The organism is Sphingobium sp. WCS2017Hpa-17 (genome assembly GCF_031843765.1).
In the GTDB taxonomy this organism is placed as follows: Bacteria; Pseudomonadota; Alphaproteobacteria; order Sphingomonadales; family Sphingomonadaceae; genus Sphingobium.
The window spans coordinates 1-56,059 of the sequence record NZ_JAVTIV010000021.1; the positions used below are offsets into that span (position 1 = coordinate 1).

54 protein-coding genes and 1 tRNA gene (1 of these 55 cut by a window edge) are annotated in these 56,059 nt (G+C 63.6%); 40 read left to right on the forward strand and 15 right to left on the reverse strand.

The window, feature by feature from the left end; genetic code table 11:
• The first annotated feature begins 175 nt into the window (after window positions 1–175).
• From RQH62_RS20610 to RQH62_RS20625, 4 genes are all read left to right on the forward strand, one after another.
• Window positions 176–2,725 (forward strand): calcium-binding protein, encoded by a 2,550-nt coding sequence (locus RQH62_RS20610; RefSeq protein WP_311270531.1) that lies wholly within the window; start codon window positions 176–178, stop codon window positions 2,723–2,725.
• A 253-nt stretch (window positions 2,726–2,978) separates the two neighbouring features.
• Window positions 2,979–7,268: a calcium-binding protein gene (locus RQH62_RS20615; RefSeq protein ID WP_311270532.1), complete on the forward strand. Its 4,290-nt coding sequence runs from the start codon at window positions 2,979–2,981 to the stop codon at window positions 7,266–7,268.
• Window positions 7,269–7,338: 70 nt separating this feature from the next.
• The gene (locus RQH62_RS20620; protein ID WP_311270533.1) at window positions 7,339–8,154 is read left to right on the forward strand and encodes a phosphotransferase; all 816 of its coding nucleotides are present in this window, start codon (window positions 7,339–7,341) and stop codon (window positions 8,152–8,154) included.
• A 574-nt stretch (window positions 8,155–8,728) separates the two neighbouring features.
• On the forward strand, window positions 8,729–9,073 hold the full coding sequence (locus RQH62_RS20625; RefSeq protein WP_311270534.1) for a UrcA family protein: 345 nt from the start codon (window positions 8,729–8,731) through the stop codon (window positions 9,071–9,073).
• 156 nt (window positions 9,074–9,229) lie between these two features.
• Here the strand turns inward: RQH62_RS20625 and RQH62_RS20630 are convergent, their stop codons facing one another.
• Window positions 9,230–9,991: an enoyl-CoA hydratase-related protein gene (locus RQH62_RS20630; RefSeq protein ID WP_311270535.1), complete on the reverse strand. Its 762-nt coding sequence runs from the start codon at window positions 9,989–9,991 to the stop codon at window positions 9,230–9,232.
• Between the two features lies 1 nt (window position 9,992).
• On the reverse strand, window positions 9,993–10,661 hold the full coding sequence (locus tag RQH62_RS20635) for an HAD family hydrolase (protein WP_311270536.1): 669 nt from the start codon (window positions 10,659–10,661) through the stop codon (window positions 9,993–9,995).
• A gap of 152 nt (window positions 10,662–10,813) precedes the next feature.
• Here RQH62_RS20635 and glmU point away from each other — a divergent pair, with 152 nt between their 5' ends.
• From glmU to RQH62_RS20660, 5 genes are all read left to right on the forward strand, one after another.
• Complete coding sequence (glmU, locus tag RQH62_RS20640; protein ID WP_311270584.1) at window positions 10,814–12,106, forward strand: bifunctional UDP-N-acetylglucosamine diphosphorylase/glucosamine-1-phosphate N-acetyltransferase GlmU; 1,293 nt, start codon at window positions 10,814–10,816, stop codon at window positions 12,104–12,106.
• 33 nt (window positions 12,107–12,139) lie between these two features.
• On the forward strand, window positions 12,140–12,991 hold the full coding sequence (locus RQH62_RS20645; protein WP_311270537.1) for a metallophosphoesterase: 852 nt from the start codon (window positions 12,140–12,142) through the stop codon (window positions 12,989–12,991).
• Between the two features lie 118 nt (window positions 12,992–13,109).
• Window positions 13,110–14,933 (forward strand): glutamine--fructose-6-phosphate transaminase (isomerizing), encoded by a 1,824-nt coding sequence (glmS, locus tag RQH62_RS20650; protein ID WP_311270585.1) that lies wholly within the window; start codon window positions 13,110–13,112, stop codon window positions 14,931–14,933.
• A gap of 45 nt (window positions 14,934–14,978) precedes the next feature.
• Complete coding sequence (locus RQH62_RS20655; protein WP_311270538.1) at window positions 14,979–15,227, forward strand: type II toxin-antitoxin system HicA family toxin; 249 nt, start codon at window positions 14,979–14,981, stop codon at window positions 15,225–15,227.
• A complete protein-coding gene (locus RQH62_RS20660; RefSeq protein ID WP_311270539.1) occupies window positions 15,220–15,570 on the forward strand; it encodes a type II toxin-antitoxin system HicB family antitoxin in 351 nt (116 codons plus the stop codon). The genes RQH62_RS20655 and RQH62_RS20660 overlap by 8 nt, the downstream gene beginning before the upstream one ends.
• Before the next feature lie 106 nt (window positions 15,571–15,676).
• Here RQH62_RS20660 and RQH62_RS20665 read toward each other — a convergent pair whose 3' ends face one another.
• Both RQH62_RS20665 and RQH62_RS20670 read right to left on the reverse strand, forming a co-directional pair.
• Complete coding sequence (locus tag RQH62_RS20665; RefSeq protein WP_311270540.1) at window positions 15,677–17,290, reverse strand: carbon-nitrogen hydrolase family protein; 1,614 nt, start codon at window positions 17,288–17,290, stop codon at window positions 15,677–15,679.
• Between the two features lie 229 nt (window positions 17,291–17,519).
• Window positions 17,520–18,743 (reverse strand): NADP-dependent isocitrate dehydrogenase, encoded by a 1,224-nt coding sequence (locus tag RQH62_RS20670; protein WP_311270541.1) that lies wholly within the window; start codon window positions 18,741–18,743, stop codon window positions 17,520–17,522.
• A gap of 161 nt (window positions 18,744–18,904) precedes the next feature.
• Between RQH62_RS20670 and RQH62_RS20675 the strand changes: the two genes are divergently transcribed.
• Complete coding sequence (locus RQH62_RS20675) at window positions 18,905–19,639, forward strand: phosphatidylserine decarboxylase (RefSeq protein WP_311270542.1); 735 nt, start codon at window positions 18,905–18,907, stop codon at window positions 19,637–19,639.
• A 205-nt stretch (window positions 19,640–19,844) separates the two neighbouring features.
• Entirely contained in the window at window positions 19,845–20,579 is a 735-nt protein-coding gene (locus tag RQH62_RS20680) for a phosphatidylcholine/phosphatidylserine synthase (RefSeq protein ID WP_150426243.1), read from the forward strand.
• A gap of 161 nt (window positions 20,580–20,740) precedes the next feature.
• On the opposite strand, the gene RQH62_RS20685 is transcribed toward RQH62_RS20680, so the two are convergent.
• Window positions 20,741–20,968, reverse strand: coding sequence for a hypothetical protein (locus tag RQH62_RS20685; protein WP_311270543.1), 228 nt, complete (start codon window positions 20,966–20,968; stop codon window positions 20,741–20,743).
• 255 nt (window positions 20,969–21,223) lie between these two features.
• Here RQH62_RS20685 and rpsB point away from each other — a divergent pair, with 255 nt between their 5' ends.
• The 12 genes from rpsB to rpmE all read left to right on the forward strand — a co-directional run bounded on the left by rpsB (window position 21,224) and on the right by rpmE (window position 32,585).
• On the forward strand, window positions 21,224–21,982 hold the full coding sequence (gene rpsB, locus RQH62_RS20690) for a 30S ribosomal protein S2 (protein ID WP_120250538.1): 759 nt from the start codon (window positions 21,224–21,226) through the stop codon (window positions 21,980–21,982).
• 97 nt (window positions 21,983–22,079) lie between these two features.
• Window positions 22,080–23,006, forward strand: coding sequence for a translation elongation factor Ts (tsf, locus tag RQH62_RS20695; protein ID WP_311270544.1), 927 nt, complete (start codon window positions 22,080–22,082; stop codon window positions 23,004–23,006).
• 209 nt (window positions 23,007–23,215) lie between these two features.
• Window positions 23,216–23,941, forward strand: a complete 726-nt coding sequence (gene pyrH, locus RQH62_RS20700) for a UMP kinase (RefSeq protein ID WP_311270545.1) — start codon at window positions 23,216–23,218, stop codon at window positions 23,939–23,941.
• 3 nt (window positions 23,942–23,944) lie between these two features.
• Entirely contained in the window at window positions 23,945–24,502 is a 558-nt protein-coding gene (gene frr / locus RQH62_RS20705; RefSeq protein ID WP_311270546.1) for a ribosome recycling factor, read from the forward strand.
• 43 nt (window positions 24,503–24,545) lie between these two features.
• Window positions 24,546–25,286 carry a polyprenyl diphosphate synthase gene (uppS, locus tag RQH62_RS20710; protein ID WP_311270547.1) on the forward strand — a complete coding sequence of 247 codons (741 nt, stop codon included), beginning with the start codon at window positions 24,546–24,548 and terminating at the stop codon, window positions 25,284–25,286.
• A gap of 4 nt (window positions 25,287–25,290) precedes the next feature.
• Window positions 25,291–26,070, forward strand: coding sequence for a phosphatidate cytidylyltransferase (locus RQH62_RS20715; RefSeq protein WP_311270548.1), 780 nt, complete (start codon window positions 25,291–25,293; stop codon window positions 26,068–26,070).
• Window positions 26,067–27,224 carry a 1-deoxy-D-xylulose-5-phosphate reductoisomerase gene (locus tag RQH62_RS20720; RefSeq protein WP_311270549.1) on the forward strand — a complete coding sequence of 386 codons (1,158 nt, stop codon included), beginning with the start codon at window positions 26,067–26,069 and terminating at the stop codon, window positions 27,222–27,224. Before RQH62_RS20715 ends, RQH62_RS20720 begins: the two co-directional genes overlap by 4 nt.
• The gene (rseP, locus tag RQH62_RS20725) at window positions 27,221–28,354 is read left to right on the forward strand and encodes an RIP metalloprotease RseP (protein ID WP_311270550.1); all 1,134 of its coding nucleotides are present in this window, start codon (window positions 27,221–27,223) and stop codon (window positions 28,352–28,354) included. Before RQH62_RS20720 ends, rseP begins: the two co-directional genes overlap by 4 nt.
• Window positions 28,355–28,444: 90 nt before the next feature.
• Entirely contained in the window at window positions 28,445–31,099 is a 2,655-nt protein-coding gene (gene bamA / locus RQH62_RS20730) for an outer membrane protein assembly factor BamA (protein ID WP_311270551.1), read from the forward strand.
• Complete coding sequence (locus RQH62_RS20735; RefSeq protein ID WP_311270552.1) at window positions 31,099–31,755, forward strand: OmpH family outer membrane protein; 657 nt, start codon at window positions 31,099–31,101, stop codon at window positions 31,753–31,755. The genes bamA and RQH62_RS20735 overlap by 1 nt, the downstream gene beginning before the upstream one ends.
• Window positions 31,756–31,797: 42 nt before the next feature.
• On the forward strand, window positions 31,798–32,238 hold the full coding sequence (fabZ, locus tag RQH62_RS20740) for a 3-hydroxyacyl-ACP dehydratase FabZ (RefSeq protein WP_405053577.1): 441 nt from the start codon (window positions 31,798–31,800) through the stop codon (window positions 32,236–32,238).
• A 122-nt stretch (window positions 32,239–32,360) separates the two neighbouring features.
• On the forward strand, window positions 32,361–32,585 hold the full coding sequence (gene rpmE, locus RQH62_RS20745) for a 50S ribosomal protein L31 (RefSeq protein ID WP_184266440.1): 225 nt from the start codon (window positions 32,361–32,363) through the stop codon (window positions 32,583–32,585).
• A gap of 329 nt (window positions 32,586–32,914) precedes the next feature.
• On the opposite strand, the gene aroB is transcribed toward rpmE, so the two are convergent.
• Together aroB and RQH62_RS20755 are read right to left on the reverse strand one after the other, a co-directional pair.
• Window positions 32,915–34,024, reverse strand: coding sequence for a 3-dehydroquinate synthase (gene aroB, locus RQH62_RS20750; protein ID WP_311270554.1), 1,110 nt, complete (start codon window positions 34,022–34,024; stop codon window positions 32,915–32,917).
• Window positions 34,015–34,563, reverse strand: a complete 549-nt coding sequence (locus RQH62_RS20755; RefSeq protein ID WP_311270555.1) for a shikimate kinase — start codon at window positions 34,561–34,563, stop codon at window positions 34,015–34,017. The genes aroB and RQH62_RS20755 overlap by 10 nt, the downstream gene beginning before the upstream one ends.
• A 95-nt stretch (window positions 34,564–34,658) precedes the next feature.
• On the opposite strand from RQH62_RS20755, the gene RQH62_RS20760 reads away from it, so the two are divergent.
• From RQH62_RS20760 to RQH62_RS20780, 5 genes are all read left to right on the forward strand, one after another.
• Window positions 34,659–34,847, forward strand: coding sequence for a hypothetical protein (locus RQH62_RS20760; RefSeq protein ID WP_120250522.1), 189 nt, complete (start codon window positions 34,659–34,661; stop codon window positions 34,845–34,847).
• A 5-nt stretch (window positions 34,848–34,852) separates the two neighbouring features.
• Window positions 34,853–36,688, forward strand: coding sequence for a hypothetical protein (locus RQH62_RS20765; RefSeq protein WP_311270556.1), 1,836 nt, complete (start codon window positions 34,853–34,855; stop codon window positions 36,686–36,688).
• A gap of 2 nt (window positions 36,689–36,690) precedes the next feature.
• The gene (locus RQH62_RS20770) at window positions 36,691–37,623 is read left to right on the forward strand and encodes a tyrosine recombinase (protein ID WP_311270557.1); all 933 of its coding nucleotides are present in this window, start codon (window positions 36,691–36,693) and stop codon (window positions 37,621–37,623) included.
• A 9-nt stretch (window positions 37,624–37,632) separates the two neighbouring features.
• Window positions 37,633–38,577 carry an acetyl-CoA carboxylase carboxyltransferase subunit alpha gene (locus RQH62_RS20775; protein WP_311270558.1) on the forward strand — a complete coding sequence of 315 codons (945 nt, stop codon included), beginning with the start codon at window positions 37,633–37,635 and terminating at the stop codon, window positions 38,575–38,577.
• Between the two features lie 127 nt (window positions 38,578–38,704).
• A complete protein-coding gene (locus RQH62_RS20780) occupies window positions 38,705–40,183 on the forward strand; it encodes a M48 family metalloprotease (RefSeq protein ID WP_311270559.1) in 1,479 nt (492 codons plus the stop codon).
• 68 nt (window positions 40,184–40,251) lie between these two features.
• Here the strand turns inward: RQH62_RS20780 and RQH62_RS20785 are convergent, their stop codons facing one another.
• Together RQH62_RS20785 and RQH62_RS20790 are read right to left on the reverse strand one after the other, a co-directional pair.
• Window positions 40,252–40,413, reverse strand: coding sequence for a Flp family type IVb pilin (locus RQH62_RS20785; RefSeq protein ID WP_056687935.1), 162 nt, complete (start codon window positions 40,411–40,413; stop codon window positions 40,252–40,254).
• A gap of 137 nt (window positions 40,414–40,550) precedes the next feature.
• Complete coding sequence (locus RQH62_RS20790) at window positions 40,551–40,736, reverse strand: Flp family type IVb pilin (RefSeq protein ID WP_056687938.1); 186 nt, start codon at window positions 40,734–40,736, stop codon at window positions 40,551–40,553.
• Between the two features lie 82 nt (window positions 40,737–40,818).
• On the opposite strand from RQH62_RS20790, the gene RQH62_RS20795 reads away from it, so the two are divergent.
• Window positions 40,819–41,226: a (deoxy)nucleoside triphosphate pyrophosphohydrolase gene (locus RQH62_RS20795; protein ID WP_311270560.1), complete on the forward strand. Its 408-nt coding sequence runs from the start codon at window positions 40,819–40,821 to the stop codon at window positions 41,224–41,226.
• Window positions 41,227–41,284: 58 nt separating this feature from the next.
• Here RQH62_RS20795 and bfr read toward each other — a convergent pair whose 3' ends face one another.
• The 3 genes from bfr to RQH62_RS20810 all read right to left on the reverse strand — a co-directional run bounded on the left by bfr (window position 41,285) and on the right by RQH62_RS20810 (window position 43,396).
• Window positions 41,285–41,764: a bacterioferritin gene (bfr, locus tag RQH62_RS20800; protein ID WP_311270561.1), complete on the reverse strand. Its 480-nt coding sequence runs from the start codon at window positions 41,762–41,764 to the stop codon at window positions 41,285–41,287.
• Window positions 41,765–41,923: 159 nt separating this feature from the next.
• On the reverse strand, window positions 41,924–42,094 hold the full coding sequence (locus RQH62_RS20805) for a (2Fe-2S)-binding protein (RefSeq protein WP_311270562.1): 171 nt from the start codon (window positions 42,092–42,094) through the stop codon (window positions 41,924–41,926).
• A 60-nt stretch (window positions 42,095–42,154) separates the two neighbouring features.
• Window positions 42,155–43,396, reverse strand: coding sequence for a DUF418 domain-containing protein (locus RQH62_RS20810; RefSeq protein WP_311270563.1), 1,242 nt, complete (start codon window positions 43,394–43,396; stop codon window positions 42,155–42,157).
• A gap of 172 nt (window positions 43,397–43,568) precedes the next feature.
• Here RQH62_RS20810 and RQH62_RS20815 point away from each other — a divergent pair, with 172 nt between their 5' ends.
• The 3 genes from RQH62_RS20815 (at window position 43,569) to RQH62_RS20825 (ending at window position 46,568) form a co-directional block, all read left to right on the forward strand.
• Entirely contained in the window at window positions 43,569–44,336 is a 768-nt protein-coding gene (locus RQH62_RS20815) for a methyltransferase domain-containing protein (RefSeq protein WP_311270564.1), read from the forward strand.
• 101 nt (window positions 44,337–44,437) lie between these two features.
• A complete protein-coding gene (locus RQH62_RS20820; RefSeq protein ID WP_311270565.1) occupies window positions 44,438–45,865 on the forward strand; it encodes a GGDEF domain-containing protein in 1,428 nt (475 codons plus the stop codon).
• A gap of 178 nt (window positions 45,866–46,043) precedes the next feature.
• Window positions 46,044–46,568: a GNAT family N-acetyltransferase gene (locus RQH62_RS20825; protein ID WP_311270566.1), complete on the forward strand. Its 525-nt coding sequence runs from the start codon at window positions 46,044–46,046 to the stop codon at window positions 46,566–46,568.
• 33 nt (window positions 46,569–46,601) lie between these two features.
• Here the strand turns inward: RQH62_RS20825 and purL are convergent, their stop codons facing one another.
• A complete protein-coding gene (gene purL / locus RQH62_RS20830; protein WP_311270567.1) occupies window positions 46,602–48,779 on the reverse strand; it encodes a phosphoribosylformylglycinamidine synthase subunit PurL in 2,178 nt (725 codons plus the stop codon).
• Window positions 48,780–48,969: 190 nt separating this feature from the next.
• On the opposite strand from purL, the gene RQH62_RS20835 reads away from it, so the two are divergent.
• Entirely contained in the window at window positions 48,970–49,125 is a 156-nt protein-coding gene (locus tag RQH62_RS20835) for a hypothetical protein (RefSeq protein WP_311270568.1), read from the forward strand.
• Window positions 49,126–49,318: 193 nt separating this feature from the next.
• On the opposite strand, the gene RQH62_RS20840 is transcribed toward RQH62_RS20835, so the two are convergent.
• Window positions 49,319–49,702: a hypothetical protein gene (locus RQH62_RS20840; RefSeq protein WP_311270569.1), complete on the reverse strand. Its 384-nt coding sequence runs from the start codon at window positions 49,700–49,702 to the stop codon at window positions 49,319–49,321.
• 168 nt (window positions 49,703–49,870) lie between these two features.
• Here RQH62_RS20840 and RQH62_RS20845 point away from each other — a divergent pair, with 168 nt between their 5' ends.
• The 7 genes from RQH62_RS20845 (at window position 49,871) to RQH62_RS20875 (ending at window position 55,060) form a co-directional block, all read left to right on the forward strand.
• A complete protein-coding gene (locus RQH62_RS20845; protein WP_311270570.1) occupies window positions 49,871–50,125 on the forward strand; it encodes an exodeoxyribonuclease VII small subunit in 255 nt (84 codons plus the stop codon).
• Between the two features lie 5 nt (window positions 50,126–50,130).
• Window positions 50,131–51,048, forward strand: coding sequence for a farnesyl diphosphate synthase (locus tag RQH62_RS20850; RefSeq protein ID WP_311270571.1), 918 nt, complete (start codon window positions 50,131–50,133; stop codon window positions 51,046–51,048).
• 4 nt (window positions 51,049–51,052) lie between these two features.
• A complete protein-coding gene (coaD, locus tag RQH62_RS20855; protein ID WP_311270572.1) occupies window positions 51,053–51,565 on the forward strand; it encodes a pantetheine-phosphate adenylyltransferase in 513 nt (170 codons plus the stop codon).
• Window positions 51,566–51,662: 97 nt separating this feature from the next.
• Window positions 51,663–52,418, forward strand: coding sequence for a peptidylprolyl isomerase (locus RQH62_RS20860; RefSeq protein WP_311270573.1), 756 nt, complete (start codon window positions 51,663–51,665; stop codon window positions 52,416–52,418).
• 91 nt (window positions 52,419–52,509) lie between these two features.
• Complete coding sequence (queA, locus tag RQH62_RS20865; RefSeq protein WP_311270574.1) at window positions 52,510–53,544, forward strand: tRNA preQ1(34) S-adenosylmethionine ribosyltransferase-isomerase QueA; 1,035 nt, start codon at window positions 52,510–52,512, stop codon at window positions 53,542–53,544.
• A tRNA-Thr gene (locus RQH62_RS20870) sits at window positions 53,532–53,617 on the forward strand. The genes queA and RQH62_RS20870 overlap by 13 nt, the downstream gene beginning before the upstream one ends.
• A gap of 198 nt (window positions 53,618–53,815) precedes the next feature.
• Entirely contained in the window at window positions 53,816–55,060 is a 1,245-nt protein-coding gene (locus tag RQH62_RS20875; RefSeq protein WP_311270575.1) for a phage integrase central domain-containing protein, read from the forward strand.
• A gap of 92 nt (window positions 55,061–55,152) precedes the next feature.
• Here the strand turns inward: RQH62_RS20875 and RQH62_RS20880 are convergent, their stop codons facing one another.
• Window positions 55,153–56,059, reverse strand: partial view of an AAA family ATPase gene (locus tag RQH62_RS20880; protein ID WP_311270576.1) — the final stretch only. 4,970 nt of this gene lie beyond the right edge of the window; only the last 907 of its 5,877 coding nucleotides appear in the window; its start codon lies off the right edge, out of view — the gene reads right to left on this strand; it ends in the stop codon at window positions 55,153–55,155.

The following is a 56,059-nucleotide window of genomic DNA, read 5'->3' on the forward strand; positions in this document are numbered from 1 at the left end:
GCGAGCGCAAATCCATAGACAAAGGCTGACCCATCCATGCTGGCCTCCTCCACCAACAGGGATTCTGAATCATAAAATCACGCTCTTGGAAACCCTTGCCGATTCATAACGGTCGAAATCCGCTCTAATATAGCCATAGTTATCGCAGGTCTGAACCTTTGGAGAGGATGGTCGAATGACGGATTTTCTGGGCGGCCCTGAAGACAATGAATTCCTCGTCACAAATATTGGCGGGAATGTTCTTGTCGATGGTGGCGGTGGTTATGACCGGCTGATCATCGACTGGTCCGAGGGTAATGGCACAAGCCAGGTCTGGACCGGGCCTCAAGATTCAGCCGGTTTCATTTTCTTCGGTTGGCGGGATACGACCTATCTGACCGTGAAGAACGTGGAATTTATCGAGTTTCGCCTGACGCCCGGTAACGACTCAGTCGAACTTTATGGTGATGCGCCTATCGCGTTCGATGGACGCGGCGGCATCGACTTTTTCTATGGTGATTTCTCATCCAGCCTGCGACCGATCAGCTTCGAGGCGAATGAGGCGCCCGATGCCGTGTCGGTTTTCGTTGGGCAGGGCACCGAACTGAAAAATGTCGAGCGGATCGGATTTGTCGGCAGCCAGTGGAATGACCAGATCGTTGCGGGCAGTTATGACGACAGGTTGAATGGCGGCGACGGTGATGATCGGCTGAGCGGCGGCGCGGGGGACGACGTTATCGATGGCGGTGCCGGTCGTGATTATATGGCGGGTGGCCAGGGCGATGACAGATATATCGATCCTGATGCCGGTGACGTTATAATCGAAAATGTCGGTGAAGGCATTGATACCGTCGAAACTCACGCAGAGAGTTACATTTTGAGCGCCAATGTTGAGAATTTGGTGTTCGTCGGGGAAGGATTGTTCACAGGGACGGGCAATGAACTCGACAACTTCATTCAGGCCCTCGACAATTTTTCATCCGTAAGCCTGAGCGGCATGGCTGGTGCCGATATCCTGTTTTCCGCCTATGGCGATGATTTGCTCGACGGAGGCAGCGGTGCGGACCAGATGCAGGGCGGGTACGGCAATGATAGCTATGTCGTGGATGATGCCGGTGACGTCGTCAACGAACAGGTCGGTGCGGGATTCGACACGGTCAATAGTAGCATCAGCTACAGGTTGACGGAAAATGTAGAATCGCTGCGGCTGATCGGGGTCACCGGCGCGGTTGACGCCTATGGCAATGCTGGCAATAACTGGCTGAACGCGGCATGGGTGACAGTGGCGCCGGCGGCGGGGACGCAGATCCGGCTCTATGGCGAGGGCGGTAACGACCATCTGCTGGGGTCGCGTTATGGCGACTATCTGGACGGCGGCAGCGGTGCGGACAGCATGACCGGCGGCGGTGGCAACGACACCTATGTGGTGGAGGATGCCGGTGACGTGGTGATCGAGCAGGCCAATGGCGGGTTCGACACGGTCAATAGTAGCATCAGCTACAGGCTGACGGACAATGTGGAATCGCTGCGGTTGATTGGTGTGACGGGCGCGGTGGATGCGCATGGCAATGCCGGCAACAACTGGCTCAATGCATTCTGGGTGGATGTGGCGCCGGCGGCGGGGACGCAGATCCGCCTCTATGGCGAAAGCGGCAACGATCATCTGCTGGGGTCGCGTTATGGCGATTATCTGGACGGTGGCGCAGGCGCAGACAATATGACTGGCGGGCAGGGTAACGACACCTATGTCGTGGATGCCGTCGGCGATCGGGTGATCGAACAGGCCGGGGACGGGTTCGATACGGTCAATAGCAGCATCAGCTATACGCTGACGGACAATGTGGAATCGCTGCGGCTGATCGGTGTGGCGGGTGCGGTGGATGCGCATGGCAATGCCGCTAACAACTGGCTGAATGCGGCCTGGGTGGATGTGGCGCCGGCAGAGGGGACGCAGATCCGACTGTTCGGGGAAGGCGGCAACGACCATCTGCTGGGGTCGCGCTATGCCGATTATCTGGACGGTGGAACGGGCGCGGACAACATGACTGGCGGTGGTGGCAACGACACCTATGTGGTGGACGATGCCGGCGATGTGGTGATCGAGCAGGCCAATGGCGAGTTCGACACCGTCGATACGCGCATAAGCTATACCCTGCCGGACAATGTGGAATCACTGCGGCTGCTCGATGGCACGGGGCTTGTCGAAGGCCGTGGCAATGCCGGCGACAACTGGCTGAGTGCATTCTGGATCGAGAAGCAGCCATGGGATCCGGCGCTGGAGGTCCGGCTCTATGGCGGGGATGGCAATGATCACCTGCTGGGATGGGCCAGGGGCAGTTTTCTGGATGGAGGGGCCGGCAATGATGTCTTGCAAGGCGGAGCCGGCGCCGACCGATTCCATTTCGGTGACCCGCTGGATGCCCGGACCAATGTCGATACCATTGTCGATTTCTGGGACAATATAAGAGGCGGGCCCTGGGCAGACAGGATCGAACTGGACGATGCGATCTTCACCACCTTGTCGACCGGCGCCCTGAGCGCCGATGCCTTTGTCGCCAATGCCGACGGCGTCGCGACGACCGCCGAGCAGCGGATCATCTATGACACGGATAGCGGCGCGCTATTCTATGATGCCGATGGCTCCGGCGCGGGGGAGGCAGTGCAATTCGCGGTCTTCGTTCCGCATCCGGCGGCTGGCAACCCGGCGCTGCCGGAGATGACTGCGGCGGAATTCGTGGTGGTGTGATGGCCATGGGGCGAGGCGGTCGGAGACGGCGCGTCGTCCTTGTCTGTTTCGTCCGATTGCAGCCGCAGACCATCCGGTATCAGGCCAGCGGAGCAGCAGTGAGCCAGGGCTGAGGCAGGAGCGGCACAAAGCTTTGCCTGCCTTTACTTGGCGAACGGGCAGGCAGGGTAATCATGACAAGTCCTGTCATGTATAAGTCGTTGACGAACTTTCCAGATTCCTCCAGTCAGAAGTCATTAATGGGGGGGATCATATGGCTATATTTACGGGGACTCCAGGCGCTGACAATTTCGTTGGTGGCATCGAGAATGATGTCATCACCGGCGCAGAAGGCGACGATCGGCTGAGCGGCGGCGGCGGCAGCGACAATATATCCGGCGATGCCGGCCGCGACATTCTGGAGGGGGGCGAGGGCAATGACGTTCTCTTCTCACACGGTCGCACGACCGATGATATCGATCCCTATTACCCCAATCTGAGCGGTGCGGTGTCCAATGACATCTATGCCGATGTCGATATTTTGCGGGGTGGTGCGGGCGACGACTATCTGTTCGCCGGCTATGGGGATTATGTCGATGGCGGCGGCGAGGGCAGTTTCGGCAACCGCCTCTACATCAATTTTTCCGGTGCATCATCGGGCGTCACGGCGGATTTCCGGCTGCTCGAAACGCAGGGTTCGATCACCATCGGCGGCGGCATCATCACCAACATCCAGAGCATCGGCTATCTGCACGGCAGTGCCTATGATGATTATCTGGTCAGCATCGATACCTATTATCCCAGCGGCGATGCGATCTTTGGCGGTGACGGCAACGACACGATCATCGGCAGCTATTATTCCGGTTGGGGCAATGGCATGCTGTCGGGCGGCAATGGCGACGATGTGATCGACGCGACCGCCAGCTTCTATGGCGCGCTGGTTTATGGCGACGATGGCAATGACATCATACGTCTGAACAGCATGGTAGATGATGTTGGTTATGGGGGTGCCGGCGACGACCGCATCTATGGCGGCAGCGCAGTCCATGGCGGCGACGGCAACGACCTGATCGTCCTGAACTATTCCTATTATGGCGGTATTGCCTATGGCGACGCCGGCAATGACGAGATGCGCGCGGCCGACAGCGGCCATACACTGGTCGGCGGCAGCGGGGCCGACCGATTGATCGGCGGCAGCGGGCGCGACCTGCTCTATGCCGGTGATCTGGACGCCGAGGGTATGCCGCTGGACGATCTGGGCCGGGAGAAGGACGTCCTGACGGGCGGCGGCGATATCGATTATATCTGGGCCGGCTATGGCGACGATGCCGATGGCGGCACCGGCACCGACTATCTCTCCTATTCCTTCGGCGGCGCGCTGGCGGGCGTCACCGTCGATACGGCTGCGTTCACCGGCACAACGCCCTATGTCGTCAATGGCGGCACGATCCAGAATTTCGAGATATTGCAGCGCGTGCGGGGCAGTGCGTTCGCCGACACGATCAATGCCGCGACCCAGTCTGGTGCGCTGACGATCGATGGCGGTGCGGGTGACGATGTCGTCACGACCCATGAAAGCAGCGTCACAGTGCAGGGCGGCGATGGGAATGACCGGCTGATCAGCGGCAGCGCGTCGGACAGGTTCGATGGCGGCGCCGGGATCGATACGGTCGATTATCTGCGATCCGCCATCGGCGTGACGGTCACGTTGGGGTCCGGCGGCTTTTATGGCAGCGGCGCCGATCAGTTGCGCGATGTCGAGAATATCACCGGGTCGGTGTTCGACGATACGCTGCGTGGCAATGAGGACGACAATCTGTTCAACGCCAGTCGTGGCAACGACATGCTATATGGCAATGACGGCAACGATACGCTGATCGGTGCGGAAGGCGACGACGTTCTGGACGGTGGCGCGGGCAATGACGTTCTGGACGGCGGCGATGGCACCGACCGGCTGATCGGCGGCACGGGTGACGACCTGTATATCGACCGGGACGGCAACGACACGATCGTCGAACTGGCCGATGCGGGCGTGGATACCGTTGCGACCTATGGCGCATCCTACACGCTGGGCGCCAATCTGGAGAAACTGACCTTTCTGGGCGCGGGTGCATTCCAGGGGACCGGCAACGCGCTGGACAATGTGGTCAGTTCGATCCTGGCCAGTGGCGACGATGTTCTCAAGGGGCTGGGCGGCAATGACAGCCTGTTCGCCGGAGGCGGCAACGACATGCTGGACGGTGGAACGGGCGCCGACCAGATGTATGGAGGACTTGGCAATGACAGCTATGTCGTCGATGATGCCGGCGATCAGGTCTATGAGCAGGCCGGCGAGGGATATGACGTCGTCACCGCGAGCATCGGCTATACGCTGACTGCCAATGTGGAGGCGTTGCGTCTGGTCGACCTGACCGCGGGTGTCGATGCGCGTGGCAATGCGCTGGACAATGTGCTCAACGCGGTATGGGTCAACGGTCCGCTGGCCGCCGGCACGCAGATCCGCCTCTATGGCGAGGGCGGGAATGACGAGTTGCTGGGGTCGCGTCATGGCGACTATCTGGATGGCGGTGCCGGTATCGACAGGATGAGCGGCGGCGGCGGTGACGACACCTATGTGGTGGACGATGCCGGCGACGTGGTGATCGAGCAGGCCAATGCCGGCTATGATACGGTCATCGCCAGCAGCGCCTATCGGCTGGGCGCGCATGTGGAAGCGCTGCGGCTCGTCAACCTGACCGCTGGCGTCGATGCCCATGGCAATGCGCAGGACAATGCGATCAGTGCGGCAGGCGTGACTGGCTCGCTGGCCGCCGGTACACAGATCCGTCTCTATGGCGAGGACGGCAACGACAGCATCGTCGGATCGCGGTTCGGCGACCTGCTGGACGGCGGTGCAGGCAATGACATCCTGGACGGTGGCGCCGGGGCGGACCGGCTGGTCGGCGGGCTGGGCAATGACACTTATTATGTCGACAATGCCGGCGACGTCGTCGTGGAGCAGGCGGGTGAGGGCTATGATGTGGTCGTCACCAGCATCGATTACACGCTGGGCGCGAATGTCGAGGGGATCAAGCTGCTGAACCTGACGCGGGGTGTGGAGGCGCATGGCAATGGGCTGAACAACTCGCTGAACGCGGCCTATGCCAATGGGCCGCTGGCGGCGGGGACGCAGATCAGGCTGTTCGGCGAGGGTGGCAACGATACACTGCTGGGGTCGCGCAACGACGATTATCTGGATGGCGGGAGCGGCGTCGACACGATGACCGGCGGGCTGGGCAACGACACTTATGTGGTGGACGACGCCGGCGACGTGGTGATCGAGCAGGGCGGGCAGGGCTATGACGTGGTCGTCACCAATATCGATTACACGCTGGGTGCCAATGTCGAGGGGATCAAGCTGCTCAATCTGACGCGGGGCGTGGAGGTGCATGGCAATGCTCTCAACAATTCGTTCAACGCGGCCTATGTGGGCGCGTCGCTGGCAGCGGGGACGCAGATCCGAATGTTCGGCGAGGGCGGCAATGATACGCTGCTGGGATCGCGCCATGACGATTATCTGGATGGCGGCACGGGCATCGACACGATGACCGGCGGCTTTGGCAACGACACCTATGTGGTGGACAATGCCGGCGATGTCGTGGTCGAGCAGGCGGGGCAGGGCTATGATGTGGTCATCACCAACATCGACTACACGCTGGGCGCGAATGTCGAGGGGATCAAGCTGCTCAATCTGACGCGGGGCGTGGAGGTGCATGGCAACAGCCTGAACAACTCGATGAACGCGGCCTATGCCAATGGACCGCTGGCGGCGGGGACGCAGATCCGGCTGTTCGGCGAGGCGGGCAATGATACGCTGCTGGGATCGCGCAACGACGATTATCTGGACGGGGGTAGCGGCGTCGACACGATGACCGGCGGCTTTGGCAACGACACCTATGTGGTGGACAATGCCGGCGATGTCGTGATCGAGCATGCGGGGCAGGGCTATGATGTGGTCGTCACGAACATCGACTACACGCTGGGCGCGAATGTCGAGGGGCTGAAGCTGCTGAACCTGACCAAGGGGGTCGAGGCGCATGGCAATGGCCTGAACAACTCGCTGAACGCCGCCTATGTGAACACGCCGCTGGAAGCGGGCACGACAATCCGGTTGTTCGGCGAAGGCGGCAATGACAGCCTGCTGGGGTCGCGCTATGGCGATTTCCTGGACGGCGGGGCGGGGAACGACACGCTGCAAGGCGGTGGTGGCAATGATCGCTTCCACTTCGGCGATGCGCTGAATGCGCTGACCAATGTCGACACGATTCTGGATTTCCAGCGTGGCGATGTGATTGAGCTGGACGACGCGGTGTTCAGGGGGTTGTCGACCGGGGCGCTGGGGGCGGGGGCGTTCGTCGCCAATGCCAGCGGGACGGCGACCACGGCCGACCAGCGGATTGTCTATGACACGGATAGCGGGCAGCTGTTCTTCGACGCGGATGGATCGGGCGCGGGCGGGGCGGTGCTGTTTGCGGTGCTGAACGGCCATCCGGTGATCAGCGCGGCGGATTTCGTCGTGGTGTGAGGATCGGCCTGGCCGGTCTCAAGGTGAAAGAGGCTGGCCAAGTCGTCTGCGCTGGGGCAAGGCGGGCGGGATGAACCTGCCCGATCCGTCCGATTTCGTTGCTGCCGGGCAAAGCGCCGAGGTGTTCCGACTGGATGGCGGGCATGTGCTCAAGCTGTTCCATGACGGCGTCGATCCCGGCATCGCCGAGCGCGAATATGGGTTGATGCAGGCGATCCAGTCGACCGACCTGCCGGTGGCGCGGGCGTTGGACCTGTGCGAGGCGGGCGGGCGACCGGGCATCGTCTATACGCGGATGGAGGGGCCGGACCTGCTGGCCTATCTGCGCGAGAAGCCGTGGCGCTGGCGCTGGGCGCTCACGCAGATGGCGCGGTTGCAGGCGCATATTCAGGCGCAGCATCTGCCGGCGTTGCGCAGTCGCAAGGCGTTGCTGGCCGAGGATATCGAGGTGGCGCCGATCGGCGAGACGCTGCGCGCGGCGGCGATCGAACGACTGGAGCAACTGATCGAAGGCGATGCACTGTCGCATGGCGACCTGCATCCCGCCAATCTGATCGTGACGCCGGATGGGCTGGCGGTGATCGACTGGTCGCGCGCGGCGCAGGCGGCGGCACCGACCGATGTGGTGCGCAGCGAGATGCTGATGCGCTTTGGGCCCGGTCAGGCCGGCCGCTGGTGGGAGGAGCAGATCCGCGATCAGGCGGCGGCTTATTATATCAAACGCTATCGCGCCCTGACCGGCATGGAGCCGGAGGCGTTGGCGGCATGGCGGCCGCTGGTGGCGCTGGCCTGGCTGCGGCATCGGCTGCCGGCGCGCGATGATGGCTTTGCGCTCTATCTGGCGGACGCGCTGGTTGCGGCCGGATTGCCGCCGGTCGACGCCTGAAACCCTGCACCATGTCGTTCGTGGCGCGGTGAGCGCCGTTCGTCCCCCGGTCATGCCGCCGGGCGCCGCGCATGGGCGGATCATCGAACCAGCCGGGATCGTCATCATCCTGTCGCTATGATGGCGGCATAGGGCGAGCGCGGGTTGCACCCGTTAAGCGACGGTTCACCGCAAATGGCGTCGTTTCACCCATAGAGTTTATCTGATCCGGAGTGCCCGACAGCATCTGGATACGCCCCCGGCATCCCTTGCGCCGGGGGCGTTTTCATGTCCGCGCGATTCGCGGATTTCCCTTACGGAAATGTCGTTTGCAGAAGGAGCGGATGTCGTTCGTCCTGCCGTTCGTCCGCGCGTGTCTGCGCTTGGTCGTCTGTCCGGTCGTTGGCCGACAGACCGCGTTGCCGGGTCGAAGCGGGCAGGCATCGCGCGGATCGCAGGCGTAACAAGATGAGGCGAACGGGACAGGCGCCGACCCTGAAAGACCTCCAAGGCTCCGCCCGTCCGCACCCCGTCGCACCGCGCAGCCCCCCTTTGGCGGTGTGCCGGCCACAACAGATTTCGAGGAGATAGCCCCATGTTCGTTTCGACCAAAATCGCCGCCGCTCTTGCTTCTGTCGCTCTGCTGGCCAGTGCCGGCGCTGCGTCTGCGCAGGAATTCCAGTCCAACGGCCGCACCACCGGCGTCTATCATGGCGACCTGGACCTGACGAATGCCACCCATCAGCAGCAGTTGCGCAGCCGGATCGCCCGCGCTGCCAACCGCGTCTGTTCGTCGATGGATTTGCAAGCGCAGCAGACCTGCAAGGCCAAGGCGATCGCCCATGTACAGGCGCCGATCAGCGCCGCCATCGCCCGCGCTGAGACTGGCGAGCGCTATGCCGATGCGGGCAAGCCCGTGCTGCCGGTGGTGGGGAACTGATCCGCGCCGCCGTGCGGATGGTTTCGCGATAAAGGCCCGGTTTGCGCCGGGCCTTTTTGCGTGTTGGACATCGTGACGGCCCACCCCGCTGCGACTAACGCGCTTCGCGCGTAAGTCTCGCTGCCCCCCCCCGCCAGCGGGAGGGGGAAAGAAATATCAGAAATCCGGGCGGCTCTTGGTGCGGAAGGCAGCGACGCCTTTGGCGAAGTCGGGCAGGGTGAAGGCGTCGCGGAACAGGGCGAGCGTGGTGGCGTCGTCGTCCGCTTGGCCCTCAAGGATGCGGCGGATGATCGCTTTGGTCGCGCGGATGCTGTGCTGGGCGTTGGCGGCAATGGTGCGGGCGAGTGTGTCTGCAGCGGTCAACGGGTCGGGGGCGATCTCCTCGATCAGGCCGATGTCGAGTGCTTCGTCGGCACCATGGAGCGCGCCGGTGAAGAGGATGCGTTTCGCGCGGGCCGGGCCGACCAGATCGGCCAGCAACTTCGTGTCGAACAGCGAATAGACGATGCCGAGTTTCGCGGGCGTGATGCCGAGGCGGGCGGTGGGCGATGCAATGCGCAGGTCGCAGGCGATGGCAAGGCCGCAACCGCCACCGACGCAATCGCCGTCGATCGCGGCGATCACCGGCTTTTCCGCGTGGGCAAGGGCATATTGGCTGGACCGGATTGCGGCCTGATTGGCGACGCGCCAGTCTTCGTCGCCGGAACAGGCGGCAAATTCGTGGATGTCGGCGCCCGCGCAGAAGAGGCCGGGCGTGGCGGAAGCGAGGATGAGGACGCGGATGGCGTCATCCGCCATGGCCTGGCCGACGAGGTGGGGGAGTTGTTCCCACATCGTCTGAGTCATGGCGTTGCGCCGGTCCGGCCGGTCGATCAGCAGCCGGGCGACCGGGCCGTCCTGTTCCAGCCGCAGAGGCATGTCAGGCGGGCCAGTGTTGCAGCAGCGGGACCAGCTCGTCGAAATGGTCGATCACCGCGTCGGCATCCAGATTTTCGACCGGACCGTCGAGGAAGCCGAAGCCAACCGCGATATTGGCGAGGCCGGCGTTGCGCGCGCCGGCAATGTCGTTGATCGTGTCGCCGATGAAGATGGTGCGGCCGCCGCCGGCGCGCGCGATCATTTCATGGATCGGCGCGGGATCGGGCTTGGCCACCCCCACCGTGTCGCCACCGACGATGGCGGCGAAGCGATCCGACAGGCCGATCTGGTGCATCAGGGGGATGGTGAAGCGTTCCGCCTTGTTGGTGCAGATGGCGAGTTTGACGCCGGCGTCGGTCAGGGCATCCATCGCTTCGATCAGGCCGGGATAGGGGACCGAGTGGATGGCGAGATTCTGCTCATAATAATCGAGCAGGACGGGAAGCAGGCTGTCGAGCGTTTCGGCGTCATAGCCGCCCGATGCGTCGAGCGCGCGGGCCAGCATGATCTTTGCGCCCTTGCCGACGAAGGGGTGGATCGCGGCGGCCGGGAAAGGCGGCCGGCCGATCGTGCCGATGGCATAATTGACCGCCGCGGCAAGATCGCCGCTGGTGTCGATCAGGGTGCCGTCCAGGTCGAAACCGACGATGTCGAAGGGGATGCTGCTCATGGTGCCTGCCATGCCGCCTGCGCGGTGGCAAAGGCAAGGCAAACATGGCAGAGGAAGCACAAGTCATAGCTTTTGCCGGGAAAATCATCGTGACCAGTTCCGCCAGCCGTCCGCTCGCTGTCATCATCCTTGCCGCCGGGCAGGGGACGCGGATGAAATCGTCGCTTCACAAGGTGCTGCATCCGATTGCGGGGCGGTCCATGCTGCTGCACCTGCTGGCGAGCGTGGGCGAACTGGCGCCCGAGCGGCAGGTGGTCGTGGTGGGCGCGGGGCGGGCGCAGGTGGAGAAGGCGGTGGCCGGCACCGGCGCGGTCATCGCGGTGCAGGAGGCGCAACTGGGCACGGGGCATGCGGTGGCGCAGGCGCATGATGCGCTGGCGGGATTCGCGGGCGATGTGCTGATCCTTTATGGCGACGTGCCGTTGGTGAGTGCGGGTACGATGCGGGCGATGCTGGATCGGCTGAGCCGGGGCGACGAGCCGCGCGCGGTGGTGCTGGGTTTCCGCCCGGACGATGCGGCGGCCTATGGCCGGATCATCGCCGACGGGCAGGGCATCATCGAGAAGATGGTCGAGTTTAAGGATGCGAGCGAGGACGAGCGGGCCGTCACCCTGTGCAATAGCGGGCTGATGGCGGTGCGGTCGACCGACCTGTTCGTGCTGCTCGACCAGATTGGAAACAATAATGCGGCGGGCGAATATTATCTGCCCGATATCGTGATGCTGCCCGGCGGGACGAGCGCCGTCATCGAAACGGAAGCGTGGGAAGTGGCGGGCGTGAACAGCCGGGCCGAGCTGGCGGGCGTCGAGGCGGTATGGCAGGCGCGCCGCCGGGCCGAGGCGATGCGCGAGGGTGCGACGCTGGTGGCGCCCGAAACGGTGTTCTTCGCGCATGATACCGTTCTGGGGCGCGATGTGGTGGTGGAGCCGAACGTCGTATTCGGGCCGGGCGTGACCGTGGCGGACGATGTCGTCATCCACGCCTTTTCGCATCTGGAGGGGGCGAGCGTGGCCAGCGGCGCGGCGATCGGTCCCTATGCGCGGTTGCGGCCCGGCGCGGACATCGGCGTCAAGGCCAAGGTCGGCAATTTCGTCGAGATCAAGAAGGCGACTGTGGGCGAGGGCGCCAAGGTCAATCACCTGTCCTATATCGGCGATGCCAGCGTGGGGGCGGGGAGCAATATCGGTGCGGGGACGATCACCTGCAATTATGATGGCTTCTTCAAATATAAGACGGAGATCGGCGCCGGGGCGTTCGTCGGGTCGAACAGTGCTTTGGTGGCGCCGGTGACGATCGGCGACGGGGCGATCGTGGCGGCGGGCAGCGTGGTGACGAAGCCGGTGGAGGCTGATGCGCTGTGTCTGGTGCGGCCCGAGCAGATCGGCAAGGCGGGATGGGCGGCCCGTTTCCGGGAGCGGATGACGGCGAAGAAGGCGGGGAAGTGAGAATCCGTCATTGCGAGGTGGTTGGGTTGTAAGTTGATCCGGAAATTTCTCTGGGCGCTTCTGGCGCTGATTTTGCTCGTTGTGGCGCTTGCCTTCTGGCTGCTGCACAACGCCAGTGCCATGCCCATCGTGCGGCGGGCGGAGGTGGTGCTGCCCTTTCCCGCCGATGCGCCGCGCAAGGCGGTGACGGTGGCGCTGCTGACCGACACGCATTTGTCGGGGCCGGATAACAGCCCGGAGCGGCTAAGGCGGATTGTGGAGCAGATCAACGGGTTGAAGCCCGACCTCATCCTGCTGGGCGGCGATTATATCGGCGATGACAAGGGTGGGGCGATCTATGATTGGCGGGCGAGCATCGCGCCCTTTGCGGGGTTGCGTGCACCGCTGGGCGTGGTGGCGGTGCTGGGCAATCATGATAGTCGCAGCAAGAGCAATCGCCGGGCACTGAGCGGGATGGACTGGCAGGCGGCCTTTGCGCAGATCGGCGTGACCCTGTTGCAGGATAGCGCGGTGCGGCGCGGGCCTCTGGCGATCGGGGGGCTGAAGGATATCTACACGCGCAAGATCAACCTGCCCGGCACGCTGGCGGCGATGGACCGGGTGGGCGGCGCGCCGGTCATCCTGTCGCATGGGCCGGATGTGTTTCCCAAACTGCCGGACGGGCGGTCGCTGACGCTGGTGGGGCATACCCATTGCGGGCAGATCGCCTTTCCCTTTGTCGGCATCGCCTATGTGCCGTCGAAATATGGTACCCGCTATGCATGTGGCATCTATCGCGATGGCGCGCGCACGATGATCGTGTCGGGCGGGGTCGGGACGAGCAGCGCGCCGTTCCGCATGCTGGCGCCGCCCGACCTGTGGCTGATCACCATTCGTCCGGAATGAAATTCTTGTCACCGGGCGGCCATGGCGCTGTTGCGCAAGCGTCATTAATGGCATGGCGACAACTTCGCCCTATATGGGCGGCTATCTGACATCATTCGGTTCGACGGGGCTTTCCTGCATGTGCGGTATCATTGGAATCATCGGCAAGGACGAAGTTGCGGAGCGGCTGGTCGACGGCCTGAAGCGGCTGGAATATCGCGGCTATGACAGCGCCGGGGTCGCCACCATCCATGATGGCGCGATCGACCGGCGCCGGGCCGAGGGGAAGCTCAACAATCTGGTGAAGGAACTGGTCGACGCGCCGCTGCCCGGCACGACCGGCATCGCCCATACCCGCTGGGCCACCCATGGCGCGCCGACGACCAGCAACGCCCACCCCCATGCGACCGGCGAAGTGGCGCTGGTGCACAATGGTATCATCGAGAATTTCAAACCGCTGCGCGAGGAACTGATCCGGCGCGGCCGGACGTTCGACAGCCAGACCGATACCGAGGTGGTCGCCCATCTGGTGAGCGAACTGGTGGAGCAGGGCGCCAGCCCCAAGGATGCGGTCCGCCAAGTGCTGCCGCGCCTGCATGGCGCCTTCGCGCTGGCGATCCTGTTCCGCAGCCATCCCGACATGCTGATCGGTGCGCGGCTGGGGTCGCCGCTGGTGGTGGGTTATGGCGACGGCGAGACGTTCCTGGGGTCGGACGCGCTGGCGCTGGCACCGCTGACGCAGCGCATCGCCTATCTGGAGGAGGGCGACTGGGTCGTCATCACCAAGGACGGCGCCGAGATTTTCGACAAGGACAACAATCCGGTCGAGCGGCCTGTGACGATCAGCGGCGTGTCCGGCGCGATGATCGACAAGGGCAATCACCGCCATTTCATGCAGAAGGAAATTTACGAGCAGCCGGTCGTCGTGGCCCAGACGCTCAAAGCCTATCTGCAACGGATGGACGACCGCGTGTCGTTGCCGATCCCCGATTTCGACCTGTCGGCGATCCGCCGCGTCACCATCGTCGCGTGCGGCACCAGCTTCTATGCCGGCATGGTCGCGCGCTACTGGTTCGAGCAATTTGCCCGCGTGCCGGTGGATTTGGATTTCGCCAGCGAGTTTCGCTATCGCGAGCCGGTGATGGAGGAAGGGGGCCTGGCCCTCTTCATCAGCCAGTCGGGCGAGACGGCCGATACGCTGGCCGCGCTGCGCTATGCGCGGGCGCAGGGGCAGAAGATCGCCGTGGTCGTCAACGTGCCGACCAGTTCGATGGCGCGGGAGGCGGACCTGCTGCTGCCGACCCATGCCGGGCCGGAAATCGGCGTGGCGTCGACCAAGGCCTTTACCTGCCAGCTGGCGGTGCTGGCCGCCTTTGCTGCCAATCTGGCGCGGGCCAAGGGCCGGCTGAGCGACAAGGAAGAGAAGGAAATCGTCCGCCATCTGGCCGAGGCGCCTGCCGCGATCAACGGCGCGCTGGCCTATGACGAGGCGATCGAGGCGATGGCGCACCATATCGTGCCGGCGCGCGATGTGCTGTATCTGGGGCGCGGGACCGACTATCCGCTGGCGCTGGAAGGGGCGCTGAAGCTGAAGGAAATCAGCTATATCCATGCCGAAGGCTATGCCGCGGGCGAGATGAAGCATGGGCCGATCGCGCTGATCGACGAACTGGTGCCGGTGATCTGCATCGCGCCGAGCGGGCCGTTGTTCGAGAAGACCGTGAGCAACATGCAGGAAGTGCAGGCGCGCGGTGGCAAGGTGGTGCTGATTTCCGACTATGACGGGGTGCAGGCGGCGGGCGAAGGATGCCTGGCGACGATCACCATGCCCAAGGTCCACCCGCTGATCGCGCCGATGGTCTATGCCGTGCCGGTGCAGTTGCTGGCTTACCATGTCGCGGTGCTGAAGGGCACGGATGTGGATCAGCCGCGGAATCTGGCGAAGAGCGTTACGGTGGAGTGAGGGCCGGTTGATTGCATTTTGACACCGCATGCGGTATCATATGCGATGACCAAGGCCGACAAGCTGCTGGACAGGATGGTGCGCAATCCCGCCGGGGATTGGACGATATCCGATATCCAGACGCTGTGCGACCAGTTGGGATGGACCTGCCTGCCGCCGACGGGTGGCGGATCGCACTGGAAAGTGGCGGTGCCGGGCAGCGATACCATCCTGACGATACCGGCCAAGCGTCCGATCAAGCCGGTCTATATTCGTAAGCTGATGACGTTCGTGAAGGATAGCAAACATGGCTGAAGCTGATCCACGGCAGGCCGATTATGCGATCATGGTCGAGCCTTTATCGGAAAAGGATGGCGGCGGTTGGCTCGCCACGGTGCCCGCCTTGCCCGGTTGCATGGGTGATGGCGACACGCCGGAATCGGCTTTGGCGGACGCGGCCAATGCCATTGCCGAATGGCATGCGGCAGCAAAGGCCATGGGGCGTGACGTTCCGGGGCCTGCTGCGCTGGGTCAATGGCGGCAGCGTGTGCCCCGGTCGTTGCACGAGAAGCTGAAGTTCGTGGCCGCGCGCGAGGGCGTTTCGCTCAACGCCTATGTCGCCAATATATTGGCGGAGAGCATCGGGCGGACCGGGTAGGTTTTGGTGGGGAGGAGGCGTCGCTGCCCCCTCACCCAGCTCCGACTAGGCAGCACGCTGCCAAGTCTTCGCAGCCCTCTCCCCCGAGGGGAGAGGGATAAGAGGTTTAACCGCCGCCGGGTGCGTTGTGGCCGCCGGCCGGGACCGGGCCGCCGCTGGGGGCGTGGCTGTGGTCGGGGTTGCTGTCCCATTCGATATGGTAGAGGTCGAAGCGGCGGTCGCGCAGGTTGCGGACGGTGCCTTCGGCGCGGGCCCAGCTGAGGTCGGCGAGGTTGACGTCCGCCATGGTCAGCGTTTCGACATTCTCGGTCGATTCCGCCGCGATTCCGTCGCGGGCGAAGGGCAGGTCGCAGGGGGTCAGGATCGCGCTCTGGGCATATTGAATGTCCATATTGTCGACGTTCGGCAGGTTGCCGACATTGCCCGACATGACGACATAGCATTGATTTTCGATCGCGCGGGCCTGCGCGCAATAGCGCACGCGCAGATAGCCCAGGCGCGAGTCGGTGCAGAAGGGCACGAAGATGATGCGCGCGCCCTGATCCACCAGACGGCGGGCCAGTTCGGGAAATTCGCTGTCATAGCAGATGAGTACGCCGATCGGGCCGCAGTCGGTCTGGATCACGTCGAGCGAATCGCCGCCCTTGATGTTCCACCAGAAGGCTTCGTTGGGGGTCGGGTGGATCTTTTCCTGCGTGTGGATCGACCCGTCGCGCAGGGCGACATAGGCGATATTCTGGATGTCGCCATCATCGGCGCGGGTTGGGTGGGAGCCGCCGATGATGTTGATATTATATTCCAGCGCCATCCGCCCCAGTTCCTTCGTCAGGCGCGGGGTGTAGCCGGTCAGCTTGTCGATCGCCTCCACCGGGGTCAGCTTCTTCGTTTCGAAGGAGAGCAGCGGCAGGGTGAAGAGTTCGGGGAAGATGATGAAGTCGGAGCGATAATCGGCCGCGACATCGACGAAATATTCGACGTTGCGGATGAATTCGTCGAAATTGTCGACGGCGCGCGCCTGTAGCTGGCAGGTGGCGATGCGCACGCTTTCGACGCCGCGCGGCACGCGCATTTCGGGCGCTTCGTCCGGATCGACATAGGGGTTGCGCCAGACGAGATGGGCGGCGTGGCCGTCCGACTGCTTGTCTTCGGGCAGATAATTTTCGAGGACGCCGAGCGGTTCGAACTGGTTCTTGAGCTGGAAGCTGATCACCTGATCGCGCATCTTGCCGGTGACGACCTTGTCCAGATAGTCCTGCGGGCCGTGAACGCGGCGCTTGGCGCGAGCGTAGCCGGGCATGCGACCGGCGATGACGATGCCGTGCAGGTCCAGCTCTTCCGTCAACTCCTTGCGCTCGTCATAGAGGCGCTGGCCGATGCGCAGGCCGCGAAGCTTGGGATCGACCGCCATTTCATAGCCGTAGAGCCATTCGCCCGCCGCGCTGTGGCGCGTGCCGAAGCCGTTGGCGGTGATTTCGTCCCAGTCATGGGTGGCGAAGGCCATCGCTTTGCTGACGCGCATGGTGGCGCAATAGCCGACCACCTTGTCATCATAGAGGGCGACAAAGCAGCCATTGGGGAAATTGTTGATCTGACCCCGGATGGTGGCGAGCGAATAATTGGGCATGCCAGGATAGGCGCGGGCGATCAGCCGCTGAATCCCGCGCACGTCGGACGGAACCGCGGCGCGGACGTCCAGACGTTTCTTGGTTCCTGTGGACATGGTTTTACCTCCGTTCGCCCTGCGTAGGGGCTGAGCTTGTCGAAGACCCGTATCGAAGGGTCGTTTGCGCGAATGCCCTTCGATACGCCACTTCGACTTCGCTCAGTGGCTACTCAGGACGAACGGCTTTGAGACGTGGATCACAAAGAAAAAGGCGGCGCCGGGATGCGGCGCCGCCTCGTTCCGTTACCGTACTGAAACCGCGAGAGCGGCGTTCAGTTCCAGCCCCTTAGGCCCACTTGCCCATTTCGGTTTCGAGGTTGACGCGGATCGCTTCGAAGAACTGCTCCGTAGTCATCCACGACTGTTCCGGGCCGATCAGCAGCGCCAGATCCTTGGTCATAGCACCGCTTTCGACGGTCTGGATGCAGACGCGCTCCAGCGTTTCGGCGAACTTCACCACTTCGGGCGTCTCGTCGAACTTGCCGCGGAACTTGAGGCCGCCGGTCCAGGCGAAGATCGAGGCGATCGGGTTGGTCGAGGTCGCCTTGCCCTGCTGATGCTGGCGATAGTGGCGGGTGACGGTGCCGTGGGCGGCTTCCGCTTCGACGGTCTTGCCGTCGGGCGAGAGCAGGACCGAGGTCATGAGGCCGAGCGAGCCGAAACCCTGTGCCACCTGATCCGACTGGACGTCGCCGTCATAATTCTTGCACGCCCAGACGAATTCGCCGCTCCACTTGAGCGCGGAGGCGACCATGTCGTCGATCAGGCGATGTTCATAGACGATGCCGGTGTCCTTGAACTTCTGTGCGAAGCCTTCGGTTTCGAACACTTCCTGGAACAGATCCTTGAAGCGGCCGTCATAGGCCTTGAGGATGGTGTTCTTGGTCGAGAGGTAGACCGGCCACTTCAGGTTCAGGCCGTAGTTGAACGAGGCGCGGGCGAAGTCGCGGATCGAATCGTCGAGGTTGTACATCGCCATGGCGACGCCCGAACCGGGGAAGTCGAACACTTCGCGGTCGATCGTCTCGCCATTTTCGCCTTCGAAGACGAGGCGCAGCTTGCCGGCGCCGGGCACCTTGAAGTCGGTGGCGCGATACTGGTCACCGAAAGCGTGACGGCCAACGACGATCGGCTTGGTCCAGCCGGGGATCAGGCGGGGGACGTTGGAAATGACGATCGGTTCGCGGAAGACGACGCCGCCCAGGATGTTGCGGATGGTGCCGTTGGGCGACTTCCACATCGACTTGAGGTTGAATTCCTCGACGCGGGCTTCGTCCGGGGTGATGGTGGCGCACTTCACGCCGACGCCATATTCCTTGATTGCGTTGGCGGAATCGATCGTGATCTGATCGTTCGTCTCGTCACGCTTTTCGACGCTGAGGTCGTAATATTTCAGGTCGATATCGAGATAGGGGAGGATCAGGCGCTCGCGGATCCATTCCCAGATGATCCGGGTCATTTCGTCGCCGTCGATTTCCACGACGGGGTTTTTCACCTTGATCTTCGCCATAGCGCCTGTTTCGCCTTCTTCTCTTGGGTGGAATTATGGGGACGCCCTAGGCAAAGCGGCGCCAATGTTCAACCTTTGAGGGGCATGAATCTGTCCTATGCGGACCCATGCGCCGGATCGGTCGTTGTCAGGGCGCAGGTCTCTCCCTAAAGACGGTGCCCATGGAAAATGACGAGATCAATGTTGCCACGGGTGGCAACGTCAAATGGCGCTTCCCTTCGGTCCATCCGGAGGGGATGAAGTTCGGCCTGATCGCCGTGGCGATCACGGCGGTCCTGTTCCTGCTGGGATGGGAAATCGTCGGCTGGCTGATGGTCATGGTGACGATCTGGGTCTTTGCCTTCTTCCGCGATCCGGTCCGTGCCGTGCCGCAGGATGAAGGCGCGATCGTCGCACCGGCCGACGGGCTGGTGACGCTGATCCAGCGGGTGCCGCCGCCGCGCGAGATGGCGGGTGAAAATGGGCTGGGCGATCAGCCGATGATCCGCGTGTCGATCTTCATGAGCGTGTTCGACGTCCATATCAATCGCACGCCGATTGGCGGCACGATCAAGTCGGTGGTCTATATCAGCGGCAAGTTTTTGAACGCGGACCTGGACAAGGCGAGCGAGGATAATGAGCGGCAGCATATCCTGGTCGAGCGGCATGATGGCGTGCGCATCGGCTTTACCCAGATTGCGGGGCTGGTCGCGCGGCGGATCGTGCCGTTCGTGAAGCCCGGCGATATGGTCGCGGCGGGGCAGCGGATCGGCCTTATCCGCTTCGGCAGCCGCGTCGACGTTTATCTGCCCGCGGGCACTGCGCCGCGCGTGATCCTGGGCCAGCGCACCGTCGCGGGCGAGACGATCCTGGGCCAGATGGGCGATACGCGGGTGGTTGCGGGTATTCAGCAGTGATTTTTCTTCGCGCTTCTAAATCTTGGTCCGTTCGTGCTGAGCTTGTCGAAGCACGCATTCGCCCCCTTCGACGCCGCTTGCGGCGTCGCTCAGGACAGGCTTCGACAAGCTCAGCACGAACGGCTGTTGTGAATAAAGGCCTTTTGGCATGAGCCGGCAGCGGCGCGCGGTGCCGCGGGGGCTGCGCCGGGGCATTACCCTGCGGATGCTGGCGCCGAACGCGGTGACGGCGATGGCGCTGTGCTTCGGCCTGACCGGCGTGCGCTACGGCATTTCGGGCGAGTGGGAGCGGGCGGTGCTGTCCATCCTGTTCGCCGGCGTTCTGGATGGGCTGGACGGGCGGATCGCGCGGATGCTGCGCGGCGAGAGCCGGTTCGGCGCGGAACTGGATTCGCTGTCCGATTCGATCGCGTTCGGCGTGGCGCCGGCGCTGATCCTCTATCTCTGGTCACTTTATGCGATGCCGAAATTCGGCTGGATCTTCGCGCTGGCCCATGCGCTGTCCTGCGCGCTGCGTCTGGCGCGGTTCAATGCGGCGATCGACGCGGATGAACAGCCGCACAAGTCGGCGGGCTTCCTGACCGGAGTGCCCGCGCCGGCGGGGGCGGGGCTGGCCTTCGTGCCGCTCTATCTGTGGCTGGTGACGGGCGAGGATATTTTCCGCGCCTGGTATGTGGTGGCACCATGGGCAGCGTTCGTCGCCTTCCTGATGATTTCCAACATCGCGACCTATAGCTGGTCGGCGCTGCGGCTGCGCAAGCGCATCCGGCTGGAGATGATCGCGCTGGCTGGGTTGCTGGCCGCGCTGCTGGTGACTGATCCCTGGCTGACGTTGCTGATGATCTGCGCGGTCTATGTGGTGCTGATCCCGTTCGGTATCATGTCCTACGCCAAGGTGCGCAAGCAGCGGGAGAGTGCGGCGGCCGCGCCGACTGTTTGAATAGCGATGGACCGTTCGCCCGATATATGGCGCTAGCCGCTTCTCGACTGCGCTCGAAGCGAACGGTTCAGGATTAGGCGCTCATCCAGAAAGAGTACGGCGCTTCGACAGGCTCAGCGTGAACGGGATGAGGGAAGCCTGATCGTTCAGGCATTCGTCGTTCAGGCGGCCAGCGCGCCGCTGTGCGTGATGCGGGTCGGACGGGGTGCCGGCTGCGCCACGCGGGGGCGGCGGATGCGGATGTGGTAGACGGGCGGGCTTTGCGGAATAGGCTCGAACTGAAGCGCGGCCACCATCTTGTCATGATAGAGTGCGAACATCCAGGCGATGGTGCCGATGGCCAGCAGGAACGCGCCGGAAAACAAGGTTGCGGCAACAAGAGCGAACATAAGGATCACTTTCTGTCTTGCCATCTACACGACATGGCTCATTATGACGGATTGAACGGCGGTTAACCGTATTTGTTCCATCTGTTCCCTTTATGTTCTCATTTGAGAACGGCGTCAACCCTTGCATTTGCTTTTTTCGCCGTCTAAAGGCGCGACCATTCCACATGGGAATCGACATATCCGGTGCCACGCGCCGCCTTTGAGGCAGCTTCGCGGTTCCTGATTCCCAGAGGGCCAACCGGAAGGAGAACTATTATGGCGGCACCTGTCGTCACCATGCACCAATTGATCGAGGCTGGCGCCCATTTCGGCCACCAGACCCATCGCTGGAACCCGCGCATGAAGCCGTACATCTTCGGCGAGCGCAACGGCATCCACATTCTTGACCTGTCGCAGACCGTGCCCCTGTTCGGCCGTGCGCTCGACTTCGTGTCGGGCACCGTCGCCGCCGGCGGCAAGGTGCTGTTCGTCGGCACCAAGCGCCAGGCGCAGGACCCGATCGCGGACGCCGCGCGCAAGTCGGGCCAGCATTTCGTCAACCATCGCTGGCTGGGCGGCATGCTCACCAACTGGAAGACCATTTCGGGTTCGATCAAGCGCCTGAAGACCCTTGAGGAAAAGCTGTCGGGCGATACCCACGGCTTCACCAAGAAGGAAGTGCTTCAGATGACGCGCGAGCGCGAGAAGCTGGAACTGTCGCTGGGCGGTATCCGCGACATGAACGGCATCCCCGACGTGATGTTCGTGATCGACGCCAACAAGGAAGAGCTGGCGATCAAGGAAGCCAACACGCTGGGTATCCCGGTCGTTGCGATCCTCGATTCGAACGTGTCGCCCGACGGCATCGCCTTCCCGGTTCCCGCGAACGATGACGCCAGCCGCGCCATCCGCCTCTACTGCGACGCCATCGCCGCCGCCGCCACCAAGGGCAACCGTGGTGCGCAGCAGGCTTCGGGCGTCGACCTGGGCGCGCTGGACGAGCCGGCCGCCGAAGAGATCGTTGCCGAAGCCTAAAAGCGTCGCACGACTGTAGGAATGACAGGCTAGGGCGCGCTCTTCGGAGACGCGCCCTACCTCATATTTAAAACCCCCAGAATTTAGGAGCCGAAACATGGCCGAGATCACTGCTGCCGCCGTCAAGGAACTGCGCGACCGTTCGGGCGCGGGCATGATGGATTGCAAGAAGGCGCTCACCGAAGCCAATGGCGACATCGAAGCGGCAACCGACTGGCTGCGCGCCAAGGGCCTGGCCGCTGCGCAGAAGAAGTCGAGCCGTACCGCCGCTGAAGGCCTGGTCGGCGTCGTCGTCGCCGGCACCAAGGGTGTTGCCGTCGAAGTGAACAGCGAAACCGACTTCGTCGCCAAGAACGACCAGTTCCAGGATTTCGTCCGCACCGTGTCGACCGTCGCGCTGGAAAGCGGCGCGGCCGACGCCGCAGCGCTGACCGCGCAGGCGCACCCCGCCGGCGGCACGATCGCGGAAAAGCTGGTCGCCAACATCGCCACCATCGGTGAAAACCAGAATGTCCGTCGCGTCGCGCATGTCGAAGTGACCGAAGGCGTTGTCGTTCCTTACGTCCACAACGCGGCTGCGCCGGGTCTGGGCAAGATCGGCGTGCTGGTCGCGCTGGAAGGCGATGCGCCGGCCGACGTTCTGGAGCCGCTGGGCAAGCAGCTGGCCATGCACATCGCCGCCGCTTTCCCGCTGGCGCTGTCGGCTGCCGACATCGACCCCGAGCTGCTGGAGCGTGAACGCGCCATTGCCGCCGAAAAGGCTGCCGAATCGGGCAAGCCCGCCGAAATCGTCGCCAAGATGGTCGACGGCGCGGTCGCCAAGTTCGCCAAGGAACAGGCCCTGCTGTCGCAGCTGTTCGTGATGGACAACAAGACCCCGGTCGCCGACGTCGTCGCCAAGGCCGCCAAGGATGCCGGCGCGACCATCACGCTGAAGTCCTATGTCCGCTTCCAGCTGGGCGAAGGCATCGAGAAGGAAGTCAGCGACTTCGCGGCGGAAGTGGCTGCTGCTGCCGGCGTCTGATCGACCGCTTCAGTCGACAAGAAAAGGGAAGGGGAGTGGCCGCAGGGTCGCTCCCCTTTTTCTTGCTTGTCGATCGGACGATTGACAGCCTGCACATATTCTCCATCGGGTCAGGTGCATTATGGCAACAATCGCCCTTCCCATCGCGGCCTTGCGCTTCTAATGTCCGGCCGCTTTCCCTTTCACCCATATAAGGATTCTTGCCCCGCATGACCCGGCCCGCCTACAAGCGCATCCTGTTGAAATTGTCCGGCGAAGTGCTGATGGGGCAGGGGCAGTTCGGCATCGAGCCGGAAACCGTGGCCCGTGTCGCAGGCGAGATCGCAGCGGCCAAGGATGCCGGGTTCGAGATTTGCGTCGTCGTGGGTGGCGGCAATATCTTCCGTGGGCTGGCTGGTGCGGCCAAGGGTTTCGACCGGGCGAGCGCCGATTATATGGGCATGCTCGCGACCGTCATGAACGCGCTGGCGGTGCAGAATGCGCTGGAAAAGCTGGGCTATGATACCCGCGTCCAGTCCGCCATTCCGATGGCGTCGGTGTGCGAACCCTATATCCGCCGCAAGGCCGAGCGGCATATGGAGAAGGGCCGGATCGTGATCTTCGCGGCGGGCACGGGTAGCCCCTTCTTCACCACCGACACGACTGCCGCGTTGCGCGCGGCCGAGATGAACTGCGACGCGCTGTTCAAGGGTACCAGCGTCGATGGCATCTATAATGCCGATCCCAAGAAGGTGGCCGACGCGGTCCGTTATGACAGCATCAGTTTCGATCAGGTGCTGAACGATAACCTCAAGGTCATGGATGCCAGCGCCATCGCGCTGTGCCGTGAAAATAATATTCCCATCGTCGTGTTCAACATCCGCGAAACCGGGAACCTTGCCACCGTGCTGGCCGGGCAGGGTGTCGCGACGATCGTTCAGAATCAGGAGTCCTAAGTCATGCCGCAATATAACAAGTCCGACCTGGAACGCCGCATGGCCGGCGCGATCGAAGCGCTGCGCGGCGACCTGACCGGCCTGCGCACCGGCCGCGCCAATGTGCAGTTGCTCGACCCGGTGTCGGTGACGGTCTATGGCGCGAACATGCCGCTCAATCAGGTGGCGACCGTGTCGGCTCCCGAGCCGCGCATGCTGTCGGTGCAGGTGTGGGACAAGACCAATGTCGGCCCGGTCGACAAGGCGATCCGCTCGGCTGGCCTGGGCCTCAACCCCATCGTCGACGGCCAGACGCTGCGCCTGCCGATCCCCGACCTGACCGAGGAGCGCCGCAAGGAACTGGCCAAGCTGGCCAGCAAATATGCGGAAGGCGCGCGTGTCGCCGTGCGTAACGTGCGCCGCGACGGCATGGACAGCCTGAAGGCCGACGAGAAAAAGGGCGAGATCAGCGAAGACGAGCGCAAGCGACTGGAAACCGAGGTCCAGAAGATGACCGACAGCACCATCGCCGATCTGGACGCGTTGGCCAACGCGAAGGAAAAGGAAATCCTCGGCCAGTAAGCCGGGGCTTTCCTTTCGCGGCCAAAGCACGCATTCTTTTCCGATGGCCACTCAAGCCAAGCCCGATCTGACCAGCGTCGCGTCCGACCATGGCGCGCGCCACGTTGCCATCATCATGGATGGCAATGGCCGCTGGGCCAAGAAACGGCTGCTGCCCCGCGTCGCTGGCCATCGGGCGGGCGTGGAAGCGGTCCGCCGGGTGGCGCGGGCGGCGCAGGATCTGGGGCTGGAGTGCCTGACGCTCTACGCTTTTTCCTCCGAAAACTGGAAGCGGCCGGCGAGCGAGGTCGCGGACCTGATGGGGCTGCTGCGCCATTTCATCCAGTCCGATATCGACGAATTTCATGCCAATGGCGTGCGGTTGCGGGTGATTGGCAATTATCGTGCGCTCGAACCCTCGCTGGTCGACCTGATCGAGGGCGCGATGGCGCGTACGGCGGGCAATAGCGGGCCGATCATCGCGATCGCGCTCAACTATGGCGCGCAGGACGAGATGGTGCAGGCGGTGCAGGCACTCGCGGCGAAGGCTGCGGCCGGCGAGATTGCGGCGGATGCGATTGGCGCGGCCGATATCGACGGGGCGCTCTATACCGCCGGGCTGCCGCCGCTGGACCTGATGGTCCGCACGTCGGGCGAGCAGCGTCTGAGTAATTTCATGCTGTGGCAGGCGGCCTATGCCGAACTCTATTTCACCGACACGCTATGGCCGGATTTCGGCGCCGATGCGCTGGCGCAGGCGCTGGATGCGTTCCGCATGAGGGACCGCCGTTTCGGCGGATTGTGATCGAATGACGAGCGAATTGCGAACCCGCAGCATCGTGGGCATCGCGCTGATCGCGGTGGCGCTGGGCGCGCTGCTGTCGGGTGGCCTGATCTTCTGGACATTGCTGTCGGTTGCCGGCGTGCTGATGCAGGGGGAATGGGGCGACCTGACCGGAGCGACACCGGACCAGCGCAAGTCGGCGATGTTCGCCGTGTCGATCCCTCTGGCATTGCTGTGCCCGCTGGCGGCCGGGATCGACTGGCCGGTGCTGATCGCTGGCGCCGCCGCCTTCTTCTTCGTGTTGTTTACCAGTCGCAAGCCGAAGCTGGCGCTGGGCATCCCCTATATCTGCCTGCCGATCGTGGCCTTGCTGTATCTGCGTGGGCAGGAACCCTATGCATTCGGGCTGCTGCTCGCCTTCTGGGCGCTGGGCCTGGTGTGGGCGACGGATATCGGCGCTTATTTCGCGGGCCGGTCGATCGGCGGGCCGAAGCTGGCGCCGCGGATCAGCCCGTCCAAGACCTGGGCGGGGCTGGCCGGCGGCGTGCTGGCCGCGCTGGTGCTGGGCTTCCTGCTGCATCGCTTTGCCGACCTGCCGATCCAACTGGCGGCGGCGAGCGGGCTGCTGGCGGTGGCGGCGCAGGCGGGCGATCTGCTGGAAAGCCATATGAAGCGCAAGGCGGGCGTCAAGGATAGCGGGACGTTGCTGCCCGGCCATGGCGGGGTGATGGACCGGCTGGACGGGGTAGCGACCGCCGCGCCGCTGGCTGCCATCCTCTATTGGCTGCTGGTCGCAGGCGCATGAAAAGCGTCTCCATTTTCGGCGCGACCGGATCGGTCGGCCTGTCGACGCTGGACCTGATCCGGCGGGAGCCCGATGCTTATCAGGTCGTGGCGCTGACCGCGAATAGCGATGTGGACGGCTTGGCGGCGCAGGCGCGGGCAACCGGCGCACAGATTGCCGTGATCGGGCAGGAGCGGCTGTACGGCGCGCTGAAGGACGCGCTTGCCGGATCTGGTGTCGAGGCGGCGGCGGGCGAGGAGGCGCTAGTCGCAGCAGCGCAGACGGGTGCGGACTGGACCATGGCGTCGATCGTGGGCTGCGCGGGGCTGCGGCCGACGATCGCGGCGCTGAAGGCCGGTCGCACGGTGGCGCTGGCCAATAAGGAGTCGCTGGTATCGGCCGGCGCGCTGATGATGGAGGCGGCGGCCGCATCCGGCGCGACGTTACTGCCGGTCGACAGTGAGCATAACGCGATTTTCCAGTGCCTTGCCGGCAGTAGTTTGGACGATGTCGCAAGAATCACGCTGACCGCGAGCGGTGGGCCGTTTCGCACGAAGAGCCGGGACGAGATGGCGGCGATGACCCCGGCGCAGGCGGTGGCGCATCCCAACTGGTCGATGGGCGCCAAGATCAGCGTCGACAGCGCGACGATGATGAACAAGGGGCTGGAACTGATCGAGGCGGCCTATCTCTTCCCGGTCGGGTTGGACCGGATCGAGATATTGGTGCATCCCCAGTCGGTGATTCATTCGATGGTCGAATATCGCGACCGGTCCACCCTGGCACAGCTGGGGTCACCGGACATGCGGATTCCCATCGCCCATGCGCTGGCCTGGCCCAAGCGGATCGCCACGCCATGCCAGCCGCTGGACCTGGCACGCATTGGCAGGCTCGATTTCGAAGCGCCTGATCTGGAACGCTTTCCTGCGCTGCGTCTGGCGCGCGATGCGGCGCAGGCGGGCGGGGCGACCCCGGCGATCCTGAACGCCGCCAATGAAGTGGCGGTCGCGGCCTTCCTTGAAGGGCGGATCGGCTTCCTTGATATCGCCATGATTGTAGAGGATGTGTTGAACCGGTATAGCGCAGCCAGCCCTTCCGCGATCGACGATGTGCTGGCCGCGGACGGACAGGCGCGCGCGGAAGCGGGCCGAGTGATGGAAAGATTGACGGCTTGATCCACAATCCCGGTTTTCTGTTGACCGCACTGGCCTTTGTGGCGGTCATCGGACCGCTCGTCTTCGTGCATGAGCTGGGCCATTATCTGGTCGGGCGCTGGTGCGGGGTGAAGGCGGAGGCCTTTTCGATCGGCTTTGGTCCGGAGCTGTTCGCCTGGGTCGACAAGCGCGGCACCCGCTGGCGCGTCGCGGCGCTGCCCTTGGGTGGCTATGTTCGCTTCAAGGGCGATATGAATGCGGCGAGCATGACCGATCCGGCCTGGCTGGAAATGTCGGCCAAGGACCGGGCAGAGAGTTTCCCGGCCAAGCCGCTGTGGCAGCGCGCCGCAATCGTGGCGGCCGGGCCAGCGATCAATTTCCTGTTCGCGATCTTGATTCTGGGTGGCTTTGCTGTTGTCCATGGCGAAAGCCGTACGCCAGCCGTCGCCGGTCTGGTTCAGCCGGGGAGCGCCGCGCAAGCCGCAGGCATCCGCGTCGGCGACCGCATCCTGTCGTTCAACGGGCGCGGGATGGACACCTATGGCGACATGGTGATGTACACGCTGTACCACCCCGGTGAGGGCGTGGACATCGTGATCGACCGTGCGGGCCAGCGGATCGAAACGACGGCCACCATTGCGGTCGTCGAGGAAAATGACGGTTTTGGCGGGAAAGCGCGCATCGGTCGGCTGGGCATCGGGCCGGGTAAGCCGGTGGTCGAGCCTGTGCCCCTGTGGCGCGCGCCGGCGGTTGCGATCGATCGTTTGGGCGACATTATCCGGAATATTGTCGAAACCATGGGTCAAATCCTTGGCGGCCAGCGGTCGGTCAAGGAAATGGGCGGGCCGCTCAAAATCGCGCAGGTTTCCGGGCAGGCGGCGACCTTGGGTCTGGAATCGCTCGTTCTGCTGATGGCCTTCGTCTCGATTAACTTGGGGTTCATCAATTTATTGCCAATTCCCATGCTGGATGGCGGGCATCTGCTCTTTTACGGGATCGAGGCGGTGCAGCGGCGCCCGGTCAGCGCGCAGGCGCAGGAATGGGCCTATCGGTCCGGTCTGGCGGTGCTGATGGCGATGATGCTGCTGGTGACTTTCAACGATTTGTCGTCTTTCGGGCTTTGGAAGAGCCTGTCCGGCTTGATCGGTTGACGCGCATCGGGCAGGGAAGCCCGGTTTGGCGTCGTCTGTGTCGGCGGAAACATTCTATTGCGAGTTTTTGAGGTGATGCGGGTGACAGCGATGAAGAGCAGCTTGAGGCAGCGCCCGGTCGTGGCCGCCCTGTTGGCGACGACCATGATCGCGGGCGTGCCGGCCCTTCCTGCGATGGCGCAACAGACGCCGGCCCCGGCCGGGACGCTGGCCGCGCCTGCAAGCGCACCGACGGCCGCCGCGCCGACACAGGGCACGATCCGCGCCATCAGCGTGATCGGTACGCAGCGGCTGGAGCCGGACACGGTGTTGTCCTACACCAAGCTGCGCATCGGCCAGCCCTATACGCAGGAAAGCCTGGATCAGGGCCTGCGCGACCTGTACGAGACGGAATTGTTCGCGGACGTCCAGATCCGCAACGACAATGGGGTGCTCACCGTAGAGGTGAAAGAGAACCCCGTCATCAACCGTATCGTCCTTGAAGGTAATAAGCGCCTCAAGGAAGACAAGATTCGTCCTGAAATAAAACTGGCCCCGCGCCAGATTTATACACGCTCCAAGGTGCGCGCCGACGTGGCCCGTATCGTCGAGCTGTATCGCCGGCAGGGCCGTTTCGCCGCGACGATCGAGCCGAAGATGGTCCAGCTGGACCAGAATCGCGTCGACATCGTGTTCGAAATCTCGGAAGGGCCGAAGTCCAAGGTCCGCCAGATCAACATCATCGGCAACGACAAGTTCAAGGACGGCGAGCTGCGCAGCCAGATGGTGACGAAGCAGTCGCGCTGGTTCCGCGTCTTTTCGTCGGGCACCAGCTACGATCCCGATCGTCTGGCCTATGACCAGCAAAAGCTGCGTCAATTCTACCTGACCGAAGGCTATGCCGATTTCCGCGTGATTTCTGCCGTCGCGGAGCTGACGCCGGACAAGCAGGACTTCATCATCACCTATGTGGTGGAAGAAGGCGATCGCTATAAGTTCGGCGACGTGAAGGTCGAATCCGACATTCGCGATCTGTCCGGCGACGGCCTGACCAAGCGCCTGCCGATGAAGAAGGGCGACTGGTATAACGCCAAGCAGGTGGAAGACACGGTCGATACGCTGAGCGAGACGGCCGGCCTGTTCGGTTATGCCTTTGCCGACGTGTCGCCGGACTTCAACCGCGACAAGGAAAGCCTGACGATGGGGATCAACTTCCGCATCGCCAACGCGCCGCGCGTCTATGTCGAGCGGGTCGATATCAACGGCAACACGCTGACGCAGGACAAGGTCGTGCGCCGCGAATTCCGTCTGGCCGAAGGCGACGCCTTCAACAGCTTCCTCGTCAAGCGCTCGAAGGACCGCATCAACTCGCTCGGCTTCTTCCAGGAGAAGCTTGACGTCGAGCAGAAGCCCGGTTCCGCGCCCGATCGCATCGTGCTGGAAACCAATGTGCAGGAAAAGTCGACCGGCGAATTGTCGCTGTCGGCCGGTTTCTCGTCGCTGGAACGTTTCATCGTGTCGGCGTCGATCACCCAGCGCAACTTCCGTGGCAAGGGCCAGGAACTGCGCACCTCGGTCAATTATTCGGCTTATTCCAAGTCGGTGGAGGTCGGCTTCACCGAGCCTTATTTCATGGACAAGAATATCGCGCTGGGCGGCGACATCTATCGCCGCGACCTCAACAGCTTCCGCTACCTGACGAGCAATACGCGCGATACGACATATGAACAGTCGACCACCGGTTTCCAGATTCGCGCCGGCGTGCCGATCACCGAATATATGTCGCTGGCGCTGCGCTACAGCCTCAATTTCGATGACGTGACGCTGGACAAGGATACTTATTATACTGACGGTGCCTGCGATCCGCTGTTGGCCGGCCGTTATCTTTGCGACGCGATCGGCAAGCGGACGACCTCGTCGCTCGGCTATTCGTTGATCTACGACACCCGTGACAACCGCATTCGCGCGACCCGTGGCCAGAACCTAACGCTGAGCCAAGATTTCGCGGGCCTTGGCGGCAGCGTGAAATATATCCGTACTCGTTTGCAGGGCGCGAAATATGTGCCGCTGGGCGGTGGCTTCATCTTCTCTCTGTCGGGTGAAGGTGGCTACATCCACAGTCTGGAAGGCGAGCGCCGCGATGCGACCGGACAACTGGTCGACAAGGTTCGTCTGACCGACCGCTTCTTCCTGGGCGAACCGCAGTTTCGTGGATTCGACATTCGCGGCGTCGGCCCCCGCGTCATCCGTCGCTATTACGATACGACAACCGCAAATGGTGTTATCACTGGGACGGTAAATACCGGTCGCAACAGCCGAACTGACGATGCTCTGGGCGGCAAAATGTATTATCTGACGCGAGCCGAAGTGGAGATTCCGCTAGGATCTGGCGCGCGCGAAATGGGCTTGCGTCCGTCGATCTTCATGGATGCGGGCGCCGTCGCCGGACTGAAAAATCCTGGAACGATCAATTATCCCGGCACCTGTTCCGTCACCACAGGAACGGGCGACGCTCAGACCACCACGGTTGTCCGTGCCACTGGAACGGCAGCGAATCCAATTTGTGCGAGTGGTACCCACAATACCGGTTCAGGCTTTGCTGAACAATATCTCGGCGACACGCTCAAGCCGCGTCTGTCGGTGGGCTTTGGCGTCAACTGGAACTCGCCCTTCGGGCCGTTCCGGATCGACATCGCCAAGGCCCTGCTCAAGGAACCAGGGGACGACAACAAGCTCATCACCTTCAACGTAGGGACTCAATTCTGATGAAGACGATTTTCAAGGCCGCGGCGCTCGTTTTCGCGCCCATGACCGCTATTGCACTGACTGCCGTTCCGGCCGCTGCCCAGACCAAGTCGGGCATCGCCGTGGTCGATCTGGAAGAAGCCGTCGCCAAGAGCGCCGCCTTCACCACCGCGATCAGCCAGATGCAGACCACCTACAAGCCGCAGATCGACGCGATCAACACGCGCCGCGCTGCGATCGAAACCGACCTCAAGACCAAGGGCGACGCGCTTCAGGCCGCGCTGAAGGCCGCCGGCAACAAGCCGACTCCGGCGATCGAAACCCAGTATCAGCAATATCAGCAGGCGCAGCAGAACGCGCAGGCCGAATTGCAGCGCATGGGTCAGCCGGTCGGTCTGGCCCGCGCCTATGTCGAGCAGCAGATCGTTGCCAAGCTGGACGACGCGCTGAAGGCCGCGACCGCCAAGACCAAGTCGGAAATCGTGTTCAAGAAGGCAGCGACCGAAAGCTTCGGCGCCAGCGCGGACATCACCCCCGCCGTCATCACCGAACTCAATGCGCTGGTCCCCAGCGTCAGCATCACCCCGCCGGCCGGCTGGCAGCCGGGTGGTCAGGGCCAGCCGGCTGCTGCCGCCCCCGCTCCGGCGACCCCGGCGCAGGCGCCCAAGTCGCGCTGATCCGGCATGACAGGGGACGTTGAAACGACCGCGCTTGGCCCGATGGATGTCCGTCGGGTCATGGCTGCGTTGCCGCATCGTTACCCGATGCTGCTGGTCGATCGTGTGGTGACGCTGGTACCGAACCAGTCGATCCACGCGATCAAGGCGGTGTCGGTGAACGAGCCATTCTTCCAGGGGCATTTCCCGACCCGGCCGATCATGCCGGGCGTGCTGATCGTGGAAGCGATGGCGCAGGCGGCCGGCGTGCTGGCGGTGGAATCGATGAACCTGGCCGATTCGGGCAAGCTCGTCTATTTCATGAGCATCGACGGTGCGAAGTTCCGCACCCCGGTGGAGCCGGGCTGCCTGCTGGACCTGCATGTGGAAGTGACCCAGAATCGCGGGGCGATCTGCAAGTTCGCCGGCAAGGCGCTGATCGACGGCAAGCTGGCGGCCGAAGCCAATTTCGTCGCGATGATCAGCGATCCGCCGAAGGACTGACCAGCCCGGCGCAGGCCGATACCATCTTGCCAAGGCGCGCCGAAACCGCTAACGGCGCGCCTTCGCTATTTTTCAGCATCCATGGCCGGTCGGAACCGGCCTTTTAACGGAGCAATGTCGCCATGAAGGCCAATACGCACCCCGATTACCACGTCATCACCGTCCAGATGACCGACGGCACCACCTTCCAGACCCGTTCGACCTGGGGCAAGGAAGGCGACACCATGGCGCTCGACATTGATCCCAAGTCGCACCCGGCCTGGACCGGCGGCAACCGCCAGCTGGACACCGGTGGTCAGGTGGCGCGCTTCAACAAGCGTTTCGGCGGCCTGACGCTGAAGAAGTAATCGGCCCTTACAGGCACGATATCGGAAGGGCGCCTGCGGGCGCCCTTTTTTGTGTCTGCTTGGGATGGGGCAAAAAAAGGCCTCCAGCAAGGATGCTGGAGGCCGAGGTTCAGGGGAGAGTCAACGGCGACAGAGGGGGATCTGTGTAGAGTGCCGCTGACAAGGAGGGATGTAGGCTGCGGATGATGCAGGCGAATGTCCGGGATGTTGCCGGAGAGGGTGGGGCGTGAAATCTTTCGGGGGAGGGGAGCAAGGCCCTCACCCTCTCACGCCTTTGGCGCGGGCGCCTCCCTCTCCCGTAAAAAACGGGAGAGGGATATGTGGCAGCGTTACGCCCCGGCGCGATCCGCGTCGAGGAAGGTTGCGACGTCGTCCAGCACTACATCCTTCGACAGGAAGGTCTGGCCGATACCGCGGGCGAGCAGGAAGGGGAGGGTGCCGGCCGCCATCTTCTTGTCATGCATCATATGGCCGACCAGTTCGGCGCCGTCGGCCTGCACATGCGCGCTGGCGAGGTCGTGGGGCAGGCCCACGGCTTTGAGATGGGCGGTCACGCGGTCGGCTTCGTCCGCCGGGCAGAGGCCAAGGCGGGCGGAATAGCGGAAGGCGAGCGCCATGCCGGCGGCGACGCCCTCTCCATGGAGCAGCGTGTCGGAAAAGCCGGTATCGGCCTCCAGCGCATGGCCGAAGGTATGGCCAAGGTTGAGCAGGGCGCGGCGGCCGGAGGTTTCGCGCTCATCATCGGCGACGATCGCGGCCTTGGCCTGTACGCTGCGTTCGATCGCATAGGTGCGCGCGTTCGGATCGCCGGCCAGCAGCGCAGCCGCGTTGGCGTTGCACCATGCAAAGAAGGCGGGGTCGTCGATCAGGCCATATTTGACGACTTCGGCATAGCCGGCGCGGGTTTCGCGCAAGGGCAGGCTGTCGAGCGTCGAGGGGTCGATCAGGACGAGGGCGGGCTGATAGAAGCTGCCGATCAGATTCTTGCCGGCCTTCGCATTGATCGCGGTCTTGCCGCCGACCGACGAATCGACCTGCGCCAGCAAAGTGGTCGGCACCTGGATGAAGTGGCAACCGCGTTTCAGGATCGAGGCGGCAAAGCCGACCAGATCGCCGATCACGCCGCCGCCCAGCGCGACGATATGGTCGCCGCGTTCGATCTCCAGTGCCAGCAGCGCGTCGAGCAACTGTTCCAGATGGCGCCAGCTCTTGGTCTGTTCGCCCGGTGGCAGGATGATCGGTTCGACCGCGATGTCGGCGGCGGGCAGGCTGGCGTCGAGGCGGGGCAGCTGGGCCTTGGCCACATTTTCGTCGGTGACGACGACCAGACGCCCCTTGCGCGCATAGGGGGCGAGGATGGTGCCGGCGCGGTCGAGCGCGCCCTGTTCGATCAGGATATCATAGCTGCGCGCACCCAGCGCGACGCGGACTAATGCCATGCGGTCAGTTGCTCCATGATGCTGTCGACCGCGACTTCATGCGGGGCGGCGATGCTTTTCACATGAATGGGCGCGAGCGCGTAGACGGGGTTGCGCACCGCCGCCAGTTCCGTGAGGACGATGCGGGGATCGCGATTTTTGAGCAGCGGGCGGCTTTCGCGCCGGGCGACGCGATCGACCAATATCTCGATATCCGCGTCCAGCCAGATGGCGGTCGCGGCGTCGAGAATCAGTTTGCGCGTTTCATCCTGCATGAAGGCGCCGCCGCCGGTGGCGATCACCTTTGGCACGCCGTCCATCAACCGGGCGATGACGCGCCGTTCGCCATCGCGAAAATAGGATTCGCCATAGCGTTCGAAAATCTCCGTCACGGTCATGCCGGCGGCCTTTTCAATCTCTTCGTCGGCGTCGACGAAGTTGAGGCCGAGGCGGGCCGCAAGACGGCGGCCGACCGTGGATTTGCCCACGCCCATCATCCCTACCAGAACGATGGGACCGCGCCGGGCCGGGCTGTCGGGGATTTTGCTGTTTCGCTGCATGGCTTGCGGGGCTATACAGCCAGCCGTCACAGAGGCAAATCGCATCTTTTTCTTTCCCCCGGCCAAGTTTCCGGGCCAGTCATAGCCAAGGACTTATGAAGAATAATCGCAACTTCAGCAGTTTCGAAGGCGGCCAGCGTCGCCGTGGCACCAGCCTGCCGATCATCCCCATCGCTCTGGTCCTGTTGCTTGTCGCGCTGCTGGCCTTTTTCTGGTCGCGCGGTGGCGAGCAGCCGCAGCAGCGCGTCGAAAAGGTCATCCCCGCAGAGAAGCTGGGCCAGTAAGGCGGATGCGCTGGCCGCGCGCTAATGCGAAATGGGCGCTGGGCAGCTTTGCGCTGGCGCTGACCCTGCCGGTCGTCGCGCAGCAGGCGCCCGAATCGCTGTTGCCGCCCGGTTTCGGTGACGCGCCCGAAGCGCCGCCCGCGCCGCGTCCGGCCCAGCCGGCGCAGGGCGCGCCGGTCGTCATCCGGCCGCCGGCTGCGATGCCATCTACGCCGATGGTGCAGCCGCTCAATCCGGCGACGCCGCCTGACCTGTCGCTGGTGCAGGCGCAGAATGCGGCCGAAGATGCGCTGACGCCCGAAGAGATTGCGGCGCAGAAGGCGAAATATGACCTGCCCGAAACGGCGCGCCGGTCGCTGGAGCGGATCGGGCCGCTGACGCCGCAGACGCGCGGGTTCGAGCCGGACGCCTTTGGTGGCGAATCCGGCAAATATCTGGCCGCGCTGATGAAGCAGACCCATGCGCCGATCGTGTCGCGATGGGCCTCCATCCTGTTGCGTCGGGCGCTGTTGTCGGCGGTCGATACGCCGCGCGATATTGATGGCGCGGACTGGGCGGCGGAACGCGCCTGGTTGCTGCTGCGCATGGGCGAGGCGGACAATGCCCGTTTGATGGTGCAGAGCGTGGACGCGGATCGCTATTCGCCGCGCCTCTATGCCGTGGCGATGGAAACCTATCTTGCGGCGGCCGATCCGGCGGGGCTTTGTCCGCTGTCGGCCGGCGCGCTGCGCTTCAGCAAGGCACCCGGTTGGGATATGACGCGGGCGATCTGCCCGGCGCTGTCGGGCGATCAGGGCACGTCGAGCGGTGCGCTCAATCAGGCGCAGCGCAAGGGCGTGGTGCGCGGCATAGACTATCGACTGGCCGAGAAGGTCGTCGGCACCGGGTTCAACGCGCGTCGGTCGGTGAAGATCGAATGGGATGGCGTGGATCGGCTGACGGCCTGGCGCTTTGGTCTGGCGACGGCGCTGAATGTCGAAATTCCGGATACGCTCTATGGCACGGTTGGCCCGCATGTGCGGGCGTGGGAAGCGCGCGCGCCGGCGTTGAGCGCGGTGAAACGCAGGCCGGGCGTGGAAATCGCGGCGCGGCTGGGCGTATTGTCCAGCGCGGCGCTGGTCGGTTTCTATGGTCAGTTGGGCACGGATGGCGATGCGCCGGCCGATGCCGCTGACCGGATCGATTCGCTGCGCACCGCCTTTTCCGGGGCGACGGTGGGCGACCGGATCGGCGCGATGCACAGTCTGTGGGGCGATAATGGCAAGCCCGACTATCTGGGCCTGATCGCGACGGCGCGGGCGGCCGCCGCGCTGCCGGTGGCGCAGGCCGATGCGCAGGATGCGGCCAATCTGGTCGGTTCCATGCTGACCGCTGGTTACGACCGCAACGCGGCGCGCTGGGCGCGGGCGATCGGCCAACTCGACGGCGCAGGCGCTTCGCAATTCTGGGCGCTGCTGGCAGTTGGCGCACCGAGTGCGGTGGTCGAGATCAACAGCAGCCGCGTGTCCGGCTATGTCGGCGATGCGGGCGCGGACAAGGGGCGGATGCTGATTGCGGCGCTGGCCGGTCTTTCCCGTCTGTCGACGCAGGATGCGGCCACGCTGGCGCAGGATAATGGCTTTGCGCTGGGCGCCAACAGCCGCTGGGCGCGCGCCATCGGTGCGGCGGCGCAGCGGGGCGAAAAGGGCACGGTCGCGCTGCTGGCGGCGGTCGGCATGCAGGGCACTGACTGGAGCCGCCTGCCGGCCGGGCACCTTTATCATGTCGTGGCGGCGCTGCATCGCGTGGGGCTGGACCCCGAAGCGCGGATGATCGCGGCCGAGGCGATCAGCCGGGCCTGATCATGACAGCAGATGACGCCGGCCTGATCGACCGCTTTCTGGAAATGATGGCGGCGGAACGCGGCGCGTCGCGCAATACGCTTCTGGCCTATCGGGCCGACCTGAACGGCGCGGGCGAACTGCTGGGTGGACTGGCCGGGGCGAGCAAGGATGGGCTGGGGACGCTGGCTATGGCCTGGGCGGAACTGGCGGCCTCCTCCGTCGCGCGCAAGGCGTCGGCGTTGCGGGCTTTCTATGGCTTTTTGGAGGAAGAGGGGCTGCGCGCCGACAATCCCTCCGCCGCGCTGCCGCGCCCGGTGACGCAGCGCGCCTTGCCGAAGATCTTGTCGGTGGCCGAAGTGGATCGATTCTTTGCGGCGATCGCCGAAAAATTGGACGTAGAGCATCCCGTGCCGGCGGACCTGCGGCTCGCGGCGCTGATCGAGCTGCTGTATGGATCGGGACTGCGTGCGACCGAACTGGTGTCGTTGCCGCGCAGGGCGCTGTCGCATGACCGGCCGTTCCTGATTTTGAAGGGGAAGGGCGCGCGCGAGCGGCTGGTGCCGATTTCGGACCGGGCGCGGGCCGCCGTCGCCGCCTGGTTGCCGCATGTGCCGGGGGACAGTGTCTGGCTCTTTCCGTCGGGCAAGAGCCATTTGAGCCGCATCCGGCTTTACCAGCTGGTCAAGGCATTGGCGGCGGCGAGCGGCATCGCGCCGCAGCGGGTCAGCCCCCATGTGCTGCGCCATGCCTTTGCCACGCATCTGCTGGAAGGGGGGGCGGATCTGCGCGCGCTGCAATCCATGCTGGGCCATGCCGATATCGGCACAACGCAAATCTATACCCATGTCGATAGCCGGCGGCTGGTCGAACTGGTCAACCAGCGGCATCCTTTGGCGGGCATGCACGCACGGCCAGCGCATCCGCGCGTTGACGAGGACGCGCCAGCGCCGTAACGCACGGCCATGGTAAGCTTTCTGGAATTCGAAAAGCCGATCGCTGAGCTGGAAGCGCGCATCGTTGAATTGCGTGCCACCGCCAGTGTGGGCGACATCAACATCGACGGCGAGATCGCGACGCTGGAGCAGCGCGCGGCCAAGCTGTTGTCCGACACCTATGGCAAGTTGACGCCCTGGCAGAAGACGCAGGTGGCGCGGCATGCCGAACGCCCGCACTTCAAGGACTATGTCGCGGGCATGTTCGACAATTTCATGCCGCTGGCGGGCGACCGCGCCTTCGCCGACGATCAGGCGATCATCGGCGGTTTCGCGACGCTGGGCGAGCGCAAGGTCATGGTGATCGGCCATGAAAAGGGCGACGATACCGCCAGCCGCGTGCGCCACAATTTCGGCATGGCCAAGCCCGAAGGATATCGCAAGGCGATCCGCCTGATGGAACTGGCCGACCGGTTCGGCCTGCCGGTCGTGTCGCTGGTCGATACGTCGGGCGCCTTTCCGGGCGTACAGGCCGAAGAACGCGGGCAGGCGGAAGCCATCGCCCGGTCGACCGAGGCCTGCCTGAAGCTGGGCGTGCCGATGGTCGCGGCGGTGGTGGGCGAAGGCGGGTCTGGCGGCGCGATCGCGCTGGCGGCGGCCAACCGTGTGCTGATGTTCGAACATGCCATCTATTCGGTCATTTCGCCCGAAGGCTGCGCGTCGATCCTGTGGCGCACCGCCGACAAGGCAAGCGACGCAGCGACCGCGATGCAGGTGACGGCGCAGCATTTGAAGGCGCTGGGCGTGATCGACCGGATCGTGGCGGAACCGGTCGGCGGCGCCCATCGCGATCCGGTGCAGGCGATCGCCAGCCTGGGTGCGGCGATCGAGGCGGAACTGGATGCGCTCGACGGCCTGTCCGCCGATGCATTGCGCACCGACCGCGCCGACAAGTTCCTCGCCATCGGGGTCTGACGGAGTTTTAGCTGGACCCCGGCCTTCGCCGGGGAACAGGCTCCATTGACCGTTTAACGGCTGGATTTTCCGGGAACGGCTCGCCATGTCCATCGTTACGTTGGGGTAACGTCGAGGGTGGAGAGACATGGACTGGAAGTGGAAGCTGGGCGGCGCTGGCGCGGTGCTGGCGATGGCGGCGAGCGCGCCGGTGGTGATCGGGCAGCAGCGCGCGATTCGCACGGTGTCGAATATCAGTGCGCAGGACAAGGCGAGCGGCGCCAAGCAGCATCCTGAATTGCTGAAGGAATTTGGCGGCGCCTATGCGGGGCCACAGGCCAAATATGTCGAGGGCGTCGGTCGCCGCATTGCGGTGCAGTCCGGCCTGTCCAATGCGCAGGGTGACTTCACCGTCACGCTGCTCAATTCGCCGGTGAACAACGCCTTCGCCATTCCGGGCGGCTATGTCTATGTCACCCGGCAGTTGATGGCGTTGATGAACGACGAGGCGGAACTGGCCGGGGTGTTGGGGCATGAAGTGGGCCATGTCGCGGCTCTGCATGGTCAACGGCGGCAGAAGGCGGCGCAGCGTAATGCGGTTGGTGGGGCGCTGCTGGGCGCGCTGGCCGGTGCGCTGCTGGGCGATTCGGGCTTTTCCGGGTTGATCCAGAAGGGCATCGGCACCGGCAGTCAGTTGTTGACGCTCAAATTCTCGCGCACCCAGGAATATGAGGCGGATGACCTGGGTATCCGCTATCTGGCGAGTGGCGGCTATGATCCGCGCGCACTGTCCGACATGCTGGCGTCGCTGGCGGCGCAGGGCGATCTGGACGCGCAGGTGACGGGCAATGCCCGGTCGACGCCCGAATGGGCCAGTACCCATCCCGATCCGGGCGCGCGCGTGCAGCGGGCCGCGAGGGCGGCCGAAGCGACACGGGTGAGCAGTACGGTGCGCAATCGTGATGCCTTCCTCAATGCCGTGGATGGCGTGCTCTATGGCGACGATCCCAAGCAGGGGGTGATTGACGGCAATCGCTTCCGTCACCCCGACCTGCGCCTCAGCTTTGCCGTGCCGAGCGGGTTCGGCATGGAAAATGGCGCCGACGCGGTGTCGATCACCGGATCGGGCGGGCAGGCCCAGTTCAGCGCAGCGCCCTACTCCGGCAATCTGGACGCTTATATCAACAATGTCTTTGCCAAGATGGGCGACGGCAAGGGCGGCGTGCCGGCGGGCGAGGTCAGTCGCACGACGATCAACGGCCTGCCTGCCGCCTATCGCACGGTGCGGGCTTCAACCCAGTCGAGCCAGGTGGATGCGACCGTCTTCGCCTATGATTTCGGCGGTGGAAAGGCCTATCATTTCCTGATGCTGACACAGGCGGGACAAGGGATCGGTGCCTTTAGCACCATGGTCCAGTCGATGCAGCGTCTGAGCGCGCAGGAGGCGGCGGCGATCAAACCGCGCCGCGTCGATGTGGTGACGGTGAAGGCTGGCGATACGGTGCAGTCGCTGGCCAAGCGGATGGCCTATAGCGACTATCAACTGGACCGGTTCCTGACGATCAATGCGCTGAGCGAGAATAGCGCGTTGCGGGCTGGCCAGCGGGTGAAGATCGTAACGTGGTGATCACGTAAACGAAAAGAGGCGGCAGACCTGGGTCCGCCGCCTCCTTAATTCGACTAACGTCGCAGGGCTTACTTCAGGTTGCCCGAAACGTTGTTGAAGGTCGAACCCAGCTTGGTGCCCAGGCTGGTCATCGCGCCGATGGCGGCGACGGCGATCAGAGCGGCGATCAGGCCGTATTCGATCGCGGTGGCACCCTTTTCGTTCTTCAGCATCTTACGGATGAACTGCATGTGTCGTCTCCTTGAATGGATTACTACGTTTAACTACCCGGCCGCCCCGCATGGTAATTCGTGGTCAGCAAGGATCGAATTAGAGAAGCCCGGTTGAAAAACTCTTAATGCGGACAATCTCTGTCAAATATTGATGGTTAATGCTTGGTAACTTCCGTCGCGACGTTGTTCCACATGCCGGTGGTCTTGTTCGCGACGTTGTTAAGCGCGGCAATCATGGCGAGCACGACCATGGCGATAATCAGCGCATATTCGACGGCCGTCGCCCCGCGTTCGCATCGCGACAGCTTCCATCGGGCGATGATTTCGACAAGCGCGCGCATATGATCCCCGTTTCGCTACAGACAGTCCCCGTTCGTCGTGTAAAGGAAGCAGGGTTAACAAAGCCCTCCCGACTGGACCGATATGCCCCCTTTTTCTCCCTTGCTGGTGGTTGCCGTAGCGTTGGTGGACGCTGATGGTCGCGTGTTGCTGCAACAGCGGCCGCCGGGAAAGGCGATGGCCGACCTGTGGGAATTTCCGGGCGGCAAGGTCGAGCCGGGCGAAACGCCCGAAGCGGCACTGGTCCGCGAATTGGAGGAGGAACTGGGGATCGAGACGCATGCGAGTTGCCTGGCGCCCGCAGCCTTCGCCAGCGAACCGCTGGGCGACCGGCATCTCTTGCTGCTGCTCTATGTCTGTCGCAAGTGGAAGGGATTGCCGGAGGCGCGCCATGCGACGGCGCTTACATGGGTGAAGCCGGCGCAAATGTATGCGCTGGATATGCCGCCGGCGGACCTGCCGCTGATCGGGCTGCTCGAAGCGCTGCTGTAAACGAAAAAGGGGCGCCCCGGTGGAGCGCCCCTTTCGGCATTAGTGCTGATCGAAAAGATCAGTCTTCCTTGGCCTTGCTCTGCAACTGGACGTAATTCTGGATGCCCATGCGTTCGATCATTTCGAACTGAGTTTCCAGCGTATCGACATGCTCTTCCTCGCTTTCGAGGATATATTGGAACAGGTCGCGGCTGACAAAGTCCTTGATGGATTCGCAATAGGCGATCGCTTCGCGCAGGATCGGCAGCGCCTCATATTCCAGCTCAAGGTCGGCCTTGAGGATTTCCTCCACCGTCTCGCCGATCTTGAGGCGGCCGAGCAATTGAAAATTGGGCAGGCCGTCGAGGAAGAGGATGCGTTCCGCCACCTTGTCGGCGTGCTTCATCTCATCGATCGACTCTTCATATTCGAACTTGGCCAGCTTCTCGATGCCCCAATGGTTGAGGATACGATAGTGGAGGAAATACTGGTTGATCGCGGTCAACTCATTCTTGAGGACCTCGTTGAAATAGTCGATGACTTTCGGGTCGCCTTTCATGGCGCTATACTCCGGCAATTGGGGAACGGCCGGCTTATATCGTTAAAGGCATAGGGTGTTAAGGCCAAAAACCGCAGAAAATCGCGGTTTTTCAGGGCGCTATTGCTTCATGTTCGCAACTGCAACATGCAGTTGATTCGCAATCTAGTCAGGGCGTCTTCAAACGGACGCGCGTTCGGCTGCAATAAGGGTGCGGGCGAAGGATACGCACTGGCCGCATTTGGGGCGGCGGCCAAATTGTGCGTAGGCGCTGCAAGGCGTGTCAGCCCCGTTGCGCGCGGCTTCCCGCACATCCTTTTCACGAATGGCATTACAAACGCAGACGACCATCGAAGACACTCTCCTGACGAATCCGGACATAGCGTGTCTGATAATGGGTCGCAATAGTATTCAGTCGCTTTTGCGAATCTTTTGCGGTCGGCCGTGTATGAGGCTGCGCCACAGCCATTCGGCCGGTCCTAGAGCGAATCGAGTCGCATAGGGTTTCGACCAGCCCAACATCGCCGCCCAGCCGGCCAGCACGAAGAGCGGCAGGGCGGCCGGCGGTACGCTGGCGAAGAGGCCGAGGCCCCAGCCGTAGAAGAGCACGGTCATGACGAGGCTGGTGGCGAGATAGTTGCTGAGCGTCAGGCGGCCGGCGGCGGCGAGGCGGCCGATCAGCGGATGGCCACGATGGCGGGCGGCGAGCCAGAGGATGAGCGCGGCCCAGCCCACGGTGAGCGGGATACGGAAGGGGAGCGACCAGGCAAGGGCGACGCCATAGGCGGGGAGCGGGGCGAAGCTGCTGAGCACGACCCAGAGCGCCAGCGCGGCCATGGGCGGCACGCCGATCAGGAAACAATGGCGCGCGGTGCGGCGATATTGCTCCGCGTCCCAATTGCCGGTCAGGAAGCCGCCCTTCAGCATCGCCATACCGAGCAGCATGAAGCCCAGCGTTTCAAAGGCGGTGAAGAGGAAGCCCCAGAGCCAGTCGCCGGGCAGGCCGATCAGCTTGTGCTGGAGGATGCCGGCAAAGCCGCCGCGATAAATGAGGATGTCCGCCTGGGTCGAGGGGCTGGCGGGATTGGACAGGGCAGCCATGAAGGCGGCATAGCCTTCGCGCATGGCGCCGGTCGCGCCGGGCGCCATGGCGGCATGGCCCCAGAGATAGAGGCTGGCGATGAAGGTGGCGACCAGCAGGAACTGGAAGAGGAAGAAGAGCATCGCGCGCTTGACCAGCGCGAAGGGTTCAAGATGGACGAACAGCAGCGCGAACAGGCTGACCAGTGCATAGACGCGCAGAATGTCGCCCCACCAGAGCAGGAAGAAATGAGCGGAGCCAAGGACGAACAGCCAGCCGGCGCGGATCATCTGTGCCCGGCGGCCGTCGCGCCCGGCCATTTCTTCCCGGTCGATCAGCAGTAGCATGGACGCGCCGAACAGCAGGGCAAAGAGGCCGCGCATCTTGCCGTCGACGAAGATGAGGCTGACCGCCCAGGCCGCGATGTCCGCGACCGAGGGGGTGCCCGCCACCGCCGGGTTGAAATAGGCGTTCTGGGGCAGGGCGAAGGCGGTGATGTTCATCCACAATATGCCCAGCACCGCGCAGCCGCGCAGTATGTCCATGGCGGGAATACGGGAAGAGGCAGTCATGAGTCGGATGGTCCTGCAAAGGGGCTGGTCATAAAGCCAAGGCTCTGCCATCCGCCTAGAGCCTTTCCTCAATCGGTGGAAAGGCTCTTGTTTCTTGTGATCGCATTTTAGCTGCGCTGGCCTGCTGCTCCAAGGCGTGAACCATGACTGGTCAACTGAAAATGCTCCGTCCATGAACGACGCCCGCAAGCAACGGATAAGCGACGCATTCGGCGCGGCGGCGGCGCATTATGACGTGCATGCCGGACCGCAGCGGCTGGCCGCGACGCTGGTGGCGGATCTGGCGCAGCGGCAGCGGCCGGACGGCGTGGCGCGGATATTGGAGATTGGCTGCGGCACCGGCTTCCTGACGCGGGACATTCAGGTGCGCTGGCCGGGTGCGGAACTGACCGCGACCGATATTTCGCCCGGCATGCTGGAGCAGGCGGCGGCGAATGGCCGGGTTGCAGGCCGGTTCATGACAATGGACGGCGAGGCGCCGGTTTTCGACGGGCCTTGGTTCGATCTGATCCTGTCCAGTCTGGCGTTCCAGTGGTTCGATGATCTGGAAGGCGGCATCGCGCGACTGGCGCGGTTGCTGCGGCCGGGGGGGAGCCTGATCTTCTCCACCATGGGGCAGGGCAGCTTTGCGCGCTGGCGGGCGGCGCATGCGGTCTGCGGACTGGTGGCAGGCGTGCCCGATTATCCCTCGCTCGATGCGCTGCGGGCCATGCTCGTGGGCCACGCGGACAGTTTTGCCTTTGACGAGGATTATGCGCTGGCCTGCGGCGGCGCGCGCGGGTTGATCGCGCATTTGAAGGGGATCGGCGCTGTCGTGCCGAGCGAAGGCCGCAAGCCGCTGGCGCCATCCGATCTGCGCCGGGTAATGACCGCGTTCGAGGCGGACGGGGGCGATGATGGCTATCAGGTGCTGTTCGGTCGGGTGACGCGGCCAGCCTGATAGCCGGCCTGAAGAAAGATTAACTCTTTGCGGGTTACGGTCGCGCCATGGAGATGGCAGGCGCCCTTGATCGCGCTTCGGCGCAGGCAGGATTCCCGGCTATGCGCGTTGTCGTGTGGCCGCTGGCGTTCCTGTTGCTGCATGCCCTGCTGATCGGCCTTTCCGGTGACGGGGCCGAATCCGTCTCTCTCCATATGTTGATCGCGGCGCCGTTGATGGCGGGGCTGGCCTGCCTGTGGCGCGGATGGCGGGATGGCTGGGAAGGATGGGCGGCGCTGGCGATCGCCATGCCGCTCTGGGCCGGTGGCATGGCGGCGAGCATGGTCAGCATCGTCTGGCTGAGTGCGCAGGGGGAGGGCGGGGCGAGCATATTGCTCTATGTCCTTTATGGCGTTCCGCTGATCTTCGCGCTGGCCAGCCCGGCGGACGAGCCATGGCCTGTCCGGCTGGTCGATGGCGTGCTGGCGGCGGCGCTGGGCTATTTCTTCTTCCGCTATGTCTTTACCCAGTCGACCCTGTCGGGCACCGGCGACGGCAATATCGCCGCGATCCGGCTGCTGTTCGATCTGGAAAATGCCTATATCGCCGCCTTTGCGCTGATCCGCCTGCTGGCCTGTCAGGACGCGCGGTTCCGGGGGCTCTTGCGCGCGCTGTTCCTCTATGCGGCGACCTATCTTCTGGTGGCCTTCTACATCAACCATTTCGAGTGGCAGACGGCCTTTGGCTTCTGGCCCGACCTGATCATCGACCTGCCCTTCCTGTTGCTGGCGGTTCTGGCGATGGCCGGGGGCGAAGGGCAGGCGTTGGTGCGGACCGGGCGCCGCTTCGCCCATGTTGTGCGGGCTGGCAGTCCGTTGCTGTTGCCGGCGACGTTGCTGACGGTATCGGCGCTGCTGCTGCGGCAGGATGCGGGGCTGGCGGTGGCGGGCTGCATCATGGCGACGCTGGGCTATGGATTGCGTAGCATATTGGTGCAGTTGCGCAGCTATGATGAGCAGGACCGGCTGGAGCGACTGTCGCATTTCGACGGGCTGACCGGCGTGGCAAACCGGCGACGCTTCGACGAGATGCTGCGCCGGGAACTGGCGCGGGCCCGGCGGCAGGGCGGGGCGCTGGCGCTGATCATGGTGGATATCGACCATTTCAAACTGCTCAACGATCATCATGGCCATCTGGTCGGGGATGCCCGGTTGCAGGAGGTGGCGGCGACGCTGGCGGCCTGTGCGCGGCGGGGCGGCGATCTGGTGGCGCGCTATGGCGGGGAGGAGTTTGCGGTGCTGCTGCCCGGTGCGGATGCGGAGGAGGCGGCCGAGGTGGCGGAACGGATGCGCATGGCGGTGGAGGGCCGCGGGCTGGTGTCGCCGGCGCCGGCCGGGGTGGTGACGGTCAGCATCGGCCTGGCGCAGGCCGGGGCGGACGAGGAGGCACAGGCACTGGTCGATCGGGCGGACCGGGCCTTGTACGAGGCCAAGCGTGGCGGGCGGAACCGGGTCGGGGTGGCGGTGGTCGCCGAGGAAACGAGGGCTTAACTTCGCACATTTCCCGCAAATGCGGACATTTTATTGCGTCGCCCTGATCCTATTGGAAAGCGGGTGAGCCAGTATAGCGGCGGGGGCGGGTGTAGGACAGGCGCCCTTCGACAGGCTCAGGGCGAACGGGGGGCGGGACCGTTTGCACGCTTCCTTCGGCCATGGCATGCCGGGCGCCATGCTGACCATTCGCTCCGCCGTCCCGTCCGATGCCGCTGCCCTATCCGTCCTGAAACTGACGGCGTTCCGGCAAACCTTTCTGGATGACTTTGCCGTGCCCTATCCGCCGGCCGACCTCGCCCTGTTCGAGCAGGAGAGCTATGGCGTGGATCGGGTGGCAGCGGAACTGGCCGACCTACGCCACGCGACCTGGGTGGCGGAAACGGCGGATGGGCGGTTGCAGGCCTATGCCCATGTCGGCCCGTGCAAATTGCCGCATCCTGAAGCTTCGCCAGATCAGGGGGAATTGTACCAGCTTTATGCGCTGGCGGCGGCGCAGGGGCAGGGGATCGGGCGCGCGCTGATGGATGTGGCGCTGGACTGGCTGGCGCAGGCGATGCCGGGGCCGGTGTGGCTGGGCGTGTGGTCGGGCAATGAACGGGCGCAGGCGGTCTATGCGAAGCGTGGCTTCGTGAAGGTGGGCGATTATGGCTTTCGCGTCGGCGCATGGACCGACGCGGAATATATCTACCGCCGGGGATAGGCGGGAGCGGGAGGGCGTCCCGCTCCTTATCCTTTACAGTTCGCTGTCCATGAGGGCGGGGAAGAAGCCTTCATGGGCGGTGCGCAGCGTGTCGAGGGCGACGCCCGCGACGCTGGTGCCGCCGACGGTGCCGATCTTCACCGCGCCGGGGACATCCACGCCTGCCGCCACAGTGACGACATAGCGGCCCTGATCTTCGCCGAAGGCCGATGCGGTGGTGAGGGTGACGTCCAGCGTCGCGCCGATCTTGCCGGCCAGTGCCATTTCCGCGATCGTAACGATCAGGCCGCCGTCCGCAATGTCGTGCACGGCGGTCGCCTTGCCGTCTGCGATCAATGCGCGGACGATGTCGGCGTTGGCGCGTTCGGCGGTCAGGTCGACCTTGGGCGCTTCACCGGCTTCGCGGCCGGCGATTTCGCGCAGCCAGATGGTCTGGCCGAGATGCGTACCTTCGCCGCCGATCAGCCAGATCGCATCGCCTTCAGCCTTGAACGCGACCGTCGCCATGACGTCCACATTCGCGAGCAGGCCGATGCCGCCGATCGCGGGAGTCGGCAGGATCGCCGAGCCGCCGCCGGTCGCCTTCGATTCATTGTAGAGCGAGACGTTGCCCGACACGATCGGGAAGTCGAGTGCGCGGCAGGCGTCGCCCATGCCCTCAAGGCAGCCGGTCAGCTGCGCCATGATTTCGGGGCGCTGCGGGTTGGCGAAGTTCAGGCAGTTGGTGACGGCCAGTGGGGTGGACCCCACGGCGCTCAGGTTGCGATAGCATTCGGCGATTGCCTGCTTGCCGCCTTCATAAGGGTCGGCATAGCAATAGCGCGGCGTGCAGTCGGTGCTGATCGCGATGCCCTTCTGCGCGCCATGGACGCGCACGACGGCGGCGTCGCCGCCAGGGCGCTGCACCGTGTCGGCGCCGACCATGTGATCATATTGTTCCCAGATCCAGCGGCGGCTGGCGATGTCGGGGCTGCCCATCAGGGTGACGAGGTCGGCGCCGATATCGGCGCTTTCCGTGATCTCGCCGAGGGCTTCGACCTTCGACCAGAGCTTATATTCGTCCTTCGGCATGGAGGGACGGTCGTAGAGCGGCGCGTCGTCGGCCAGCGGGGCGAGCGGGATGTCGCAGACGATCTCGCCCTTATGCTCCAGCACCATGCGGCCGGTGTCGGTGACATGGCCGATGACGGCGAAGTCCAGTTCCCACTTCTTGAAAATGGCTTCTGCAAAGGCTTCGCGGCCGGGCTTCAGCACCATGAGCATGCGCTCCTGGCTTTCCGACAGCATCATTTCATAGGTGGTCATGCCGGTTTCGCGCTGCGGCACGTCGTCCATCTTGAGGTGGAGGCCGACGCCGCCCTTCGACGCCATCTCGACGCTGGAGGAGGTGAGGCCGGCCGCGCCCATATCCTGAATGGCGACGATGGCGTCGGACGCCATCAGTTCGAGGCACGCCTCGATCAGCAGCTTTTCGGTAAAGGGGTCGCCGACCTGCACGGTCGGGCGCTTGGCGTCGGCGTCGTCGCCGAAGTCAGCGCTGGCCATGGTCGCGCCATGGATGCCGTCACGGCCGGTCTTGGAGCCGACATAGACGATCGGGTTGCCGACGCCGCTGGCGGCCGAATAGAAGATCTTGTCGGTATCCGCGACGCCCACGGTCATCGCATTGACCAGGATATTGCCGTCATAGGCGGGGTGGAAATTCACTTCGCCGCCCACGGTGGGGACGCCGACGCAATTGCCGTAGCCGCCAATGCCATGCACGACGCCGGCGATCAGATGCTTCATCTTGGGGTGATCGGGGCGGCCGAAACGCAGCGCGTTCATGTTCGCCACCGGGCGCGCGCCCATGGTGAAGACGTCGCGCAAAATGCCGCCGACGCCGGTCGCTGCGCCCTGATAGGGTTCGATGTAGCTGGGGTGGTTGTGGCTCTCCATCTTGAAGATGGCGGCCTGACCATCGCCGATGTCGACCACGCCAGCATTTTCGCCCGGACCGCAAATGACCTGCGGACCTTTGGTGGGCAGCTTCATCAGGTGGATCTTGGAGGATTTATACGAGCAATGCTCCGACCACATGACCGAGAATATGCCCAGTTCGGTCAGGTTCGGCTCACGGCCGATCGCCTTCAGGACGCGGTCATATTCTTCCGGGCTGAGGCCATGTTCGGCGACGACTTCCGGGGTGATCTGGGGTGCGGTGCTGGACATGTGCGCGCCTTTAGCGAGGGCGGCGCGGAATCACAATGGCGGGCGTTGCGAATGCGTCAATCCTGACATTTGCCCCGCACGCTCATCGCTTCATCCCGCCGGCAACCTTTCGTTAATCACCTTCCCTAAAGTTCATGTCTGAGAGCGGGGTGGCGATTCGACGGAGATTGAGGCCACGGAGAGGTATTCCATGAAGGGGAGTGACTTCTTTTATTTTTCCAGCCGTTGCAAAAAGCAGCGTCTGATGGAGCAGGCGTCCACATCGGAACGCGCCAAAATGGCGCACCGGCGATTGGCGGCCGCCTATGCCGACCGCGCCGCGCTGGCTATGCTGAACAGCGAGTGATGGGTGAGGGCGGTTCGAGATCGCCATTTCGTCATTGCGAGCGCAGCGAAGCAATCCGTTAAAGCGCCACATGAATTGGTTGGGCTTTGCCCGCCTTCGGCCCGCTGCGCTCGCAATGAGGGCATCCTGTATAAATAAAAAGGCCGGACCTTCGTGTGAAGGCCCGGCCCGGTAATCGGAAAAGTCGTGCGACTCAGACGTGGCAGGCCTGGGCGCTCTTGCCCGGCACGGTGATGGTCACATCGTTGCCCGAACCCTTGACTTCATAACCACCCTCGGCGGTGAAGGGCTGGCCGGCTTCGGCAGCCTTGAGCGAGGTAGCGTTGCCGCCCTTTTCGGTGCGCAGCAGCGCGGTCTTGTCGTCGCTCATATAGTCGACGAAGATCAAGCTGTTGTCCTTGCAACGGAACTGCTTGTTGGCCTTCACCGACGGCGGCAACTCGACCGGCGCGGCGTTGGCAAGCTGAGCCGCCATCGGGTCGGCAGGGCCGCCCACGACTTCAGGTTCGTCATTCTTGTTGCAGGCCGACAGCAAAGCGACGCTGGCGACGGCGATGAGGGGGAGATATTGTTTCATAGCGATCCTTTTATGTGCATGCGCAACATGGTGCGTCAACGCAAAACTACGACGTTCCCGCTATGCCCCCTGAAATGACGTCATGACCATTTGATGACAGCGATTGCGGTGAGGGGTTATTGCCGGGGCGGGCTTGACCGGGGCCGTGGCGGCGGCCAATGCAAAGGCATGGCTGAGGAAATTTCCACCCCCGATACCGATAGTTTGTCGTTCGAGGATGCGCTGCGCGCGCTCGAAACGATCGTCCGCCGGCTTGAAAGCGGCGATGTGCCGCTGGACGAGTCGATTTCGCTCTATGCGAAGGGCGAGGAACTGCGCAAGCGCTGCACCGAGCGGTTGCAGGCGGCCGAGGCGCGCATCGCAAAGCTGACGGTCGACGCCAATGGCGCGGTGACCGGCGCGCAATCCTTCGGCGCGGACTGATCCGGATGATCGGGGGCGTAGAGAAGGCTTCCGCAACAGCGCTGGTCATGGCGCGCGCGACCGAAGTGGCGCGGGCGATCGACGCCGCGTTCGATCGTCTGTTGCCATTGCCGCAGGATGCGCGCGTCCGCCTCTATGACGCGATGCGGCATGCCGCGATCGGCGGCGGCAAGCGGCTGCGCCCGCTGCTGGTGCAGGCGACCAGCGATCTGTTCAACATTTCCCGCGACTCGGCGCTGCGGGTCGGCCTCGCGGTCGAGTGCATCCATGTCTATTCGCTGATCCACGACGATCTGCCGGCGATGGACGATGACGATATGCGGCGCGGCAAGCCGACCGTGCACAAGGCGTTTGACGAGGCCACGGCGATCCTGGCGGGTGATTGCCTGCACGATCTGGCGTTCGAGATATTGGCGGATGAGGATACGCATCCCGATCCGTTCGTGCGGATCGAACTGGTGCGCGCGCTGGCCGCGTCGAGCGGGCCGGCCGGCATGGCGGGCGGGCAGATGATGGATCTGGAGGCGGAAAAGACCCGCTTCGACCTGGCCACCGTGACGCGGCTTCAGAATTTGAAGACCGGGGCGCTGATCGCCTTTTGCGTGGAGGCGGCCGCGATCATGGCGCGCCTGCCGCATGAGGCGCGCACGGGCCTGCATGGCTATGCCCGCGATATCGGCCTGGCCTTCCAGATTGCCGACGATCTGCTGGATGTGGAGGGCGACGCGGCGCTGGCGGGCAAGGCGCTGGGCAAGGATGCGGCGGCGGGCAAGGAAACATTCCTGTCGCTGCTGGGCGTGGAGCGCGCGCGCGAACAGGCGCATATGCTGGTCGCGCAGGCGAAGGCGCATCTGCATGGCCATGGCGCCGAGGCCGACCTGCTGCGCGCCATTGCCGACTATATTGTGGAGAGGGACCGCTAATATCATGAGCAAGCAGCGTATCGGCGTTTATCCCGGCACTTTCGATCCCATCACGCTCGGCCATATGGACATCATCCGGCGCGGCGCGAAGCTGGTCGACAAGCTGGTGATCGGCGTGACCACCAATATCAGCAAGTCGCCCATGTTCAATGACGAGGAGCGGCTGGAGATGGTGCGGCGCGAATGTGCGGGCATCGATACCGAGATCGTCGTGACCGGTTTCAATTCGCTGCTGATGGACTTTGCCGAATCGCAAGGCGCCAGCGTCATCATCCGGGGGCTGCGCGCGGTCGCGGACTTCGAATATGAATATCAGATGGCGGGCATGAACCAGCAGATCAACGGCCGGATCGAAACCGTTTTCCTGATGGCGGATGTGGGATTGCAGCCGATCGCGTCGCGGCTCGTCAAGGAAATCGCGCTCTATGGTGGGCCGATCCACAAGTTCGTCAGCCCGGTGGTGCGCGACGAAGTGGTGGCGCGGGTCGAAAAGATCGGACGAAAAGGAACGGATTGAGGCGCGCTCAGCCGTCGTTCAGTTGCCAATCCCGATCAGGGCGCTATCAGGGCGGCTTGGCCCTATGGCTTTTACGAGATCAAGGAACTGCTGCTCCATGCGTTTGACTAGCGCGCTCAAGACTCTGGCGATCACGTTCGCCCTTTCTGCGTCCGGCGTGGCACTGGCCCAGGGTGGCGGGGGCGGCAATGCCGAGGAAATGAAGAAGGCCGAGGCCGCAGTGCGCGCGCAGGATAATGCCAAGTCGCTGGGCACCGACCTGACGCCGAAGCTGCCGCCCGCAACGATCCCGGCCGATCCGCAGAATATCTGGGATCTGGACCTGTCGAGCGGTGGTCGCGTGCGCATTCAGTTGCGCCCCGACATTGCGCCGAACCATGTCGAGCGGATCAAGGAACTGACTCGGCAGGGTTTCTATAACGGCCTGAAATTCCATCGCGTCATCCCCGGCTTCATGGCGCAGGGCGGCGATCCCAAGGGGGATGGTACCGGCGGATCGACGCTCCCGGACCTGAAGGCCGAGTTCAATCCGATGCCGCATCTGCGCGGGACGCTGTCGATGGCGCGCGCGCAGAGCGAGGACAGCGCGAACAGCCAGTTCTTCATCGTGCTGCTGCCGCGCATGCAACTGGACAAGAAATATACCGTCTTCGGTCGCGTGATCGAGGGCATCCAATATGTCGACGCGATCCATGAGGGCGAGCCGCCGGCCGACCCGACCGTGATCCTCCAGGCGTCGATCGAGAGCGATGGCAAGCCGCCGGTCACGGCTGCGCCCCCGCCGCCACCCGCACCGCCCGCGTCGATCATCGATACGCCTGCGCCCAAGAAGGCTGCGCCGAAGAAGAAATAAGCCGGTTCGGCTTTTTGCTGCAATTTCAAGGCCCCGTTCGCTTCGCCCGAAGCGCGCGGGGCCGAACTGTTTAGATGAAGCGTTCCAAGCCATGCGCGTAGACCTGTTCGATTTCGACCTGCCAGCGGAGAATATCGCGCTGCGCCCCGCATCGCCGCGGGATAGTGCGCGAATGCTGCTGGTGCCGGGCGATGGCGCGATGCAGGACCGGATCGTGCGCGATCTGCCGTCGATGCTGCGGGCGGACGACGTGCTGGTGTTCAACGATACGAAGGTGATTCCCGCTCAGCTGGAGGGCATGCGCGGCGAGGCGCGGATCGGCGCGACGCTGCACAAGCGGCAAGGCCTGCGGCAGTGGCAGGCGTTCCTGCGCAATGCCAAGCGGGTGAAGGCCGGCGACCGGATAGACTTTGGCGCGGGCGTGACCGCAATTGCCGGGCCGCGTGATGATGATGGCGGCGTGACGCTGGATTTCGAGGGCGACGAGCCGGTCGAAGTGCTGCTGGAACGGGCGGGGCGGATGCCCTTGCCGCCCTATATCGCCAGCAAGCGCCCGACCGACGAACGCGACCGCAGCGATTACCAGACCATGTTCGCGCGGGAGGATGGGGCGGTCGCCGCGCCGACCGCCGCGCTGCATTTTACGCCGGAGCTGATGGCGGCGATCACCGATGCCGGCATCGCGACCGAGACGCTGACGCTGCATGTTGGGGCGGGCACATTCCTGCCGGTCAAGGCGGACGACACCGACGACCATCGCATGCATGCCGAATGGGGGCGGATCGACGCGGCCACGGCGGATCGGTTGAACGCGGCGCGGGCGGCCGGCGGGCGGCTGATCGCGGTAGGCACCACATCATTGCGCCTGCTGGAAAGCGCGGTGGGGGAGGATGGCGTCATCCGCCCCTTCGCCGACGAAACCCGCATCTTCATCACGCCGGGCTATCGCTTCAAGGCGGTGGACGGGTTGATGACCAATTTCCACTTGCCCAAGTCGACTCTGTTCATGCTGGTCAGTGCGTTGATGGGTGTCGAGAAAATGCAAGAAGCGTACAGGCACGCAATTAAGGAAGGCTATCGTTTCTACAGCTACGGGGACTCAAGCCTTCTGTTGCCGGAGGGGTAAAGGCTGAGCCCCACCGGCCTTCCCATCATTCGTAATGATGGGGTCACGTGTTCGAGTCACGTAAGCGGCACCATTACCCCCTCCGCCAGCATCCACTTCAGGTTGAAAAAACGGCGGAAATCTGCTAAAAATTCGCTCTTTCTGGTCAGGTGCGTTTGTCGCCGTCCATGCCTGTCCGTTCCCCATTGGGGGTATCGGTAAGGGGTATGAGGCTAAAGCGTGAAACGCGATACCCCCAGGAAGCGGACGAGGCAGATGGGATGATCGACGGATGGCGCTTTCGGATGCAAGAATCAGGGGGCTCAAGCCCCAGGACAAGCCTTACAAGGTTGCTGACGAGCGAGGCCTTTTCCTCCTGATCAGCCCGAATGGCAGCCGGCTCTGGAGATTGAAATTTCGGATCGACGGGCTTGATGCCCAAGGACGGTTCAAGAAGGTCGAGAAGCTACTCTCCCTTGGCGCCTATCCGGATGTGTCTCTCAAGAGAGCCCGTATATTGCGGGACGAGGCGCGGGAGGTACATGCTGCTGGTCTGGATCCCGCTCTCGAAAAACAGAAGGCGAAGGCGGCCGCCAGGATCAGCGCGGAGAACAGCTTTTCCAAGGTGGCCGAAATGCTTCTGGAAAAGCAGGAGCGCGAAGGGCTCGCGGAAGCGACGATCAAAAAGAGGCGCTGGTTCATCAAGCTCGTCTTTCCTGTTCTGGGAAAGCGGCCCGTCTCCGAAATCCAGCCGATGGAGGTGCTGCTGGCCCTTCGACCTATCGAGAAGAAGGGACGGCATGAGAGCGCGAAACGCGCGCTGAATTTCATCGGCCAAGTATTTCGTTACGCAGTGGCATCTCAATTGGCGCCCGGTGATCCCACGCGCGATCTTCGTGGCGCGCTGACCATACCCAAGGTCAAACATCACGCGGCCATTCTCGATCCCGAACGGGCGGGCGAGATGCTGCGCGCAATAGATGGATATGAGGGGCAGCCACTGACGCGCTGGGCCCTGCAGTTGTCCGCGCACCTATTCGTTAGGCCTGGTGAGCTCCGAAAAGCTGAATGGGCAGAGATTGACGCGGTGAAGTCCGTATGGCGCATTCCGCCCGCAAAGATGAAGGGACGGGTCGAACATCAGGTGCCTCTGTCGCGGCAGGCTTTGGCGATCCTGGCAGAGATCAGGAGTCTCACAGGGAGGGGAAAGTATGTGTTTCCTTCGATCAGGAGCGCGGCAAATCCAATGTCAGAAAATACCGTGAATGCGGGCCTGCGACGGCTGGGTTATTCAGGCGACGAGATGACTGCGCACGGCTTCCGTTCCATGGCGTCAACTCTCCTGAATGAGTGCGGGAAGTGGCATCCGGATGCGATCGAGCGAGCGTTGGCACACAAGGATCGTGATTCGGTTCGGGCTGCTTATGCTCGCGGGGCCTTCTGGAATGAACGCGCCGAAATGGCCCAATGGTGGAGTGATTATTTGAATCGGCTGAAGGACGAGCGGAAGGTGTTGCGTCCGGCGTTTGGCCAATGACCGGAACGAGGCCGACTGTGCTCTGGCAGGTTATAGGTTTTGGGACTCAGATTGCGAGCGTTCGTTTAGATGGTCATGCTCTCCAACTGCGGTTATCTAGATAGCTTGGTGCGCCATCGGCGGATCTGTAACTCGGGCAGATTGCCATGGCTTCGCAGTTGGGTAAGGCCTGCCTCGCTTAGCTCGACCCGTTGCCCCTCGGCCCAGCGCGCGTCATTATGCGCCATTTCCTGTTGCCAGCCGTCGCGCCAAAATCGCGTCGTCACCATGATACGACCGTCCTGGTCTAGGAAAGAGAGCGGATCGTCTTCCGAGCCACGCCAGCCCAAAGTCTTGGCGAAAACCGGATCGAACATCAGAATCTCGGACCGCTCGCCGACGAGCGATACCTGAAGGTTTCTCACCATCATTGAAAGGGCATGGGGGGCGGTGTCAAGTATCCCGCCACATGCCCAGAAGGCCTTGGGCAGCAGACCGATCGCTCCATCGAGATCATTGGCGGGGCCGATCCCTATACCGCGGACGACTAGCATATCCTCACTGAAGAGCGAGCGCGATTCCAGCACCGCGAAGCGTGCCCATTCGCCTACCACCCGTTCGGAAGCAGCCGGACGTTGAATACCTTCCGCCTGCAGCCAGTCCTCAGCACGTGCACTCCAACTCTCCTCGGGCAGCGTCGGCCAGTCCTGATCCGCAGGTCTTGCCGAAACGCCAGTGCGTGGCGGTAGTAGCGGACCGCCGTCGAGCCGATGGAGCAGCAGGTCGAATTCGATCTGAGACAAAGTCCCGGCACGCCAATGCTCGCCGACTATTACATGCAACGCGCGGATACATACCCCGATGTGCGGGCGGACAAAGGGGAGTCGCAAGCCAAGCGCACCGAGTCGGCGTCCAAGCTCCTTGGTAGCCTTGGCGCCATAGGTGCCGGCACCTCCCCATCCGGCTATTAATTGGGCGGCGCGATGCCGGATGTTAGCGACAGGTACGCCTGAATAACGC

Bases quoted from the DNA above. Each gene is read 5' to 3' on its own strand.
- RQH62_RS20610 (WP_311270531.1), top strand. From the start codon at position 176: ATGACGGATTTTCTGGGCGGCCCTGAAGACAATGAATTCCTCGTCACA.
- RQH62_RS20615 (WP_311270532.1), top strand. From the start codon at position 2,979: ATGGCTATATTTACGGGGACTCCAGGCGCTGACAATTTCGTTGGTGGC.
- RQH62_RS20620 (WP_311270533.1), top strand. From the start codon at position 7,339: ATGAACCTGCCCGATCCGTCCGATTTCGTTGCTGCCGGGCAAAGCGCC.
- RQH62_RS20625 (WP_311270534.1), top strand. From the start codon at position 8,729: ATGTTCGTTTCGACCAAAATCGCCGCCGCTCTTGCTTCTGTCGCTCTG.
- RQH62_RS20630 (WP_311270535.1), bottom strand. From the start codon at position 9,991: ATGCCTCTGCGGCTGGAACAGGACGGCCCGGTCGCCCGGCTGCTGATC.
- RQH62_RS20635 (WP_311270536.1), bottom strand. From the start codon at position 10,661: ATGAGCAGCATCCCCTTCGACATCGTCGGTTTCGACCTGGACGGCACC.
- glmU (WP_311270584.1), top strand. From the start codon at position 10,814: ATGAAATCGTCGCTTCACAAGGTGCTGCATCCGATTGCGGGGCGGTCC.
- glmS (WP_311270585.1), top strand. From the start codon at position 13,110: ATGTGCGGTATCATTGGAATCATCGGCAAGGACGAAGTTGCGGAGCGG.
- RQH62_RS20655 (WP_311270538.1), top strand. From the start codon at position 14,979: ATGACCAAGGCCGACAAGCTGCTGGACAGGATGGTGCGCAATCCCGCC.
- RQH62_RS20660 (WP_311270539.1), top strand. From the start codon at position 15,220: ATGGCTGAAGCTGATCCACGGCAGGCCGATTATGCGATCATGGTCGAG.
- RQH62_RS20665 (WP_311270540.1), bottom strand. From the start codon at position 17,290: ATGTCCACAGGAACCAAGAAACGTCTGGACGTCCGCGCCGCGGTTCCG.
- RQH62_RS20670 (WP_311270541.1), bottom strand. From the start codon at position 18,743: ATGGCGAAGATCAAGGTGAAAAACCCCGTCGTGGAAATCGACGGCGAC.
- RQH62_RS20675 (WP_311270542.1), top strand. From the start codon at position 18,905: ATGGAAAATGACGAGATCAATGTTGCCACGGGTGGCAACGTCAAATGG.
- RQH62_RS20680 (WP_150426243.1), top strand. From the start codon at position 19,845: ATGCTGGCGCCGAACGCGGTGACGGCGATGGCGCTGTGCTTCGGCCTG.
- RQH62_RS20685 (WP_311270543.1), bottom strand. From the start codon at position 20,968: ATGTTCGCTCTTGTTGCCGCAACCTTGTTTTCCGGCGCGTTCCTGCTG.
- rpsB (WP_120250538.1), top strand. From the start codon at position 21,224: ATGGCGGCACCTGTCGTCACCATGCACCAATTGATCGAGGCTGGCGCC.
- tsf (WP_311270544.1), top strand. From the start codon at position 22,080: ATGGCCGAGATCACTGCTGCCGCCGTCAAGGAACTGCGCGACCGTTCG.
- pyrH (WP_311270545.1), top strand. From the start codon at position 23,216: ATGACCCGGCCCGCCTACAAGCGCATCCTGTTGAAATTGTCCGGCGAA.
- frr (WP_311270546.1), top strand. From the start codon at position 23,945: ATGCCGCAATATAACAAGTCCGACCTGGAACGCCGCATGGCCGGCGCG.
- uppS (WP_311270547.1), top strand. From the start codon at position 24,546: ATGGCCACTCAAGCCAAGCCCGATCTGACCAGCGTCGCGTCCGACCAT.
- RQH62_RS20715 (WP_311270548.1), top strand. From the start codon at position 25,291: ATGACGAGCGAATTGCGAACCCGCAGCATCGTGGGCATCGCGCTGATC.
- RQH62_RS20720 (WP_311270549.1), top strand. From the start codon at position 26,067: ATGAAAAGCGTCTCCATTTTCGGCGCGACCGGATCGGTCGGCCTGTCG.
- bamA (WP_311270551.1), top strand. From the start codon at position 28,445: ATGAAGAGCAGCTTGAGGCAGCGCCCGGTCGTGGCCGCCCTGTTGGCG.
- RQH62_RS20735 (WP_311270552.1), top strand. From the start codon at position 31,099: ATGAAGACGATTTTCAAGGCCGCGGCGCTCGTTTTCGCGCCCATGACC.
- fabZ (WP_405053577.1), top strand. From the start codon at position 31,798: ATGGATGTCCGTCGGGTCATGGCTGCGTTGCCGCATCGTTACCCGATG.
- rpmE (WP_184266440.1), top strand. From the start codon at position 32,361: ATGAAGGCCAATACGCACCCCGATTACCACGTCATCACCGTCCAGATG.
- aroB (WP_311270554.1), bottom strand. From the start codon at position 34,024: ATGGCATTAGTCCGCGTCGCGCTGGGTGCGCGCAGCTATGATATCCTG.
- RQH62_RS20755 (WP_311270555.1), bottom strand. From the start codon at position 34,563: ATGCAGCGAAACAGCAAAATCCCCGACAGCCCGGCCCGGCGCGGTCCC.
- RQH62_RS20760 (WP_120250522.1), top strand. From the start codon at position 34,659: ATGAAGAATAATCGCAACTTCAGCAGTTTCGAAGGCGGCCAGCGTCGC.
- RQH62_RS20765 (WP_311270556.1), top strand. From the start codon at position 34,853: ATGCGCTGGCCGCGCGCTAATGCGAAATGGGCGCTGGGCAGCTTTGCG.
- RQH62_RS20770 (WP_311270557.1), top strand. From the start codon at position 36,691: ATGACAGCAGATGACGCCGGCCTGATCGACCGCTTTCTGGAAATGATG.
- RQH62_RS20775 (WP_311270558.1), top strand. From the start codon at position 37,633: ATGGTAAGCTTTCTGGAATTCGAAAAGCCGATCGCTGAGCTGGAAGCG.
- RQH62_RS20780 (WP_311270559.1), top strand. From the start codon at position 38,705: ATGGACTGGAAGTGGAAGCTGGGCGGCGCTGGCGCGGTGCTGGCGATG.
- RQH62_RS20785 (WP_056687935.1), bottom strand. From the start codon at position 40,413: ATGCAGTTCATCCGTAAGATGCTGAAGAACGAAAAGGGTGCCACCGCG.
- RQH62_RS20790 (WP_056687938.1), bottom strand. From the start codon at position 40,736: ATGCGCGCGCTTGTCGAAATCATCGCCCGATGGAAGCTGTCGCGATGC.
- RQH62_RS20795 (WP_311270560.1), top strand. From the start codon at position 40,819: ATGCCCCCTTTTTCTCCCTTGCTGGTGGTTGCCGTAGCGTTGGTGGAC.
- bfr (WP_311270561.1), bottom strand. From the start codon at position 41,764: ATGAAAGGCGACCCGAAAGTCATCGACTATTTCAACGAGGTCCTCAAG.
- RQH62_RS20805 (WP_311270562.1), bottom strand. From the start codon at position 42,094: ATGGTCGTCTGCGTTTGTAATGCCATTCGTGAAAAGGATGTGCGGGAA.
- RQH62_RS20810 (WP_311270563.1), bottom strand. From the start codon at position 43,396: ATGACTGCCTCTTCCCGTATTCCCGCCATGGACATACTGCGCGGCTGC.
- RQH62_RS20815 (WP_311270564.1), top strand. From the start codon at position 43,569: ATGAACGACGCCCGCAAGCAACGGATAAGCGACGCATTCGGCGCGGCG.
- RQH62_RS20820 (WP_311270565.1), top strand. From the start codon at position 44,438: ATGCGCGTTGTCGTGTGGCCGCTGGCGTTCCTGTTGCTGCATGCCCTG.
- RQH62_RS20825 (WP_311270566.1), top strand. From the start codon at position 46,044: ATGCTGACCATTCGCTCCGCCGTCCCGTCCGATGCCGCTGCCCTATCC.
- purL (WP_311270567.1), bottom strand. From the start codon at position 48,779: ATGTCCAGCACCGCACCCCAGATCACCCCGGAAGTCGTCGCCGAACAT.
- RQH62_RS20835 (WP_311270568.1), top strand. From the start codon at position 48,970: ATGAAGGGGAGTGACTTCTTTTATTTTTCCAGCCGTTGCAAAAAGCAG.
- RQH62_RS20840 (WP_311270569.1), bottom strand. From the start codon at position 49,702: ATGAAACAATATCTCCCCCTCATCGCCGTCGCCAGCGTCGCTTTGCTG.
- RQH62_RS20845 (WP_311270570.1), top strand. From the start codon at position 49,871: ATGGCTGAGGAAATTTCCACCCCCGATACCGATAGTTTGTCGTTCGAG.
- RQH62_RS20850 (WP_311270571.1), top strand. From the start codon at position 50,131: ATGATCGGGGGCGTAGAGAAGGCTTCCGCAACAGCGCTGGTCATGGCG.
- coaD (WP_311270572.1), top strand. From the start codon at position 51,053: ATGAGCAAGCAGCGTATCGGCGTTTATCCCGGCACTTTCGATCCCATC.
- RQH62_RS20860 (WP_311270573.1), top strand. From the start codon at position 51,663: ATGCGTTTGACTAGCGCGCTCAAGACTCTGGCGATCACGTTCGCCCTT.
- queA (WP_311270574.1), top strand. From the start codon at position 52,510: ATGCGCGTAGACCTGTTCGATTTCGACCTGCCAGCGGAGAATATCGCG.
- RQH62_RS20875 (WP_311270575.1), top strand. From the start codon at position 53,816: ATGGCGCTTTCGGATGCAAGAATCAGGGGGCTCAAGCCCCAGGACAAG.